Source organism: Microbacterium aerolatum, assembly GCF_007988825.1.
Taxonomy (GTDB): Bacteria; Actinomycetota; Actinomycetes; order Actinomycetales; family Microbacteriaceae; genus Microbacterium; species Microbacterium aerolatum.
This window is the reverse complement of record NZ_BJUW01000016.1, coordinates 1-56,946: the sequence shown is the minus strand read 5'-3', so window position 1 is coordinate 56,946 and position 56,946 is coordinate 1. Positions and strand designations below refer to the sequence as shown.

General features: G+C 67.9%; 52 protein-coding genes, 1 tRNA gene and 2 pseudogenes (1 of these 55 only partly in view). 33 read left to right on the top strand and 22 right to left on the bottom strand.

What is annotated here, in order from left to right; genetic code table 11:
* Together MAE01_RS14165 and MAE01_RS14160 are read left to right on the top strand one after the other, a co-directional pair.
* Positions 1-973: the 3' portion of a GH1 family beta-glucosidase gene (locus MAE01_RS14165; RefSeq protein WP_147040450.1), read on the top strand. It extends 377 nt beyond the left edge of the window; the window shows 973 of its 1,350 coding nt (coding positions 378-1,350); the start codon falls outside the window, past its left edge; its stop codon occupies positions 971-973.
* Entirely contained in the window at positions 970-2,262 is a 1,293-nt protein-coding gene (locus tag MAE01_RS14160; protein WP_229718173.1) for an MFS transporter, read from the top strand. Before MAE01_RS14165 ends, MAE01_RS14160 begins: the two co-directional genes overlap by 4 nt.
* On the opposite strand, the gene MAE01_RS14155 is transcribed toward MAE01_RS14160, so the two are convergent.
* The 5 genes from MAE01_RS14155 to MAE01_RS14135 form a co-directional block, all read right to left on the bottom strand.
* The gene (locus MAE01_RS14155) at positions 2,186-2,935 is read right to left on the bottom strand and encodes an alpha/beta fold hydrolase (RefSeq protein WP_147040448.1); all 750 of its coding nucleotides are present in this window, start codon (positions 2,933-2,935) and stop codon (positions 2,186-2,188) included. The two genes, MAE01_RS14160 and MAE01_RS14155, sit on opposite strands and share 77 nt — an antisense overlap.
* Positions 2,936-3,016: 81 nt before the next feature.
* The gene (locus MAE01_RS14150) at positions 3,017-4,720 is read right to left on the bottom strand and encodes an ABC transporter family substrate-binding protein (RefSeq protein ID WP_147040446.1); all 1,704 of its coding nucleotides are present in this window, start codon (positions 4,718-4,720) and stop codon (positions 3,017-3,019) included.
* A 131-nt stretch (positions 4,721-4,851) separates the two neighbouring features.
* Complete coding sequence (locus tag MAE01_RS14145) at positions 4,852-6,780, bottom strand: ABC transporter ATP-binding protein (RefSeq protein WP_147040444.1); 1,929 nt, start codon at positions 6,778-6,780, stop codon at positions 4,852-4,854.
* Positions 6,777-7,706: an ABC transporter permease gene (locus tag MAE01_RS14140; RefSeq protein WP_229718174.1), complete on the bottom strand. Its 930-nt coding sequence runs from the start codon at positions 7,704-7,706 to the stop codon at positions 6,777-6,779. Before MAE01_RS14140 ends, MAE01_RS14145 begins: the two co-directional genes overlap by 4 nt.
* 2 nt (positions 7,707-7,708) lie before the next feature.
* Positions 7,709-8,692 carry an ABC transporter permease gene (locus MAE01_RS14135; RefSeq protein WP_147040441.1) on the bottom strand — a complete coding sequence of 328 codons (984 nt, stop codon included), beginning with the start codon at positions 8,690-8,692 and terminating at the stop codon, positions 7,709-7,711.
* Positions 8,693-8,923: 231 nt separating this feature from the next.
* On the opposite strand from MAE01_RS14135, the gene lepA reads away from it, so the two are divergent.
* From lepA to MAE01_RS14070, 13 genes are all read left to right on the top strand, one after another.
* Positions 8,924-10,774 (top strand): translation elongation factor 4, encoded by a 1,851-nt coding sequence (gene lepA / locus MAE01_RS14130; RefSeq protein ID WP_147040440.1) that lies wholly within the window; start codon positions 8,924-8,926, stop codon positions 10,772-10,774.
* 52 nt (positions 10,775-10,826) lie between these two features.
* Entirely contained in the window at positions 10,827-11,480 is a 654-nt protein-coding gene (locus MAE01_RS14125) for a DUF1990 domain-containing protein (protein WP_147040438.1), read from the top strand.
* Entirely contained in the window at positions 11,480-12,697 is a 1,218-nt protein-coding gene (gene hemW, locus MAE01_RS14120; protein WP_147040436.1) for a radical SAM family heme chaperone HemW, read from the top strand. Before MAE01_RS14125 ends, hemW begins: the two co-directional genes overlap by 1 nt.
* A 94-nt stretch (positions 12,698-12,791) precedes the next feature.
* Positions 12,792-13,826, top strand: a complete 1,035-nt coding sequence (gene hrcA, locus MAE01_RS14115; protein WP_147040434.1) for a heat-inducible transcriptional repressor HrcA — start codon at positions 12,792-12,794, stop codon at positions 13,824-13,826.
* A gap of 42 nt (positions 13,827-13,868) precedes the next feature.
* Complete coding sequence (dnaJ, locus tag MAE01_RS14110) at positions 13,869-14,981, top strand: molecular chaperone DnaJ (protein ID WP_147040432.1); 1,113 nt, start codon at positions 13,869-13,871, stop codon at positions 14,979-14,981.
* Position 14,982: 1 nt separating this feature from the next.
* The gene (locus MAE01_RS14105; protein ID WP_147040430.1) at positions 14,983-15,720 is read left to right on the top strand and encodes a 16S rRNA (uracil(1498)-N(3))-methyltransferase; all 738 of its coding nucleotides are present in this window, start codon (positions 14,983-14,985) and stop codon (positions 15,718-15,720) included.
* Between the two features lie 472 nt (positions 15,721-16,192).
* Positions 16,193-16,489, top strand: coding sequence for a GIY-YIG nuclease family protein (locus MAE01_RS14100; protein WP_147040428.1), 297 nt, complete (start codon positions 16,193-16,195; stop codon positions 16,487-16,489).
* Between the two features lie 475 nt (positions 16,490-16,964).
* On the top strand, positions 16,965-17,312 hold the full coding sequence (locus MAE01_RS14095; protein ID WP_147040426.1) for an HIT domain-containing protein: 348 nt from the start codon (positions 16,965-16,967) through the stop codon (positions 17,310-17,312).
* 52 nt (positions 17,313-17,364) lie between these two features.
* Complete coding sequence (locus MAE01_RS14090; protein WP_229718211.1) at positions 17,365-18,393, top strand: PhoH family protein; 1,029 nt, start codon at positions 17,365-17,367, stop codon at positions 18,391-18,393.
* Positions 18,390-18,848, top strand: a complete 459-nt coding sequence (gene ybeY, locus MAE01_RS14085; RefSeq protein ID WP_147040423.1) for an rRNA maturation RNase YbeY — start codon at positions 18,390-18,392, stop codon at positions 18,846-18,848. Before MAE01_RS14090 ends, ybeY begins: the two co-directional genes overlap by 4 nt.
* The gene (locus MAE01_RS14080) at positions 18,845-20,122 is read left to right on the top strand and encodes a hemolysin family protein (protein WP_147040421.1); all 1,278 of its coding nucleotides are present in this window, start codon (positions 18,845-18,847) and stop codon (positions 20,120-20,122) included. Before ybeY ends, MAE01_RS14080 begins: the two co-directional genes overlap by 4 nt.
* Entirely contained in the window at positions 20,115-21,011 is an 897-nt protein-coding gene (era, locus tag MAE01_RS14075) for a GTPase Era (protein WP_147040419.1), read from the top strand. Before MAE01_RS14080 ends, era begins: the two co-directional genes overlap by 8 nt.
* Before the next feature lie 17 nt (positions 21,012-21,028).
* On the top strand, positions 21,029-21,964 hold the full coding sequence (locus MAE01_RS14070; protein ID WP_147040417.1) for an NADP-dependent oxidoreductase: 936 nt from the start codon (positions 21,029-21,031) through the stop codon (positions 21,962-21,964).
* A 4-nt stretch (positions 21,965-21,968) separates the two neighbouring features.
* On the opposite strand, the gene MAE01_RS14065 is transcribed toward MAE01_RS14070, so the two are convergent.
* Entirely contained in the window at positions 21,969-22,625 is a 657-nt protein-coding gene (locus MAE01_RS14065; protein WP_147040415.1) for a hypothetical protein, read from the bottom strand.
* Positions 22,626-22,832: 207 nt separating this feature from the next.
* On the opposite strand from MAE01_RS14065, the gene leuA reads away from it, so the two are divergent.
* Genes leuA through MAE01_RS14050 form a run of 3 tightly spaced genes read left to right on the top strand, consistent with a single transcriptional unit; the run spans position 22,833 to position 26,167 of the window.
* Entirely contained in the window at positions 22,833-24,587 is a 1,755-nt protein-coding gene (gene leuA, locus MAE01_RS14060) for a 2-isopropylmalate synthase (protein WP_147040413.1), read from the top strand.
* Positions 24,588-24,623: 36 nt separating this feature from the next.
* The gene (recO, locus tag MAE01_RS14055; protein ID WP_147040411.1) at positions 24,624-25,367 is read left to right on the top strand and encodes a DNA repair protein RecO; all 744 of its coding nucleotides are present in this window, start codon (positions 24,624-24,626) and stop codon (positions 25,365-25,367) included.
* Entirely contained in the window at positions 25,364-26,167 is an 804-nt protein-coding gene (locus MAE01_RS14050; RefSeq protein ID WP_147040409.1) for an isoprenyl transferase, read from the top strand. Before recO ends, MAE01_RS14050 begins: the two co-directional genes overlap by 4 nt.
* Before the next feature lie 94 nt (positions 26,168-26,261).
* Here the strand turns inward: MAE01_RS14050 and MAE01_RS14045 are convergent, their stop codons facing one another.
* Entirely contained in the window at positions 26,262-26,822 is a 561-nt protein-coding gene (locus MAE01_RS14045) for a P-loop NTPase family protein (protein WP_147040407.1), read from the bottom strand.
* 52 nt (positions 26,823-26,874) lie between these two features.
* Between MAE01_RS14045 and MAE01_RS14040 the strand changes: the two genes are divergently transcribed.
* Positions 26,875-27,549: a DsbA family oxidoreductase gene (locus tag MAE01_RS14040; protein WP_147040464.1), complete on the top strand. Its 675-nt coding sequence runs from the start codon at positions 26,875-26,877 to the stop codon at positions 27,547-27,549.
* On the opposite strand, the gene MAE01_RS14035 is transcribed toward MAE01_RS14040, so the two are convergent.
* A complete protein-coding gene (locus MAE01_RS14035; RefSeq protein WP_147040406.1) occupies positions 27,539-28,072 on the bottom strand; it encodes a glutathione peroxidase in 534 nt (177 codons plus the stop codon). The genes MAE01_RS14040 and MAE01_RS14035 overlap by 11 nt on opposite strands.
* A 62-nt stretch (positions 28,073-28,134) precedes the next feature.
* Here MAE01_RS14035 and dusB point away from each other — a divergent pair, with 62 nt between their 5' ends.
* From dusB to MAE01_RS14010, 5 genes are all read left to right on the top strand, one after another.
* On the top strand, positions 28,135-29,289 hold the full coding sequence (dusB, locus tag MAE01_RS14030; protein WP_147040404.1) for a tRNA dihydrouridine synthase DusB: 1,155 nt from the start codon (positions 28,135-28,137) through the stop codon (positions 29,287-29,289).
* Entirely contained in the window at positions 29,228-30,655 is a 1,428-nt protein-coding gene (locus MAE01_RS14025; RefSeq protein ID WP_147040402.1) for a deoxyguanosinetriphosphate triphosphohydrolase, read from the top strand. The genes dusB and MAE01_RS14025 overlap by 62 nt, the downstream gene beginning before the upstream one ends.
* Entirely contained in the window at positions 30,655-32,514 is a 1,860-nt protein-coding gene (gene dnaG, locus MAE01_RS14020) for a DNA primase (RefSeq protein WP_147040400.1), read from the top strand. The genes MAE01_RS14025 and dnaG overlap by 1 nt, the downstream gene beginning before the upstream one ends.
* A 37-nt stretch (positions 32,515-32,551) precedes the next feature.
* Positions 32,552-33,328 carry an ATP-binding cassette domain-containing protein gene (locus tag MAE01_RS14015; protein ID WP_147040399.1) on the top strand — a complete coding sequence of 259 codons (777 nt, stop codon included), beginning with the start codon at positions 32,552-32,554 and terminating at the stop codon, positions 33,326-33,328.
* A gap of 94 nt (positions 33,329-33,422) precedes the next feature.
* Positions 33,423-33,495 (top strand) — tRNA-Asn (locus MAE01_RS14010).
* Positions 33,496-33,550: 55 nt separating this feature from the next.
* Here the strand turns inward: MAE01_RS14010 and MAE01_RS14005 are convergent.
* Positions 33,551-34,090, bottom strand: coding sequence for a septum formation family protein (locus tag MAE01_RS14005; protein WP_147040397.1), 540 nt, complete (start codon positions 34,088-34,090; stop codon positions 33,551-33,553).
* A gap of 57 nt (positions 34,091-34,147) precedes the next feature.
* Entirely contained in the window at positions 34,148-34,714 is a 567-nt protein-coding gene (def, locus tag MAE01_RS14000; protein ID WP_147040395.1) for a peptide deformylase, read from the bottom strand.
* A 43-nt stretch (positions 34,715-34,757) separates the two neighbouring features.
* Between def and MAE01_RS13995 the strand changes: the two genes are divergently transcribed.
* On the top strand, positions 34,758-35,813 hold the full coding sequence (locus tag MAE01_RS13995) for a DMT family transporter (RefSeq protein WP_229718176.1): 1,056 nt from the start codon (positions 34,758-34,760) through the stop codon (positions 35,811-35,813).
* Here MAE01_RS13995 and pgl read toward each other — a convergent pair.
* Genes pgl through tkt form a run of 6 tightly spaced genes read right to left on the bottom strand, consistent with a single transcriptional unit; the run spans position 35,807 to position 43,936 of the window.
* Positions 35,807-36,586: a 6-phosphogluconolactonase gene (gene pgl / locus MAE01_RS13990; protein ID WP_147040393.1), complete on the bottom strand. Its 780-nt coding sequence runs from the start codon at positions 36,584-36,586 to the stop codon at positions 35,807-35,809. The two genes, MAE01_RS13995 and pgl, sit on opposite strands and share 7 nt — an antisense overlap.
* Before the next feature lie 5 nt (positions 36,587-36,591).
* Positions 36,592-37,527 carry a glucose-6-phosphate dehydrogenase assembly protein OpcA gene (locus MAE01_RS13985; RefSeq protein WP_147040392.1) on the bottom strand — a complete coding sequence of 312 codons (936 nt, stop codon included), beginning with the start codon at positions 37,525-37,527 and terminating at the stop codon, positions 36,592-36,594.
* On the bottom strand, positions 37,524-39,071 hold the full coding sequence (gene zwf, locus MAE01_RS13980) for a glucose-6-phosphate dehydrogenase (RefSeq protein WP_147040390.1): 1,548 nt from the start codon (positions 39,069-39,071) through the stop codon (positions 37,524-37,526). Before zwf ends, MAE01_RS13985 begins: the two co-directional genes overlap by 4 nt.
* 49 nt (positions 39,072-39,120) lie before the next feature.
* Positions 39,121-40,728: a glucose-6-phosphate isomerase gene (locus MAE01_RS13975; protein ID WP_147040389.1), complete on the bottom strand. Its 1,608-nt coding sequence runs from the start codon at positions 40,726-40,728 to the stop codon at positions 39,121-39,123.
* Positions 40,725-41,837 carry a transaldolase gene (gene tal / locus MAE01_RS13970; RefSeq protein ID WP_147040387.1) on the bottom strand — a complete coding sequence of 371 codons (1,113 nt, stop codon included), beginning with the start codon at positions 41,835-41,837 and terminating at the stop codon, positions 40,725-40,727. Before tal ends, MAE01_RS13975 begins: the two co-directional genes overlap by 4 nt.
* On the bottom strand, positions 41,834-43,936 hold the full coding sequence (gene tkt / locus MAE01_RS13965; RefSeq protein ID WP_371861778.1) for a transketolase: 2,103 nt from the start codon (positions 43,934-43,936) through the stop codon (positions 41,834-41,836). Before tkt ends, tal begins: the two co-directional genes overlap by 4 nt.
* 223 nt (positions 43,937-44,159) lie before the next feature.
* On the opposite strand from tkt, the gene MAE01_RS13960 reads away from it, so the two are divergent.
* Positions 44,160-45,065, top strand: coding sequence for a heme o synthase (locus MAE01_RS13960; protein ID WP_147040458.1), 906 nt, complete (start codon positions 44,160-44,162; stop codon positions 45,063-45,065).
* On the opposite strand, the gene MAE01_RS13955 is transcribed toward MAE01_RS13960, so the two are convergent.
* Both MAE01_RS13955 and MAE01_RS13950 read right to left on the bottom strand, forming a co-directional pair.
* Positions 45,011-45,439 (bottom strand): tetraspanin family protein, encoded by a 429-nt coding sequence (locus tag MAE01_RS13955; RefSeq protein ID WP_147040385.1) that lies wholly within the window; start codon positions 45,437-45,439, stop codon positions 45,011-45,013. The two genes, MAE01_RS13960 and MAE01_RS13955, sit on opposite strands and share 55 nt — an antisense overlap.
* A 45-nt stretch (positions 45,440-45,484) precedes the next feature.
* Positions 45,485-46,621, bottom strand: coding sequence for a COX15/CtaA family protein (locus tag MAE01_RS13950; RefSeq protein WP_147040383.1), 1,137 nt, complete (start codon positions 46,619-46,621; stop codon positions 45,485-45,487).
* A 230-nt stretch (positions 46,622-46,851) separates the two neighbouring features.
* On the opposite strand from MAE01_RS13950, the gene sufB reads away from it, so the two are divergent.
* The 7 genes from sufB to MAE01_RS13915 are packed head-to-tail and all read left to right on the top strand — an operon-like array spanning position 46,852 to position 53,448.
* Entirely contained in the window at positions 46,852-48,270 is a 1,419-nt protein-coding gene (gene sufB, locus MAE01_RS13945; RefSeq protein ID WP_147040381.1) for a Fe-S cluster assembly protein SufB, read from the top strand.
* The gene (sufD, locus tag MAE01_RS13940) at positions 48,271-49,476 is read left to right on the top strand and encodes a Fe-S cluster assembly protein SufD (protein WP_147040380.1); all 1,206 of its coding nucleotides are present in this window, start codon (positions 48,271-48,273) and stop codon (positions 49,474-49,476) included.
* Positions 49,473-49,799 (top strand): non-heme iron oxygenase ferredoxin subunit, encoded by a 327-nt coding sequence (locus MAE01_RS13935; protein WP_147040378.1) that lies wholly within the window; start codon positions 49,473-49,475, stop codon positions 49,797-49,799. Before sufD ends, MAE01_RS13935 begins: the two co-directional genes overlap by 4 nt.
* Before the next feature lie 2 nt (positions 49,800-49,801).
* On the top strand, positions 49,802-50,572 hold the full coding sequence (gene sufC, locus MAE01_RS13930; RefSeq protein WP_147040376.1) for a Fe-S cluster assembly ATPase SufC: 771 nt from the start codon (positions 49,802-49,804) through the stop codon (positions 50,570-50,572).
* 9 nt (positions 50,573-50,581) lie between these two features.
* A complete protein-coding gene (locus MAE01_RS13925) occupies positions 50,582-50,911 on the top strand; it encodes a metal-sulfur cluster assembly factor (RefSeq protein WP_147040374.1) in 330 nt (109 codons plus the stop codon).
* Between the two features lie 6 nt (positions 50,912-50,917).
* Complete coding sequence (locus MAE01_RS13920; protein ID WP_147040372.1) at positions 50,918-52,090, top strand: MalY/PatB family protein; 1,173 nt, start codon at positions 50,918-50,920, stop codon at positions 52,088-52,090.
* Positions 52,087-53,448 (top strand): MFS transporter, encoded by a 1,362-nt coding sequence (locus tag MAE01_RS13915; protein WP_147040370.1) that lies wholly within the window; start codon positions 52,087-52,089, stop codon positions 53,446-53,448. The genes MAE01_RS13920 and MAE01_RS13915 overlap by 4 nt, the downstream gene beginning before the upstream one ends.
* Positions 53,449-53,627: 179 nt before the next feature.
* On the opposite strand, the pseudogene MAE01_RS13910 reads toward MAE01_RS13915, so the two are convergent.
* From MAE01_RS13910 to MAE01_RS16040, 4 genes and pseudogenes are all read right to left on the bottom strand, one after another.
* Positions 53,628-54,707, bottom strand: a pseudogene (locus MAE01_RS13910) (acyltransferase family protein); the annotation flags it as partial.
* Between the two features lie 95 nt (positions 54,708-54,802).
* Complete coding sequence (locus MAE01_RS13905) at positions 54,803-55,471, bottom strand: response regulator (RefSeq protein WP_147040368.1); 669 nt, start codon at positions 55,469-55,471, stop codon at positions 54,803-54,805.
* Positions 55,468-56,697: a sensor histidine kinase gene (locus tag MAE01_RS13900; protein WP_186806253.1), complete on the bottom strand. Its 1,230-nt coding sequence runs from the start codon at positions 56,695-56,697 to the stop codon at positions 55,468-55,470. The genes MAE01_RS13905 and MAE01_RS13900 overlap by 4 nt, the downstream gene beginning before the upstream one ends.
* Before the next feature lie 5 nt (positions 56,698-56,702).
* Positions 56,703-56,946, bottom strand: a pseudogene (locus tag MAE01_RS16040) (pilus assembly protein TadG-related protein); the annotation flags it as partial.

Sequence of the window (56,946 nt, the reverse complement as noted above, 5' to 3'; positions counted from 1 at the left end):
CTGGGACCTTCCGAGCGGACTCGAAGCCGAGGGTGGATGGCTCTCACGCGACACCGCCGAGCGATTCGCCGCGTACGCCGAGCACGTCGCAGCTGCACTCGGCGATCGCGTCAAGCACTGGTACACGATCAACGAGCCGGTCTCGACGTCCCTCCAGGGGTACGCGGTCGGCGTGCTGGCACCGGGTAGGCAGCTCCTTTTCGACTCGCTGCCGACCGTGCACCACCAGCTGCTCGCGCACGGCCTGGCAGCCGCGGCGCTGCGCGCGCGCGGGGCGGATGCCGTCGGCATCGTGAACAACCACACCTGGGTGTATCCGGCATCCGACTCGGAGTCCGACCAGACCGCCGCGCACCTGTACGACCTCGTGCATAACCGGCTGTTCGCCGAACCCGTTCTCACCGGCGCGTATCCCGACCTCGCACCTCTCGGCGCCGAGATGCCGGTGCAAGCCGGCGACCTTGAGGTGATCGCGTCGGCATCCGACTTCTACGGGGTCAATTACTACAACCCGACCACGATCGCCGCGGCGCCTGACGGCGCGCCGGTGCCGTTCGTGCCTGTGCCGACCGCCGGCGCGGAGCACACCGGCTTCGGCGAGCTGTGGCCGATCGATCCGGCAGCGCTCACGGCGTTCCTCGTCGACGCGAAGCAGCGATACGGCGATGACCTGCCGCCGATCATCGTCGGCGAGAACGGTGCCTCGTTCCCCGAACCGGACCGTGTCGATGGGCCTCTCGAGGACCGGCAGCGCATCGACTATCTCGCAGGGCACGTCAGCGCGGTGGCGGATGCTGTCGCCCAGGGTGTCGACGTCGAGGAGTACACGGTCTGGAGTCTGCTGGACAACTTCGAGTGGGCGGACGGGTTCACCCAGCGCTTCGGGATCGTGCACGTCGATCAGGAGACCTCGAAGCGCACGCCGAAGACATCGTACGGGTGGTACCGCGATCTGATCGCGAGCACCCGATGAATGCCCTGGCGCCGCGCGGCGGCAGGGTCGGCGGCGTATGGATGACGCTGTTCGGCATCGCCTGGCTCGCCGTCTGGACGGTGCAGCTCACTCCGGTCCAGTTGCTGCTGCCGCTGCAGTTGGACACTCCGGGTGGGCCGGAGGACTGGATCACCGGAGTCGTCTGGTCAGGGCTCATCCTCTCGATCGGCGGACTGGCCGGCGTCATCGCCGGGCCACTGGCCGGGATGCTGTCCGACCGCACCAGGTCGCGATGGGGGAGGCGGCGCCCCTGGGCGATCGGCGGCACGCTGCTGACCGCCGGCTCCCTGCTGCTGACCGGCACGGCCTCGGAGCCGGTGACCGTCGGCGCAGCCTGGGTAGGCGTCTCCGTCGGCATCGCCGTGCTCTCAGCCGCACTCACGGCGATGATCGCCGACCAGGTGTTCGCCCAGCGTGGCGCTGCATCCGCTCTGGTGAGCTCGGCGCAGGCAGTGGGCATCGTCGTCGGCGTGGGCGCGGTCGTGCTGCTCGGCCTCGGCATCGGCGCCAGCTACGTGATGCTCGCTGTGTTCATCCTCATCGTGGGTATCGGCACGGCGCTGCTCCTGCCCGACCCGCTGCCGACCGATCTCGTGCACGAGCGCAGCCGCGCGCAGGCGCGGGCGCCCTGGCGTGAGAGGCTCGGCGCACTGCAGGATCGCAACTTCGGGTGGGTGCTCGCCAGTCGGCTCACCGTGAATCTGGGCAATGCGCTGGGGACGGCGCTGCTGCTGTTCTTCCTGCTGTACGGGGTCGGGTCTCCCGCGGCCAGCGCGGAAGACGACCTGCTCGTGCTCATCGTCATCTATACGATCTTCGTGGTCGGGGCATCTCTCTTCGCCGGTTCGCTCTCCGACCGCACCGGCGTGCGCAAGCCGATCGTCATCGTCGCAGCGCTCGTGCAGGCGGCGTCCGCTGTGATGATCCTGATCTCGCCGACTTTCATCGGTACCGCGGTCGCCGCGGCCGTGATGGGCGCCGGGTATGGCGCGTACATGGCGGTCAGTCTCGCTCTCGCGACCGATCTGCTGCCGCGTCCCGAGCACCACGCCCGTGACCTCGGCATCGTCAACGTGTCGGCGAACCTCGGTCAGCTGCTCGGCCCGCTGCTGGGCGCAGGGCTCGTGGCGCTGGTCGGCGGATTCTGGCTATTGTTCCTCGTGGCCGGGATCCTCTCGGTTCTCGGCGGGATCATGACGGTCCTCGTGCATCACGAACCGGTGCGTCCCGACGCATCGTCGCGATCGCCACGTCGAGCAGCGCGTTGAACACGCGTGGTCGCATCGCCGTGACGAGGTGCGACGTGCGGGGTACGACGATGAGCTCGGAGTGCGGGGTGATCCGCTGGAAGAGACGCTCCTGCGTGCGGAGCTGGTCGAACTGGCCGTTGATCCACCACACCGGCATGCGAAGCCGGTGCAGGTCTGCGGCGAGATCCAGGGAGCTCAGGCTCGCCAGGGCGATGTCCTGCATGTGGAGTGCGTAGCCGCCGGCGGAGAAGTCCGAGCGGGTCTCTTCGGGGATCGTGGCGGCGAGCACCCGGTTGGTGAGCCACATGCCCTGATCGGGAAGAGAGTTGAAGGTGCGCGCCAGCGCACGATACGTCGCGAGGCCGGCTCCGCGCGGGAACGCCGTGCAGGAGGCGCCGATGAACGCGGACACCGGGGGAGCGGAGGCGGATCCTGCGTAGGCGACCGACAGCAGGCCTCCCATCGAATGGCCGACGAGCAGCACGGGGCCTCTGGTCGCGGCATCCTGCACCGCGTCGTCGATCGCGCTGAGCGCGTCATCCAGGGCGAACCTCTCGGCCATGCGCGATCCGTGACCGGGAAGGTCGACCGCGACGGCCGGAACGTCACGGTCGGCGAGGTGAGCGAGCTGCGAACGCCACATGGTACGAGACGTGCGGATGCCGTGCACGAGGACCACCTGGACGTTCACGGAATCAGCATAGAAGCAGTGGGCACGAAGAAGCGGGGCCGGTGGATGAACCACCGACCCCGCTTCCGCTGTCAGAAGTGCTTACTTCTCCCAGCCCACGTTCTCCACCGGCTGGACGCCGAAGCCGTCCAGGCCCACGTAGGGCTCGGGGGTGAGGTTCGCGAGACCGGTCTTGACTGCCGAGATCGACGGACCGTTGTAGAGCGGGATGAGGCCCCACTCCTGGAAGATCTCAGCCTCGAGCTTCATGGCCGCGGCGGTCTGCTCGTCAGCGGTCGCAAGCGACTCGACCTCGTCGTGGATGCGCTGGTCGGTCTCCTCGTTCTGAACACCCGAGAGGTTCAGGCCCATGTCCATGCAGTACAGCTGGCAGAACCAGGCGGCACCGAACGGGTCGGACGAGGTGAAGCGCAGCGACGAGACGTCCCAGTTCTTCGACGTGTAGTCGTTCGAGAAGTCGGTCGACGGGCGGATGTCGATCTGAAGGTCGATACCGACCTCCTTCATCTGCTGCTGCAGTGCCTTGGCAAGCGCCTGCTGCGTGGCGTCGTCGCTCCAGACGGGGTAGACAGCGGTGAGCGTCTCGCCGTCCTTCTCGCGGATGCCGTCTTCGCCCTCGGTCCAGCCGGCCTCTTCGAGAAGAGCCTTCGAGTCCTCGGGGTTGTACTCCCAGCCGGCCTCAGCCAGAGCGTTGGAGTAGCCGGGCTGGAACGGGAAGAGCGTCAGCGAACCGGCCGGCTCCTCTTCGTAGTCCAGGCCGTTCCAGGCGATCTCCTTCTGCTGGTCGATGTTGATCGCCTTGAAGAACGCCTCGCGGACCTTGACGTCCTCGAACTGCGGCTTGTCAGCGTCGACCTGGATCAGCGTGCTCGCGGTCTGCGTGGCACGGTAGATCGTGATGTCGTCCATGTCCTTGACCTGCTCAAGGCGATCCTTGGTGTTGACGCCGACCATGTCGACCTCATCGGCCTTGAACGCATTGATCGAGGCGGAAGCCTCCATGCCCTGGAAGGAGACCTTCTCGAGCAGCGGCTCGTCGCCCCACCACTCGGGGTTCGGTACGAAGGAGACGTACTCGGAGTTCGCGTCGAACTCGTCGATCGTGTACGGGCCGGCACCCCACTCTGCGTGAGGGTCGTCGATCATCGCCGAGTTGAAGGTGTCAGGGTCAGCCAGCGCGGGGTGGATGATGCCCGTCAGGAACGGCATCTCCGGCCACGCGAACTCGCCGTCGAACGTGACGATCGCGGTCTTGGCGGTGTCGCCCTGCTCGACCGAGGCGATCTGCTTGTAGCCGTCGGTCGCGTTCGGGTTGAAGCCCTCGTCGGTGGAGCGGTTCGCCTTCCACGTGGCGTCGATGGCAGTCCAGTCCATGTCGGTGCCATCGTTCCAGTGCGCTTCATCCGTGAAGGTGAAGGTGATCTGGGTGTTGCCGTCGACGGTTTCGATGTTCCACTCGTCGAGGTACGCGTCGTGCTTGTACGGCGTGCCGTCGTCCTTCTGCAGGAGGATCTGGGGCATGTACCACGCGGCGACGCGGGCAGTGTCTGCGGAACCGTCTCCGTTGAACGCGTTCAGCTGCTCCGGGATCTCGTTGATCGGGAAGCGTGCCTCGCCACCGACGGCGAGGTTCTCGCGCGGCTGCGGGTTGTAGTCCGAGGCCTTGGTCTCGGTGGGAGTGTTGCCGCCGTCACCGTTGTCGCCGGTGTCGGCTGCACAGCCCGCGAGGGCGAGTGCGAGGGCTCCGCTGAACGCGAGCGCCCCCATCAGCTTGTGCTGCTTCATGGTGCTCCTTTCGCCTTTCGGCGTGTCATAAGGCGAGGATAGTTCGCACGGTTGCCGAATTGGCTCGAGCAGAGTGAATCGCGCCTAACTGTTATCGGACAGTGACCGAGAGCCGCAGGCGGCTCGCAGAATCAGCGGACGACGGGCTCGGCCTGCATCGTGTCGGGGTTGAAGATCAGGCGTTCGCGGCTGCGCTCGATGTCGGGATCGGGCACCGGGATGGCCGAGAGCAGCGCCTTCGTGTAGGGATGCTTCGGATTCTCGAAGATCTCCTCGACGTCGCCGTGCTCGACGAAATCGCCGAGATACATCACCGCGACGCGATCGGCGATGTGCCGGATGACGGACAGGTCGTGTGCCACGAAGAGGTAGGAAAGTCCGAGCTTCACCTTCAGCTCGTCGAGCAGGTTGATGACGCCGGCCTGGATCGACACGTCGAGGGCGGAGACGGGCTCGTCGAGCACGATGATCTTCGGGTTCGTCGACAGCGCGCGGGCGATGCCGATGCGCTGACGCTGACCGCCCGAGAACGCACCGGGGAACCGGTCGATGTGGGCGGGGTTGAGGCCGACCAGATCCATGAGCTCCTGGACGCGGCGGTGCACCTCGTCCTTGGGCGTGCCGATGGCCCGCAGCGGCTCGGCGATGACGTCGGCGACGGTCAAGCGCGGGTCCAGCGCGCCCATCGGGTCCTGGAAGACGATCTGGATGTCGCGGCGGACCTGACGCTCGATCTTGCGGCTGGTGATGTCGTTGACGCTGGTGCCGTTGATGATGATGTCGCCGTCGTGCTGCTTGACGAGGTCCATGATCTGCAGGAGCGTCGTCGTCTTGCCCGAACCGGACTCGCCGACGATCGCCATCGTCTCGCCCTCGCGCACGTCGAAGGTGACGTTCTTGACGGCGTGCACCTCACCGACCTTGCGCTTGAGGAACGCGCCCTTCATCAGCGGGAACGACTTGTTCATGTTGCGCACGTCGAGGGTGACCGGGCGCTGCTCACGCGGCGTGAGCGTGAGTTCGCTTTCCGGGGCCTCAGGGACCGGGTAGACAGGAAGGCCGCCGAGCAGGCCGCCATCCTCGATCTCGTGGGCGCGGATGCAGGCCACGTCGTGCGGTGCTCCCGTGCCGGTCTGAACCGGGAGGAGGGCCGGTTCGCCGGCCCGGCAGGCAGCGACGGCGATGGGGCACCGGTCGGCGAACGGGCACGCGTCCGGCAGGTTGATGAGCAGCGGCGGGTTGCCCTTGATCGGGACCAGCGGCTCCTTCTCGGCCTTGTCGACGCGCGGGATGGCGCCGAGCAGACCGATCGAGTACGGCATCCGGGTGTGGTGGAAGAGCTCGCCGACGGGGGCGTGCTCGATCGGCTTGCCCGCGTACATGACCATCACGTCGTCCGCCATGCGTGCCACCACGCCCATGTCGTGCGTGATCATGATGGTCGCAGCACCGGTCTCCTGCTGCGCCTTCTCGATGAGGTCGAGGATCTGGGCCTGGATCGTGACGTCCAGAGCCGTCGTCGGCTCGTCGGCGATGATGAGCTTCGGGTTGTTCGCCATCGCGATCGCGATGACGACGCGCTGCCGCATGCCACCGGAGAACTCGTGCGGGAAGCCCTTCATGCGCTTCTCGGGCTGAGGGATGCCGACCAAGCGCAGCAGTTCGATCGCGCGGTCCCAGGCTTCCTTCTTGGTGAGCCCGCGGTGCACCGTCAGTGCCTCGATCAGCTGGTCGCCGATAGTGAACACCGGCGTGAGCGAGGTCAGCGGGTCCTGGAAGATCATCGCGAGGCCGTTGCCGCGGATCACGGACATCTGCTTGTCGGTCTTGCCGAGCAGCTCCTGCCCGTCGTAGACGATCGAGCCGGTGACCTTGGCGTTCTCATCGAGCAGGCCCATGATCGCGAGCGACGTGACCGACTTCCCAGAGCCGGACTCGCCGACGATGCCGAGGGTCTTGCCCTCTTCGAGGTCGAACGAGACGCCGCGCACGGCATCCACTCGACCCGCCTCGGAGGCGAAGCTGACCTTGAGGTCTCGAACCGAGATGATGGCGCTCATGCGCGGCCTCCTGCTGCAGAGGTGGGATCGAGGGCATCGCGCAGACCATCGGCGACGAGCGCCATCGAGACGGTGAGCAGCGTCAGGGCTGCGGCGGGGAAGTAGAACAGCCACGGCGCGCTGGTGATCGTGTTCGCGCCGTACCCGATGAGGGAGCCCAGGGACACGTCAGGAATCTTCACGCCGAACCCGATGAACGACAGGCCCGTCTCCGCCATCACGGCGTTGACGATGCCGAGGGTGAAGTTGATCACCAGCAGCGAACCGATGTTGGGGATGAGGTGACGCAGGACGATCCGGAACCCTCCGACGCCCATGTAGCGCGCGGCGTGCACGTACTCGCGCTCGCGCAGCGAGAGCGCGGTGGTCCACACGACGCGGGCGGGGAAGTACCAGCCCGTCACGAAGATCATGATCAGTGCGATCACTCGCCAGTCACCACCGGATCGGTTCGACAGCAGCGACAGGATGAGGAAGCTCGGGATCACCATCATGAAGTGGATGATCAGGAGTGTGACCTTCTCGGTGCGGCCGCCGAAGTAGGCGGCGGCGGTGCCGATGATGGCGGAGAGGACGGTCGTGCCGAGCGACACGGACACGGCGATCATGAGCGAGCGCTGCAGGCCGATCGCGACCTGCGCGAACGTGTCATTGCCTGCCGCGGTCGTCCCGAACCAGTGCTCGGGCGACGGGGGAGTGCCCAGATTGAGGAAGTCCAGCTCGATGTGGTCGTACTTCGCGATGAGTGGCCCGATGATGGCGAACAGCACCAGCAGCACGAAGATGATGATGCCGCCGACGGCGGGCTTGTTGCGCATGAAGCGCCGGCTGTACAGAGTCCACTTCGACAGCGGCTTGCCGACGGATGCCGCCTGCGAGCTGTCGTCCTCGGCAACTCTGACGGTGGGGTCGATCATTTCACTCATGTTCAGCTCACCCTCACTCGCGGATCGAGGACCACGACGATGATGTCGGACAGGATCGCGCCGATCGCGACCATCACGGCGCTGAACGCGGCGACGGCCACGACACCGTTGATGTCGCTCTTGGTGATGGTCTCGATGAAGTACTTGCCCATGCCGTTCCAGGCGAAGATCGACTCGGTCAGGATCGCGCCGGTGAAGATGCCGGGGATGCTGAAGGCGACCTGCGTGGCGACGGGGATGAGCGACGTCCGCAGCGCGTGCTTACGGATCGCCTGCTGCTTGGTGAGGCCCTTCGCCCGCGCCGTTCGGACGTAGTCGGCGTTGATGTTGTCCAGCAGCAGCGACCGCTGCAGGAAGTGCGTGCCCGCGTAGCCGGTGATCACCAGGGCGATCGTCGGCAGGGTGATGTGCTGCAGCTTGTCTATGAGGACGGGGAAGAAACCTTCGACGCCCTTGCTCGACGCTCCCGTCACGTAGAAGACGCGGACGCCGACGAGGTCGTTGAACGCGATGGCCAGCAGCACGAGGCCGAGGGCCGCGACGATGACGTTGATGTTCATCGTGATGATCGACGTGCCCTGGCCGATGCGGTCGGCGAGCTTGTACTGGCGCGAGGCCGTGTACACGCCGAGCGCGATGCCGAGCACCGTCATGATGATGGTGGCGCCGAGCACCAGCTCCGCGCTGACCCACATGCGGTAGCTGATCTGCTCGTTGATCGAACCTCCGGTGGGGCTCACACCCCAGTCCCAGTGGAACAGGATCGAGCTGAACCAGTTCCACCAGCGCTCCCAGATCGGGACGGTGTCGCTGAGGTTGCGCGGTTCCAGCAGGTTGACGATCTGCTCTTCGCTGAGCGGAGGGCGGCGGCCGACGAAGTTGTTCCGGGGGTTGAGGAAGCCCCAAGCCAGGAAGAACGTGATGTTGGTCGCGACCACGATCATCAGCAGCCAGCCGAGGAACCGGCGCAGGAGATACTTGATCAAGGTGATGTCTTTCTCTTTACAGGCGCGCTCGGGATCGGCCGACGCAACGCCGAGTCCGAGTATTCAAACACCTCGGACTCGTTTGTGCGACCGATCCGGCCAGCGGCTGGTACGGAGTCGGGTTGCAACTGGTACCCAGGCTCTTTGAGTGGCACAGGGCAACCTCGCGAGACTATCACCGGTTTTCCCGAATCGAGCATTGGCGCCGCCTCACCGTAGACTGCTGGAGACATGTCACCACGCGCTCTCACCCCGCTTTCGCCTGCCGCGACGCCGCCTTCGCAGATCCGAAACTTCTGCATCATCGCTCACATCGATCACGGCAAGTCGACCCTGGCCGACCGCATGCTCCAGATCACCGGAGTCGTGTCGGACCGGGACATGCGCGCGCAGTACCTCGACCGCATGGATATCGAGCGCGAGCGCGGCATCACCATCAAGAGCCAGGCCGTGCGCATGCCGTGGTCGGCCGACGGCGACACGTTCGCCCTCAACATGATCGACACCCCGGGACACGTCGACTTCACATACGAGGTGTCGCGCTCTCTCGCCGCGTGCGAGGGCGCGATCCTGCTGGTGGACGCCGCGCAGGGCATCGAAGCCCAGACCTTGGCGAACCTCTACCTGGCGCTCGAGAACGACCTGCACATCATCCCGGTGCTGAACAAGATCGACCTGCCGGCCGCCGACCCCGACCGCTTCGCCAAGGAGCTCGCCGATCTCATCGGAGGCAAGCCGGAGGACGTGCTGCGGGTGTCGGGCAAGACCGGCGTCGGTGTGGAGGAGCTGCTGGACCGCATCGTGCAGGACATCCCCGCGCCGGTCGGCGATGCGGATGCTCCGGCTCGCGCCATGATCTTCGACTCCGTCTACGACGCCTACCGTGGCGTCGTCACTTACGTGCGCATGGTCGACGGCAGTCTCTCGCCGCGCGAGCGCATCCAGATGATGTCGACGCACGCCAATCACGAGCTCCTCGAGATCGGCGTCTCCAGCCCGGAACCGATCCCGTCCAAGGGGCTCGGCGTCGGCGAGGTGGGCTACCTCATCACCGGCGTGAAGGATGTGCGCCAGTCGAAGGTCGGCGACACCGTCACCTCCAGCCGGGGAGGGGCGACCGAGGCTCTGGCCGGGTACACCGATCCCAAGCCGATGGTGTTCTCCGGCATCTACCCGATCGACGGCAGCGATTACGCCGAGCTGCGCGAGGCCCTCGACAAGCTGAAGCTGTCCGACGCCTCGCTGCAGTACGAGCCCGAGACCTCTGTGGCGCTCGGCTTCGGCTTCCGCTGCGGGTTCCTGGGCCTCCTGCACCTCGAGATCATCACTGAGCGCCTCAGCCGCGAGTTCGGTCTCGACCTGATCACCACCGCGCCGAGCGTGATCTACGAGGTCACCACCGACACGGGGGAGACCGTGACGGTGACCAACCCGAGCGAGTACCCGGACGGGCGCGTCGCCTCCGTCGCCGAGCCGATGGTGAAGACCGCGATCCTGCTGCCGAAGGACTACGTCGGCACGGTCATGGAGCTGTGCCAGTCCCGCCGCGGATCGTTGCTGGGCATGGAGTACTTCTCCGAGGAGCGCGTGGAGCTGCGGTACCGGATGCCGCTCGGAGAGATCGTGTTCGACTTCTTCGACCACCTCAAGTCCAAGACGCAGGGCTACGCCAGCCTCGACTACGAGCCGGACGGTCAGCAGGAGGCGGATCTGGTGAAGGTCGACGTCCTGCTGCAGGGCGACAAGGTCGACGCGTTCAGCGCGATCGTGCATCGCGACAAGGCGTACGCCTACGGCACGCTCATGACCGAGAGGCTGCGCAAGCTCATCCCTCGGCAGAACTTCGAGGTCCCGATCCAGGCGGCCATCGGCGCCAGGATCATCGCCCGCGAGACGATCCGCGCCCTCCGCAAGGACGTGCTCGCCAAGTGCTACGGCGGTGACATCAGCCGTAAGCGCAAGCTGCTCGAGAAGCAGAAGGAGGGCAAGAAGCGCATGAAGATGGTCGGCCGCGTCGAGGTCCCCCAGGAGGCGTTCATCGCCGCGCTCTCCGGCGACGTCGAAGGCAAGGACAAGAAGTAGCGGATGCCCCTACGGGGGTGTTCACTCAGGTAACGGAAGTAGTCTGGATCTCATGCGGCGCGGGACTTTCCGAGACGACACGGTCGATTATGCAGCCGTCGGGGGAACGCACGCCTCCGACCTCATGCAGTATCCGCCGGAGCGCAGCATCCCGGCAGAGGAGTCCTGGCGCCTGGGCAGCGGCGAGGAGCGGTTCCGCACAGCGGGCGACGCGCTCCTGTCGTGGACCGCGCAGCGCGCGGCCGGTCTGTCCGTGCAGGACGTGCGTCCGGCATCCGGCCCGGCATACGCGGGTGTCAGCTTCGACGCCGAGGGCAACCCGATCGCGCCGAGCACGCGCGAGGTCGAACAGCGCTTCGACGCGGAGGGGACGCCGTTCGCGGGCCCGGGCATGACGCTTCGCCTGCGGGGCCGAGTCGGCGGGATGCGCGCGGACGCCGAGCTGCGCGTGATCTCGGTGACCGAGCAGGCGCGCCGGATCGGCCTGGTGCTCGGCACTGTCGGCGGTTCGGTCGTCAGCGGCGAGGAGCTGTTCGAGATCGACTGGCGTGAGGACAGCGACGAAGTCTGGTTCACGGTGCGCGCGTTCGACGCCCCCAACTCGGTTCTGTACCGGTTCGTGCCGTGGCTGCTGAAGCGGCGCCGCAAGGAACTCTTCGCCCGGTACCTGCGTGCGATCTCACCGCTCTACGCGACGCCGCTCTGATGGCGGGGCCCCTGCCGGTCGGCGACCCGGCTCCTGCTGACGGCAGGCTGCCGGCGGACCTGCCCATCGATGCGTCGAGGCCGTTCTCGGCGTACCTGCATGTGCCGTTCTGTCGTGTCCGCTGCGGCTACTGCGACTTCAACACGTACACCTCCGGCGAACTGCGCGGCGCGCGGCAGGATGAGTACGCCGACACTCTCGGCGGCGAGATCGCCCTCGCGCGGCACGTGCTGGGCGAGGCGGGCGCGCTGCGCCCGATGGACACGGTCTTCTTCGGCGGCGGCACACCGACGCTCCTGCCGCCCGGCGACCTGGCCCGGATGCTGGACGCCGCCGTCTCGGCGTTCGGCATCGTCGACGGCGCCGAGGTGACCGTCGAGGCGAATCCCGACACCGTGACGCCCGACGTGGCGCGCACTCTCGCGGATGCCGGCGTGACGCGGCTGTCGGTCGGCATGCAGTCCGCCGTACCGCACGTGCTGGCGGCGCTGGATCGCACCCACCACCCGGACAACGTGCGCACGGCGGTGGATGCCGCGAAGTATGCCGGACTCGCCGTCAGCGTCGACCTCATCTACGGTGCCCCCGGTGAGTCGCTCGCAGACTGGGAGGCCTCGCTGGATGCCGCGATCGCGCTGGATTCCGACCACGTCTCGGCATACGCGCTGATCATCGAGGACGGCACGAAGCTCGCCAGGCAGATCCGCCGCGGCGAGGTGCCCGCGCCCGACGACGACCTGCAGGCCGACATGTACGAGCTGGCCGACGCCCGGCTGGCGGGCGCCGGATTCGACTGGTACGAGGTCAGCAACTGGGCGCGGAGCGTCGAGCAGCGCTCACGCCACAACCTCGCGTACTGGCGCGGCAGCGACTGGTGGGGCTTCGGCCCCGGCGCGCACAGTCACGTCGCGGGGCTGCGCTGGTGGAACGTCAAGCACCCTGCCGCGTACGCGCAGCGGCTCGCGGCATCCGAATCGCCCGCGGCGGGAACCGAGCGCCCTGACCGGGAATCGCGCCTCTTGGAGCGCGTGCTGTTGGAAACGCGACTGTCGGACGGCATGGCGATCGCCGACCTGCCCGAGGCCAACCGGACGCGTGTCGCAGGCCTCATCGCGGACGGCCTGGTCGATGCGGCAGTCGCGCTGCAGGGCCGGATCCGGCTGACGCTCAAGGGACGTCTTCTGGCGGATGCCGTGGTGCGCGAGCTGACCGATTGATCTTCGGTCGCTGAGCCTGTCGAAGCGTCCGCGACGCCTGAGCGGCTAGAATTGGCACTCTGGGTGTAAGAGTGCCAGCAGAGAGGAGCGCATGATGGTCACCGAACGTGGGCTGCAGGTGCTCCGCGCGATCGTGCAGGACTACGTCGAGACGCATGAGCCCGTCGGCAGCAAGTCGATCGTCGACCGGCACTCCTTCGGCGTCTCGGCTGCGACGATCCGCAACGACATGGCGCTGCTCGAGGACGAAGAGCTCATCGCCGCGCCGCACACCTCGTCCGGCCGCGTGCCCACCGACAAGGGCTACCGCGTCTTCGTCAACCACCTCGCGCAGTTGCGCCCGCTCTCGGGCGCGCAGCGCAGCGCGATCGAGTCTTTCCTCACTGACCCCGCCGATCTCGACGACCTCATGGTCCGCACCGTGCGGGTTCTGACGCAGCTGACCGGACAGGTCGCGCTGGCGCAGTACCCGTCGTTCGCTCGTGCTCATCTCACCCACATCGAGCTGGTGTCGCTCGCACCGAACCGTCTGCTCGTGGTTCTCGTCACGGACGCCGGCGGAGTGTCGCAGCGCATCGCCGTGCTGCCGGTCGACGTCGACGACGCCGACGTGGCTGTGCTGCGTGCGCGGCTGTCTGCGCTGCTCACCGGTCAGACGGTGCGCGAGGCGACCGACCGGGTGCAGATGCTCATCGAGGGAGTGGACGACACGGACGTCGACAAGGCGATCCGTCCGCTGGCGGGCATCATCGGCGAGGAGCTCGCCGAGTTCCGGCAGGAGCGGCTCGTGATGGCGGGTGCGGCGACGCTCGCGCGCCGTGAGCAGGACTTCCGCGGCAGCATCCATCCTCTGCTCGAGGCGATCGAGGAGCAGGTGACGCTGCTGCGGCTGATGAGCGAGATGGTGACCGACGAGCACGGCCTGGCGGCGAGCATCGGCGCCGAGAACGAGGCGTTCGGACTGCCCGAAGCATCCATCGTCGCGAGCAACTATCTCGCACCCGGCGGCACGGCACGCGTCGGCGTGATGGGACCGACCCGAATGGACTATCCGAGCAACCTCGCGGCGGCGCGGGCTGTGGCCCGCTACCTGTCGCGGCTGCTCGACGAAGACGACGCGAGCCGCTGACCGTTCCCGGCAGCAGCAGCACGCACACGCAGGAAGGTGATTGTGGCGGACCACTACGAGGTTCTCGGGGTGTCGCGAGACGCATCGACGGACGAGATCAAGAAGGCGTATCGGAAGCTCGCGCGCCAGCTCCACCCGGATGTGAACCCGGGGGAGGACGCGGCAGAGCGGTTCAAGCTCGTCACGCACGCCTATGACGTGCTGAGCGACGACGACTCCCGCCGTCGCTACGACATGGGTGGCGGAGACGGCGCCGCAGGTGACTTCGGAGGCTTCGGAGGCTTCGGCGACATCTTCGAGACGTTCTTCGGTGCCGCGCAGGGCGGCGGCCGGGGCGGACGTCCCCGGTCGCGCAAGGAGCGCGGCCAGGACGCGCTGGTGCGCGTCACGCTCGATCTCGGCGACGTCGTCTTCGGCGCGCATCGCGACATCGAGGTCGACACGGCCGTCCTGTGCGAGACCTGCCAGGGATCGTGCACGCAGCCCGGTACGCAGCCGGTGACCTGCGACATCTGCGGCGGCACCGGACACGTGCAGCGTCAGGTGCGGAGCCTGCTCGGCAACGTCGTCACGTCGCAGCCGTGCGGCAGCTGCCAGGGATACGGCACCGTCATCCCGCATCCGTGCGGTACCTGCAACGGTCAGGGACGAGTGCGCTCGCGTCGCACGGTGTCGCTCGACATCCCGGCGGGAGTCGAGACGGGGCTGCGGCTGCAGCTGCCCGGCTCCGGCGAGGTCGGCCAGGCCGGCGGTCCGAACGGCGACCTGTACGTCGAGGTGACGGTCTCGCCGCATGCGGCGTTCAGCCGTGACGGCGACGACCTGCTGGCGACGCTCGAGGTGTCGATGGCGGACGCGATCCTCGGTACCGAGACGTCGATCGATGGGCTCGACGGAACGGTGGATCTGGAGATCCGACCCGGCGTGCAGTCCGGCGACGTGCTCACGATCAAGGGACGGGGCATTACGCCTTTGCGCGGCAACCAGCGCGGCGACCTGAGGGTCGGCGTGCAGGTTGTCACCCCCACCAAGCTCGACTCTTCGCAGCGCGCGCTGATCGAGGACTTCGCCAAGAAGCAGAAGGCCCCCGGCCCGCAGCTCGCGCAGTTCCAGCAGGGACTGTTCTCGAAGCTGCGCGACCGGTTCCGGCACTGACATGGCTCTGCACTTCCTCGTCGAAGGCTGTTCCGGCGTCGCGGTGGGCGACATCGTCTCGCTCACGGGAGCCGAGGCGAAGCATGCCGCGGTGGTGCGCCGGGTGCGCGTGGGGGAGGCGGTCACCGTTGGCGACGGTCGCGGTGTCTGGTTCGAGGGCGAGGTGTCTGACGCTTCGCCGTCGCGCGTCGAGGTGACGATCACCGCGCGCTCGGCGGTGGATGCTCCTGCTGTGCGCCTCACGCTCGTTCAAGCACTTGCCAAGGGGGACCGAGACGAGCTCGCCGTGCAGGCGGCGTGCGAACTCGGCGTCGACGAGGTGGTTCCCTGGCAGGCGTCCCGGAGCGTTTCGCGCTGGGAAGGGCCTAAGGCGATCAAGGGGCGGGAGCGCTGGGCGACGATCGTGCGGGAGGCCGCGAAGCAGGCGCACCGTCCGTGGGTTCCCGAAGTCTCGGAGCCGGTCACGACCGCGCAGCTGGTCGCCCGCGCCGAGGGCGCGCGGATGCTGGTGCTCGATCCGACCGCGAGCAGGCGGCTGTCGGAGGTCGCGGTTGAGCCAGGGAATGCTGTTGACCTCCTGCTCATCGTCGGGCCGGAGGGCGGGATCAGCCCCGAGGAGCTCGAGAAGTTCGACGCCGCCGGTGCCGAGCGCGTGCGGCTCGGAGACACGGTGCTGCGCACCTCGACGGCAGGCCCCGCCGCGATCGCGGTGCTCTCCGTAGCCCTCGGCCGCTGGTAGCCGTCCGGCGGGAGAACCTTCTCCGCGTGGAGAGTCCCTTCACAGCTGAACTTCTCTCCGCGTGGGGTACTCCTTCACGGACGACCTCTTCTACGGGTCGTTGAGCGGAGGGGCGCAGCCCCGGAGACGAAACGGGGTGAGCGAGCGCAGCGAGTCGAAGCCGCTCGGACCAACCGCCCTGCGTTCGGAGTTCTCTTCATAGGCGGTTCTCCTTCCGCGGGTCGTTGAGCGGAGGGGCGCAGCCCCGCAGACGAAATGGGCTGAGCGAGCGAAGCGAGTCGAAGCCTTTTGGACCAATGCCCTGTGTTCGGAGTTCTCTTCATAGGCGGTTCTTCTTCTGCGGGTCGTTGAGCGGAGGGGCGCAGCCCCGGAGACGAAACGGGGTGAGCGAGCGCAGCGAGTCGAAGCCTCCCTCTCGCAATTGTCCACAGCATCCGAGCGCGCAGAACGGTGTACCGAGTACCGTGCGGCCATGGCATACGCGTACATGCTTCGCTGCGCAGACGGGACACTCTACGTCGGCAGCACGATCAATCTCGACGAACGTCTGGCAACGCACCAGGCAGGCATGGGTTCTGAGTACACAAAGCGCCGTCTACCGGTGGAGCTCTATTGGTGCGGCGAGTTCGACGGCATCGACGAGGCGTTCGCGTGGGAGAAGCGCCTGCAGGGCTGGAGCCACGCGAAACGCGTCGCGTTCGCAGAGGGCGGGCTGGATGCCGTCGTCGGATGGCATCGGCGGAGAGAAGAGGCTAAGACCCGTCCGTGAGGAGGGCGGCTTCGACTCGCTTCGCTCGCTCACCCCGCTTCGTCTTCGGCGCTGCGCGCCTTCGCTCAACGCCCCGCACTTCGTATCGACAGCTTCATCGGGCGCTGCGGGGTTTGAGACGCGGGGCATCCGTCTGCGGGTCGTTGAGCGAGCGTAGCGAGACGAAACCGGGTGAGCGAGGAGCGCAGCGACGAGTCGAAGCCTCTGCGGAGGAGGGCGGCTTCGACTCGCTTCGCTCGCTCACCCCGTTTCGTCTGCGTCGCTGCGCGACTCCGCTCAACGACCCGCAGGAGTTCCTGCAATCGAGAACCCGCGGTGGGGGCTCCCACGATCGAGAACCCGCGGCAGGGAGTCCCACGGTCGAGGCCCCGCAGTACGTTCCCCCGCCGAGGACCCGCAGCACGTTCTCGCGATCGAGGACCCGCGCGGGAAGTCTGCCCGGCCGGGCGGGCATCGCCGCACATAGAATGGGCACATGGCCGAACCGTCGATCTTCACCCGCATCCTCAACGGAGACATTCCCGGCGAGATCGTGATCGACACGGGCACGGTCTTCGCGATCCGCGACATCAATCCGCAGGCGCCGCTGCACATGCTCGTCATCCCGAAGACCGAGCAGTACCGCGATGTCACCGAGCTCGCCGCGGGCGATCCCGCACTGATGGCCGACATGGTCGCGGTGGCCAAGCAGATCGCCGACGAGCACGCCAACGGCGAGTATCGTCTGATCTTCAACAACGGACCCAGCGTCGCGCAGTCCGTCTTCCACGTGCACGCCCACGTGCTCGGCAACCTCGAGGAGAACAAGCTCGTTGGCTTCTGACGATTCGAACACCCCGTCCGTGACGGAGCGCATCTACGCGGACGGTGTCGCCATGGTGCAGCTGCTCGGTCCGCAGGACCGCCTGCTCCGCATGCTCGAGAAGCAGCATCCCGACGTCGAGGTGCTCGTCCGCGGCAACGAGATCACCCTCAGCGGCGAGGCGAAGCTCGTCGCCGATGCGAAGGCCCTCGTGAACGAACTCATCACCATCACCCGTGAGGGCGCCGACCTCGCGCCCGCTGACGTGGCGACGTCGGCCCGGATGCTCCGCCAGGAAGGCGGTCCGCGCCCGAGCGAAGTGCTCGGCGAGGCGATCCTCTCGACCCGGGGCAAGGTCATCCGGCCGAAGACGCCGGGGCAGAAGGAGTACGTCGACGCGATCGAGGAGAACACGATCGTGTTCGGCATCGGCCCCGCCGGCACCGGCAAGACCTACCTGGCGATGGCGAAGGCCGTGCAGGCCCTGCAGCGCAAAGAGGTCAATCGCATCATCCTCACGCGTCCGGCCGTCGAGGCGGGGGAGCGGCTCGGCTTCCTGCCCGGCACGTTGAACGACAAGATCGACCCGTACCTCCGCCCTCTCTACGACGCTCTCAACGAGATGATGGACCCGGAGATCGTGCCACGGCTGATGGCGACCGGCACGATCGAGGTCGCCCCGCTCGCATACATGCGCGGACGCACCCTCAACGACTCCTTCGTCGTGCTCGACGAGGCGCAGAACACCACGCCTGAGCAGATGAAGATGTTCCTCACCCGCCTCGGGTTCGGCACGAAGATGGTCGTCACCGGCGACATCACCCAGGTCGACCTGCCCCAGGGCGCATCCGGCCTGCGACTGGTGACCCGCGTACTGAACGAGATCGACGACATCCACTTCGCGCGTCTGACCAGCGACGACGTCGTGCGCCACTCGCTGGTCGGCCGCATCGTCGACGCCTACAGCGAATACGACGAGCAGCGCACGGCGGCCCGTCACGAACGCGAACAGGCCGCTGAGTTCGCCAATCGCGCCGAGCGCCGCGGAAACCAGCGCCCCGGCCCCCGCGACCGGATGCCCAGACGAGGACACTCTTCATGATCGAGATCAACAACGAGTCCACCATCTCCGTCGACGAGACGGTGCTTCAGCGGCTCACCGACTTCAACCTCGCCCAGCTGCACGTCAGCGCGGACGCCGAGGTCGCGATCGTCCTCGTCGACGAAGGCGCCATGGAGGCCCTCCATGTCCAGTGGATGGACGAGCCCGGACCCACGGACGTGCTCAGCTTCCCGATGGACGAGCTGCGTCCAGGCACCGAGGACCGGCCGACCCCGCCGGGACTCCTCGGCGACATAGTGCTGTGCCCGCAGGTCGCAGAGACCCAGGCCCAGGCCGCCGGTCACACCCTCATGGACGAGCTCATCCTGCTCACCACGCACGGACTGCTGCACCTGCTCGGATTCGACCACGCCGAACCCGAAGAGGAGCGTGAGATGTTCGGGCTGCAGAAGGAGTTGATCACCGCCTTCGCGCGCGCTGAACGCAGCCGATGACCGAGACAATTCTGCTGATCCTCGCGGTCCTCCTGGTCGCATTCGGCGGTCTCACGGCGGCGATCGACGCCGCCTACGGGGTCACCTCGCGCGCCGACCTCGCCGACATGGCTCTCGAGGGGCGCAGAGCCGCCGCTCTCGGGCGCATCGCCGACGACCTGGATGCCCATGTCAACGCGATCGCGTTCATCCGCGTCCTCGTCGAGGTCACGGCCGCCGTGCTCGTCACCGCCGCGTTCACCATCATGTTCGAGAACATCTGGTGGGCGATGCTGGCGGCGGCGGTGCTGATGACCGGCATCACCTTCGTGCTCGTCAGCGCGAGCCCGCGAGCGTTCGGCCGCCAGCGCTCCGAGAGCATGATCCGCGGCACCGCGTCGATCGTCCGCGGGCTGCGCATCATCCTCGGACCGCTCGCGCAGGCGCTGGTGGTCATCGGCAACAGGGTGACACCCGGAACCGGCCGCAGCTCGTTCACGAGCGAGGACCAGTTGCTCAGCATGGTCGACGAGGCCGCGTCCAACGACCTCATCGAAGAGGACGATCGGGATCTGATCCACTCGGTCTTCGATTTCACCGACCAGTTCGTCCGTGCCGTCATGGTGCCGCGCACCGAGATGGTGACGGTGGATGCTGAGGCCACGACCGATCAGGCGATGTCACTGTTCCTGAACCGCGGAGTCTCCCGCGTGCCGGTCGTCGACGGCGAGGCGGATGACGTGGTCGGAGTGCTGTATCTGAAAGACCTGGTGCAGTTCGCGTACCGCGATGAGCTGTCGTGGCGCACGGCATCCATCCGTCCGATCGCGCGGCCGGCGACCTTCGTGCCGGAGTCGATGCGGGCGGAGACTCTCCTGCAGCAGATGAAGCGGGATGCCGTCCACGTCTGCCTCGTCATCGACGAGCACGGCGGAATCTCGGGTCTCGTGACTCTCGAGGATCTCATCGAAGAACTCGTCGGCGAGATCTCGGACGAGTACGACCACGCCGCGGCCGAAGTCGTGGAACTCGGCGACGGACGGTACCGCGTCAGTGCGCGCCTGTCCCTGGATGACGTCGGCGATCTGTTCGGCATCGAACTGGAGGACGAGGACGTCGATTCGATCGGCGGACTGCTCGGCAAGGCCGTCGACCAGATCCCGCAGCCCGGCGTCACGGCGACGATCGACGGGCTCGTACTGACCGGCGGCGCGTCGCGCGGCCGAGGACGCGGCATCGCGACGGTGTTCGTGGAACGAGCCGCCGGAGCGGCAGAGGAGACAGATGATGACTGAGATCTCACGCAGCGGGTTCGTGACCTTCGTCGGGCGCCCGAACGTTGGCAAGTCGACGCTGACGAACGCGCTCGTCGGCGAGAAGATCGCCATCACGAGCGAGAAGCCGCAGACGACCAGGCGCGCGATCCGCGGCATCCTGAACCGGCCCGCTGGCCAGCTCGTGATCGTCGACACCCCCGGCATCCACAAGCCGCGCACGCTCCTCGGCGAGCGACTCAACGATCTCGTCGAGCAGGTGCTCGGCGACGTCGACGTGATCGGTTTCTGCGTACCGGCCACGGAGAAGATCGGACCGGGCGACCGGCGCATCGCGGCGTCGCTGGACGGCTATCCGCGTGCCAAGAAGATCGCCATCGTGACGAAGACCGACGTCGCCGAGCGCGACCAGATCACCGAGCGCCTCATCGAGGTCGACGCGCTGCGTGAGGACTGGGCGGCCGTGATCCCGCTGTCGGCGTTGACCCGTGAGCAGCTCGACGTGCTGACGGATGAGATGCTCGCGCTGATGCCGGAGGGGCCCGCCCTCTACCCGGCGGACGTCGTGACCGACGAGTCCGTCGAGGATCGCATCGCCGAGATGATCCGCGAAGCAGCACTCGACGGAGTGCGCGACGAGCTGCCCCACTCCATCGCCGTGGTCGTCGACGACGTCGCACCCCGCGAGGACAGCGACCTCACCGACGTGCACGCGTCGATCGTCGTCGAGCGCGACAGCCAGAAGGCGATCATCATCGGCCGCAAGGGATCGCGACTGGCCGATGTCGGCAAGCGCGCCAGGGTCGGGATCGAGGAACTGCTGGGCACCCGGGTGTTCCTCGGGCTCCACGTCAAGGTCGCCAAGGAGTGGCAGCGCGACCCTAAGCAGCTGGGGCGCCTAGGGTTCTGAGAGGCACGAGGTCTGACATGGCGAAGCACTGGATCGCGACCGCGTGGGGGACACCCGACGAGTGGGAGTTCCTCGAGTACGAACCTTCCGCCGCCGGCCCAGGCGAGGTGACGATACGTGTGCTGGCGGCGGGCGTGAATCCGGCAGACGCGAAGCATGTGGCCGCACCGCGTGCCGGCACAGAGCTGCCGGTCGCGATCGGGTACGAGATCTCCGGCGTCGTCACCGCCGTCGGGCCGGATACCGCGATCGGCTCGGGGCCGGTGGAAGTCGGCGACGAGATCCTGGCCTTCCGCGTCCGCGGCGGCTACGCCTCCGAGTTGACGATTCCCGCAGAGAAGGCGTTCCACAAGCCCAAGACGCTGTCGCACCCCGAAGCCGCGAACCTGCTGCTGGCCGGCACCACTGCGACGCAGATGCTGGCGGTCACCGGCGCCGAGACCGGCGAGACCATCCTGTTGCACGGTGCGTCAGGGGCCGTCGGGGTCAGCGTCCTGCAGCAGGCCGCGTTGCGCGGCATCCGGGTGATCGGCACGGCGAGCCGGGCCCGCTTCGACGAGGTGCGGCGCTTCGGCGGCGAGCCCGTCGAGTACGGCGACGGACTCGCCGAGCGGGTCCGCGAGATCGCCGAAGGATCGATCGCCGCAGCCTTGGATGCCGTCGGCACCGACGAGGCGGTCGACGTCTCGCTCGAGCTGGTCGCAGACCGCACACGCATCGTCACGATCGCCGCAGCCGCGCGCGCCCAGACCGACGGGTTCGAGTGGATCGTCGGTTCGCAGCCGGAGAGCGCCGTGTTCCGGGATGAGGTGCGGGCGGGTCTCATTGATCTCGCTGCGCGGGGACTTCTCGTCGTGCCGATGGCGCGCACGTACCCGTTGGTCGAGGCGCCGGAGGCGCTGCGATTCCTCGCGGAAGGGCACCCCGGCGGGAAGATCGCTCTGATTCCCTGAGGGTTCAGCCCTCGACGGCGCGCAGCGCCGAGCGGATGATCACGACGCCCTCGCCGTAGTCGTCATCCGCCGCCTGCTGAAGCGTGCCATCGTCCCAGACGACGTCGACCCACAGCCGGGCGTTCTCAGGATAGGAACCGAGGTAGCCGCCGCTGTTCTCGCCGAACCGCGCCGGAAGCTCTTCCTGGATCTCGAGCAGCTCGGCCTCGGTGGCTCCGCCGGCCTCTCCGCCGGTCGGGTCCTCGGACGCGATCGGATCGTACAACGCGAGCAGCATCGGCTCGCCGGTGACCGTGAACGCGGAGCCGTCATAGGTGCCGGTCAGGGCATAGGCGCCCCATCGGATGCTGTCGCTCGCCTCGGCTCCGTCGACTCCGTCCCACGACCACCCTTCGATGGGAATGCCCGTGCACTGCGGCGGGTAGGACTCGGCGATCGCGCCCATACAGAACTCAACGGTCCCGTCGACGTCCATCACGGTGCCCGTTCCCACGACTTCGCCCTCCGGCGGGGCGGATTCCCACGCGCGTACGCCGTCGCCGGTCGGAGCATCGGAGCTGGCCGGCGGGGGAGCATCCGACACCGTCGCGCATGCGCTCAGAGTGAGCAATCCGACAAGGGAAGCCGCAGCGATGAGGGCAGGAGTACGCAGTGTGCTCATACTGAACAGTGTCCGCCCAGAGGCGGATGTCTCAGAACTGTGCGCGCGGCGGCATCCGATCCTGTTACGATCAGTTCATGCCTTTCGGCGGTCTGCTTCTTCTTAGCTGCCGCGACGAGTCCTGAACGCAGGGGCCTTCCTCGTCGCGGCGCTTGTGTTGGCCCGATCATTCTGACCCGATCAGTAGACGAAGAGAAGAAGCCCATCATGCAGAACTCCCAGCGCCCGTCCGCAATGCCGATCCACAAGTACCGGCCGTTCCACGAGCAGATCAAGGTCGACCTCCGCGACCGCACCTGGCCGTCCCAGCGAATCACCGAAGCGCCCCGCTGGTGCGCGGTCGACCTGCGCGACGGCAACCAGGCACTCATCGATCCGATGTCCCCCGAGCGCAAGCGGGTCATGTTCGAGCTGCTCGTCAGCATGGGGTACAAGGAGATCGAGGTCGGCTTCCCCTCGGCGAGCCAGACCGACTTCGATTTCGTGCGACAGCTGATCGAAGACGACCTCATCCCCGACGACGTCACGATCCAGGTCCTGACGCAGGCGCGCGAGCACCTGATCGAGCGCACCTACGAGTCGATCGCCGGTGCCAAGCAGGCCATCGTGCACCTGTACAACTCCACCAGCATCCTGCAGCGCGACGTCGTGTTCCGCACCGACAAGCAGGGCATCATCGACATCGCACTCGAGGGTGCGCGGCTGTGCAAGAAGTACGAGAAGACGGTGCCCGGCACGACCGTGTACTACGAGTACTCGCCCGAGAGCTACACCGGCACCGAGCTGGAGTTCGCGCTCGACATCTGCAACCAGGTGATCGAGATCTTCGAACCGGCGCCGGACCGCAAGGTCATCATCAACCTGCCCGCCACGGTCGAGATGGCATCCCCGAACGTGTACGCCGACTCGATCGAGTGGATGAGCCGTCACCTGAACCACCGCGAGAACATCATCCTGTCGCTGCACCCGCACAACGACCGCGGCACCGCCGTGGCCGCAGCCGAACTCGGCTACATGGCCGGGGCCGACCGGATCGAGGGATGCCTGTTCGGCAACGGTGAGCGCACCGGCAACGTCGACCTGGTCGCCCTGGGCATCAACATGTTCACTCAGGGCATCGACCCGCAGATCGACTTCAGCGACATCGATCAGGTCAAGCGCACGGTCGAGTACTGCAACCAGCTGCCCGTCCCGGAGCGCAGCCCGTGGGCCGGGGATCTGGTCTTCACCGCGTTCAGCGGATCGCACCAGGATGCGATCAAGAAGGGCTTCGAGGCGATGGAGGCCCGCGCGTCCGCCGAGGGCAAGACCGTCGACGAGATCGAGTGGGCCGTGCCGTACCTGCCGATCGACCCGAAGGATCTCGGCCGCTCGTACGAGGCCGTCATCCGCGTCAACTCCCAGTCCGGCAAGGGCGGCGTCGCGTACCTGCTCAAGACCGACCACTCGATCGACCTGCCGCGCAAGCTCCAGATCGAGTTCTCGGGAGTCGTGCAGTCCAAGACCGACAGCGAAGGCGGCGAGGTCACCAGCGACCAGATCTGGTCGATCTTCCACGACGAATACCTGCCCGCCGACGACTCCGACGCCAAGTGGGGCCGCTTCGAACTGCTCGCCACGCAGACCCGCAGCGACATGTCCGGCGAGGTCGTGCTCGATGTCACCGTGCGCGATGGCGAGACCCAGCACGCGGTCACCGGTCAGGGCAACGGCCCTGTTGCCGCGTTCGTGGAGGTGCTGCGCGGACAGGGCTTCGACATCACCGTCTACGACTACGTCGAGCACGCTCTCAGCGCCGGCGGTGACGCTCAGGCCGCGGCCTACGTCGAACTGCAGGTGGACGACCAGCGCCTGTGGGGCGTCGGCATCGACGGCGACATCTCGACCGCGAGCCTCAAGGCGATCGTGTCTGGCGTGAACCGCGCCATTCGCACGCGGGAGCCGCAGCTCGCGGCGGTGTGAGAGCCGGTTCGCCCTCGGGCGGAGGATAATCGAAGGGTGCCCACCTATCGAGACGAAGCGGTGATCCTGCGCACCCACAAGCTCGGTGAGGCGGATCGCATCGTCACCATGCTCTCGCGCCGCAACGGAAAGATCCGTGCGGTCGCGAAGGGCGTGCGGCGCACCTCGTCGAAGTTCGGGTCGCGGCTCGAGCCGTTCATGGTCGCCGACGTGCAGCTGTACCAGGGGCGCTCCCTCGACATCGTGCAGCAGGCGGAATCGCTCGGAGCGTACGGCAGCGAGATCGCCGCACACTACGAGCGGTTCACGTCTGCCAGCGCCATGGTGGAGACCGCGGACCGTCTGAACGACTCGGAGGCGACGCCCGAGCAATACCTGCTGCTCGTCGGGGGTCTGCGCGCGCTGTCACGCGGCGAGCATGCTCCGCGCAGCATCCTCGATTCCTACCTGCTCCGTGTCATGGCGCTGTCGGGCTGGGCGCCGTCGCTGAGCGACTGCGCCCGGTGCGGCGCTCCGGGACCGCACCGGAGTTTCGTCGTGCAGCTCGGCGGGCTGGTGTGCGGGAACTGCGCTCCTGCGGGCAGCCCGCGGGTCGCCGAGCCGACGCTCGACCTGCTGCGCTCGCTGATCCGCGGTGAATGGGATGCCGTGGACGCCGCACCAGGGGCGGATTCGGCCGCAGCATCCGGGCTCGTGTCGGCGTACACCCAGTTCCATCTCGAGCGCGGCATCCGCTCGCTCGCGCAGATCTCCGGATCCGACCGGGAAGGCATCCGTTGACCCCGAAGCCCTACACGCACAAGGATGCCGTCGCGTATCGCCCGCTGGACTGGACGGGCGTCTATCCGCCGAAGTTCCCGAAGGTGCCCGAGCACGTCGCGATCGTCATGGACGGCAACGGGCGCTGGGCGAACCGCCGCGGCCTCACGCGCATCCAGGGGCACAAAGCGGGGGAGGAGGTGCTGCTCGACGTCGTCGCCGGCGCCATCCAGGCCGGCGTCAAGCACCTCAGCGTGTACGCCTTCTCGACCGAGAACTGGGCGCGATCGCCCGAGGAGGTCCGCTTCCTCATGGGCTACAACCGCGACGTGCTGCACCGCCGCCGTGACCAGCTCAACGAGTGGGGCGTCCGCGTGCGGTGGGCCGGACGCAAGCCGCGCCTGTGGGGGTCGGTGATCAAAGAGCTGCAGTACGCGGAGGAGCTCACCAAGAGCAACGACACTCTGACTCTCACGATGTGCGTCAATTACGGCGGACGCGTCGAGCTGGTGGATGCTGTGCGCTCGCTCGCCGGCGAGGTCGCGGCCGGACGCCTGAAGCCGAACGCGATCAGCGAGAAGATGATCCGCCGGAACCTCTACGTGCCGGACATGCCGGACGTCGACCTGTTCCTGCGCAGCTCGGGGGAGCAGCGCACCTCGAACTTCCTGCTCTGGCAGTCGGCGTATGCGGAGATGGTGTTCCTCGACACGCTCTGGCCGGACTTCTCGCGTGAGGAGCTGTGGCGCGCGATCGAGATCTACCTCTCGCGGGACCGCCGGTTCGGAGGCGCGGTGGACGCGCCGGACGCCGCCCGCTGAGAGCACTGGGGCCTCTAGACGGGTCGTTGAGCGGAGGCGCGGAGCGCCGGAGACGAAACGGATTGAGCGACGAGCGCAGCGAGGAGTCGAAATCTCAGTTCGCCCGCAGCCACCGTTCCGTCTCGCGCGGATGCCGTAGCCGCACGATGGTCAGATGCGGGAACTCCGCCTGCTTCTGCGGCATCCGCTCTGCCCAGAAATGGCGGGTCTTGATCTGCCAGGCGAGGATGCTTTCCGCAGGATCACGCGTCGCGAGCATCTGCCAGATGGGCTTCTCAACGTTGCCGTTGTACATCTTGGTGCGCAGGATGCTACGGCCCACCGTGCGCCGGATCAGCCGGGTGCGAACAACCGGCCAGGGATAGTCGAGCCAGATGGCGAGCTGCGCACGAGGGGTCATGATCTCGTCCGTCCCCTTGCTGGTGTACTGCCACTCGGTGACCCACCGGTCGGTCGCGGCGAACGCGCGCACATCGTCGAGGAACTCGGGTCGCGGCATCCAGCCCGGGCCATGGTGCAGCGCATCGATCTCGTGATGCACGAGATCCCACCGCTCGGCGATGCGTCGCGCGAGCGTGGTCTTGCCCGATCCGGTGACTCCGGCGATCAGCACCCGCTGGGGCCGGTACGGCAGCGGATCATCGGCGGTGAGCATCCGAAGATGCTATCAACGGAATATGTCGCGCCCCGACGTCGTTGCACATGACGTGAGCGAACCTATTTCCATTGACATCTGGTCCGACATCGCCTGCCCCTGGTGCTACATCGGCAAGCGCAATCTTGAAGCGGGCCTCGCGGCCACGGCATCCGACGACGACGCCCCGCAGGTCAACATCACGTTCCACTCCTTCGAGCTCTCGCCCGACACCCCGGTCGACTTCGACGGCGACGAGATCGACTTCCTGGCAGGCCACAAGGGCATGCCGCGCGAACAGGTCGCGCAGATGCTCGACAACGTCACGGGCGTCGCGAAGAACGCCGGTCTCGAGTACCGGTTCGATCTGCTCAAGCACACCAACACGGTCAAGGCCCATGAGCTGCTGCACCACGCCAAGGCGCAGGGACTGCAGCACGAGATGGAGGAGCGGCTGATGTCCGCTTACTTCACCGAGGGCAAGCACGTCGGCCGGGTCGACGACCTGGTCGATCTCGCCGTCGAGGTCGGGCTGGATGCCGACGCCACCCGCGACGCTCTGAACAACGACACGTATGTGCCCGCCGTCCGCCAGGACCAGGCGCAGGCGCGCGCATACGGCATCCAGGGCGTGCCGTTCTTCGTCATCGACGGACAGTACGGCATCTCAGGTGCCCAGCCGCCGGCGACGTTCGAGAACGTGCTGCGTGATCTTTGGGCGAAGCGCGGCGCGGACGTCAGCGCCTGAGCAACGGTTCGCTCCAGCGGGTCAGGGCGCCCTCGATCGCGCTGACGATCTCGGGGGCGTCCGGCTTCTGCTTCGGACGGAACCGCGTCACCGAGCCATCCGGGCCGACGAGGAACTTCTCGAAGTTCCACTCCACGCGGCCGGCCTTGCCACCGGCATCCGGCGTCTGCTTGAGCGACTTGTACAGTTCGTCGGCGTTCCGACCGTTCACCCTGACCTTCTCGTTCACGGGGAAGGTGACGCCGTAGGTGGTCGAGCAGAACTCCTGGATCTGCTCGAGCGAACCGGGCTCCTGGCCCATGAACTGGTTGCAGGGGAATCCGACGACGCTGAACCCTCGTTCGCCATAGGTGCGCTGCAGCTCCTCGAGCTGCTCGTACTGGGGCGTCAGGCCGCACTTCGAGGCCACGTTGACCACCAGCACGACGTCGACGCCGAGGTCATCGAGGGTCTTCTGAGTCCCGTCCGCATCTGTGAACGGGATCCGGCGCACGTTGTCATCAGAGACAGAGGAATCGGTCATATCCACACCCTATGTCCGCGATGAGGCACCGGGCGCGCCGGGGATGGGAGAATGGTAAGGAAATGACTATCGCTCCCGCTCCCGCCCGCGCTCTGCGCATCGGCCCGATCGACCTCGACGTGCCCGTGGTCCTCGCGCCCATGGCCGGCATCACGAACACGGCCTTCCGTCGCCTGTGCCGTGAATACGGCGCAGGACTCTACGTCAGCGAGATGATCACGTCGCGCGCGCTCGTCGAACGCAACGACACGACGATGCGGCTGATCCGCCACCACGAGTCCGAGACTCCCCGGTCGATCCAGCTGTACGGCGTCGACCCGAAGACCATCGCCGAGGCCGTGCGCATCATCGTCGCCGAGGATCACGCCGACCACATCGACCTCAACTTCGGGTGCCCCGTCCCCAAGGTCACCCGCAAGGGCGGGGGAGCAGCGCTCCCCTGGAAGACCCAGCTGTTCGCCGACATCGTCGATCAGGCCGTCAAGGCCGCGGGCCCCCTTCCGCTCACGGTGAAGATGCGAAAGGGCATCGACCCCGACCACCTCACGTTCCTCGACGCGGGTCGCGCCGCCGAGGATGCCGGGGCGGCAGCCGTCGCCCTCCATGCCCGCACAGCGAGCGAGTTCTACTCCGGCCACGCCGACTGGAACGCGATCGGCGAGCTCAAGCAGGTCGTCACCAGCATCCCCGTGCTCGGAAACGGCGACATCTGGTCGGCCGATGACGCCGTACGGATGATGGCCGAGACCGACTGCGACGGCGTCGTCGTCGGCCGCGGATGCCTCGGCCGCCCCTGGCTGTTCGGCGACCTCGCCGCGGCGTTCGGCGCCGAGGCGCCTCACGTCGACGCCACGCTCGGATTCGTCGCCAACGCGTTCCGCCGCCACGCCGAGCTGCTCGTCGACTTCTTCGACGACGAGGACCACGGATGCCGCGACATCCGCAAGCACGTCGCCTGGTACTTCAAGGGCTACCCGGTCGGCAGCGACATCCGCACCGGACTCGCCACGGCGCAGAGCCTCGCCCACATCGACGAGCTGCTCGGTCAGCTCGATCACGACGCCCCGTATCCTGGCGCGGATGCCGAGGGGCAGCGCGGCCGCGCAGGGCGTCCGAAGCGTCCCGCACTGCCGGACAAGTGGCTGGAGTCGCGCGATGTGGCTGCGGAGACCGGTGAGATGCTGCGCGGAGCGGAGATCGAGAACAGTGGCGGCTGAGGTGCGCGCCGACGGCTACGAGCCGCGCGATGCCGAGCGCTACTTCACCCAGGCCCACCGTTCCGAACGAGACGACTTCGCACGCGACCGCGCCCGGGTGCTGCATTCCGCGGCGCTGCGCCGACTGGCCGCCAAGACGCAGGTGCTGAGCCCCGCCAGCACCGCCGACTTCGCCCGCAACCGTCTCACCCATTCGCTCGAGGTCGCGCAGGTCGGCCGTGAACTCGCGGTGGCGCTGGGCGTTTCGGCCGACGTCGTCGACACGGCATGCCTGAGCCACGACCTGGGCCACCCGCCGTTCGGACACAACGGTGAGCGCGCGCTGAACGAATGGGCAGAGCCCATCGGCGGCTTCGAGGGGAACGCCCAATCGCTGCGCATCCTCACCCGCCTCGAGGCGAAGGTCCTCGACGGCGACGGACACTCGGTCGGGCTCAACCTCACCCGCGCGAGCCTTGATGCGACCTGCAAGTACCCGTGGACGGTCGACAGCCCTGTGCCCGACCCGGGCGGACGGCTGAAGTTCGGCGTCTATCCCGAGGACGAGGCCGTGTTCCGCTGGATGCGCGAGGGGGCCCCGGGCCGCCTGCGCTGCATCGAGGCCGAGATCATGGACCTCTCCGACGACATCGGCTACTCAGTGCACGATTTCGAGGACGCCATCGTCAACGGCTACCTCGAAGTCGCACAGCTCTCCGATCCCGCCGAGCATCACGCACTCGTCAGCCGCATCCAGCAGTGGGTCGGCTACGACTTCACCCGCGAGGAGCTCGCCGACGGGCTGTACCGCCTCACCCGCCAGCCGATGTGGCTGAAGTCCTTCGACCGTTCGCGGCAGGACCTTGCGCGCCTCAAAAACCTCACCAGCGACCTCATCGGTCGCTTCGCCCGCGCAGCGGTCACGGCGACCCGCGACGCCTACGCCGGCCCTTCGTTGGTGCGCTACAACGCGCACGTCGTCGTCCCCCGCGTCGTCGAGGCCGAGATCGCGGTGCTCAAGGGCATCATGGGCCAGGCGATCGTCACGATCGATGCGCGCAAGGGCGTGTACAAGGAGCAGCGCCGGGTCCTCAAGCGTCTCGCCGAGGCGCTCTGGTCCACGGACGCGCTGTGGAACGCCGGAGCCGACGTACTCGAGCCCGCATTCGCCGCGGACTTCCAGGCCGCCGAATCGGATGCCGAGCGCGCCAGGGTCGTCGTGGACCAGATCGCCAGCCTCACGGATCAGACGGCGCTGGACTGGCACAGCCGGCTGGTCGGCGACATCGACCCGGCGGAAGTGGGGATCTGGACGCCGCGCACTGCGCGAGCCGGCGCGAGGCCGCACGCGCACGCAGCGGTGCGGATGGCCGAAGGGGCGCACTGATGCCCCGCATCCGGCAGGCCGACGTCGACGAGGTCAAGTCCCGCACGAACATCGCCGACATCGTCGGAGAGCGCGTCGCGCTGAAGTCCGCCGGGGTGGGATCGCTCAAGGGACTGTGCCCGTTCCACGACGAGAAGAGCCCGAGCTTCCACGTCCGGCCGCAGGTGGGGTTCTACCACTGCTTCGGCTGCGGCGAATCCGGAGACGTCTACTCGTTCCTGCGAGCGATCGACCATGTCAGCTTCACCGAAGCGGTCGAGCGCCTCGCCGGCCGCCTCGGCTACACCCTGCACTATGAGGACGGCGGTGCCGCGCCTGAGACCAGCGGCCGCAGCCGGCTGTACGCCGCGAACACCGCGGCGGCGGAGTTCTTCCGCGGCCAGCTGCTGTCTACGGAGGCCGAGACCGGCCGCCGATTCCTCGGTGAGCGCGGCTTCGACGCGGGAGCGGCGGCGCACTTCGGCGTCGGCTACGCGCCGCGCGGTTGGGAAGGGATGCTGAAGGCGCTCAGCGCGCAGGGGTTCACCCGCGACGAGTTGCTCGCAGCGGGCCTGGTCTCGCAGGGGCAGCGCGGCGTCTACGACCGGTTCCGCGGACGCCTGGTGTGGCCGATCCGCGATGTGACGGGGCAGACCATCGGGTTCGGGGCGCGCAAGCTCTACGACGACGATCAGGGGCCGAAGTACCTGAACACCCCCGAGACGATCATCTACAAGAAGAACCAGGTGCTCTACGGCCTCGACCTCGCCAAGCGCGACATCTCGCGCGGCGATCCCCGCCGTGTCGTGGTCGTGGAGGGCTACACGGACGTCATGGCGTGCCACCTCGCGGGCGTCACCACGGCGATCGCCACCTGCGGAACCGCGTTCGGCGCCGAGCACATCAAGGGTCTGCGGCGCGTGATGGGCGACGACTCCAGCTCCGGCGAGATCGTCTTCACCTTCGACGGCGACGAGGCCGGCCAGAAGGCCGCGCTGCGCGCCTTCAGCGAGGACGATCGCTTCAACGCGCAGACCTTCGTCGCCGTCGCCCCGAACGGCATGGACCCGTGCGATCTGCGCCTGCAGCGCGGCGATGCGGCAGTGCGCGGACTCATGGACGCCAAGGTGCCGATGTTCGAGTTCGCGATCGACCGCAAGCTCGCCGGGTACGATCTCGCGACCGTCGAGGGGCAGGTCGGTGCGCTGCGCGCCGCCGCACCGATCGTGGCCGAGATCCGGGATCGACTGCTGCGTCCCGGGTACGAAAGGGTGCTCGCCCGACGTCTGGGCATGGACCCGACCGAGGTGCACGCTGAGGTCGAACGGGCCGCGCGCGGCGCCGGCGCCGCAAGGTCCAAGCAGGAGCAGCCTGCCCAGACGCAGCCGGAGGCGCCCTCCGCCGGCATCCCTGCTGTGACGCTGGCGAGTCTGCCGCGGACAGCGGATGTCGCGGCAGAACGCGGCATGATCATGGGCGCGTTGCAGTACGGCCACCAGGTGGATCAGGCGATGCTGTCCCGTGCAGTGGAGGCACCGTTCCGGCATCCCGCGCTCGAGGCGATCCGCCAGGCGATCGCCGCGGTCCCGGACCGCACGCGGGTGGGATGGGCGATGGATGCCGTCGGTGCAGTGCGCGAGCCGTACCGGTCGCTGGCGGGCGAGCTGCTGATGAGTCCGTTCCCCGCGCGGGATGAGGCGGGCGCCGTCGCCTCGACCGCCGACCTCTCCCGGCGCATGATCATGCGCGGCCTCGAGCGGGAGAAGCAGGAACTGCTGGGAGCGATCCAGCGGGTTCCCGCCGACTCGGACGGCGGACGCGCACTCCGCATGCGCCTTCGTGACATCGACGTCGAGCGTCAGCGCTTCGCCGAGTCGTAACGTGCTCAGCCTCTCGCGCCGGGGGAGGATGGAACACATGTCACGAAGACCGCCCTCCACGGACGTCATCGACTGCTCCGATCTCGTCATCGACCGAATCGGGCACAGCGCTCCGACCCGCGCCGTCGACGGGGTGACGTTCGCGCTCCCGCCCGGTGAGCTGATCTGCGTCGCCGGTCCCACCGGATCCGGCAAGTCGACGCTGGTCGCGGCACTTGCGGGCTCCACAGACCCCTCTGTTCGGATCGTCGGCGGACGCGCCGAGGTGTGCGGCGTGAACGTACGACGCCCGGGGCGTCGTCATCGCGAACTGACCTATCGCGCCGGCTATCTGCCGCAGGGTGCAGGGGCGGATCTGCCGCCGACCCTCACTGTCGGGGACGTGATCGCCGAACCGATCCTGATCCGCGACAAGAGGGTCAACAGCAAGGCGCTGGCCATCCGCGTCGCCACGCTGCTCGACGAGATGCACCTGCCGCTGGGTACGGCCGAGAAGTTCCCGTACGAGCTCAGCGCCGGCATGAGGCAGCGTGTCGCCGTCGCCCGCGCGTTCGTACTGGAGCCGAAGGTGCTGATCGCCGACGAGCCGCTCGCGAATCTCGACCTGGAGGTCCGGCACGTGGTGTTCGACGCGATCACGCGCCGCCGCGAGGACCATGCGATGGGCGCTCTGCTCGTCACGAACGATGCCGCGTTCATCCGCGAGCTGAACGCCGAGACCCTGATGCTCAAGAGCGGCCACGTCGTCGCGCGGGGCGTGGGGCGGGACCTGCTGTGGGTGCCGAACGCGGAGGCCGACTCGCCGGGATGGTGAGTGTTCCGGGACACGCCCGAGGGCTCCCGCCGATGTCACGTGCACCCGCAGGAGTTTGCTAAGATTGTGGAGTTGCCTCGGCGACGAAGCATGATCCCCTGTAGCTCAATTGGCAGAGCAGCCGGCTGTTAACCGGCAGGTTGTTGGTTCGAGTCCAACCGGGGGAGCAGAACGAAGAAGGCCCCGTCTCAAGACGGGGCCTTCTTCGTCATGCGCTTCGGGTCAGATGCCGGCGCCTTCGAGCGAACCGGTGACCTCGAGCGGCGTCCGGCCGGTCGAGTCCGCGGGGTCCGGCTGGTAGATGACGCACTGCACCACGCGGTCGTTCGCCTGGGTCCAGGTGTCCTCCGTGGGCGTGATCCACCAGAAGTCGAGCGTCGACTCGTAGTAATCGACGCCGACGAACTCGGTGAATGCCGGTACGCACTCCGCTTCGACCTGGCTCATGATCTCGTCGTCGCCGGGCAGTTCCTCGCCCTGGAGCTCGAACTCGTAGAACACCTCGTCGGCGTGCGGCTCGGAGCAGGGGACGACATCCGCGTCCGTGATCTCGCCGCTGGCGTCGGATGCCGGCATGCAGTCGCCCACCTTCAGCGAGAAGATGTCGATGTTCGTGCCCTCTGTGACGTTGCCGTCGTCATCGCGCTGCGCGTCGTTCCCGCCCAGGATGCCGCTCAGTGCGCTGCATCCGCTGAGCGCGATGCTCAGAGCCACCGCTGTCCCCGCCAGCGCCAGCCCGCGCTTCGTGCGCATCTTCATCATCGTGTGTTCTCCTCCGGAATGGTGATCAGCAGGATCAATGAGCCTGCTATGTAAATCCTATCCTTCGAGGTCGTCCACGCCCGGCGTCCAGCTGGCGCCCGGACGCCCCCATCCGCGCTTCTTGGCGATCTTCTGGACCGTCTTCCAGTCGCTGTCCGAGAGGCGGTCGATGTACAGGATGCCGTCGAGGTGATCGAACTCGTGCTGCATGATGCGCGCGCGCCAGCCGTCCACCTCGATGCGGACCTCCGCGCCGTCCAGATCGGTGCCGGTGACGAGCACACGGTCAGCCCGACGCAGGGCGAACCGCTCGCCGGGGAACGACAGGCACCCCTCCGACTCCTCGTCCGGATCGGGGGAGCCGGGCTCCGGCGGCGACATCCACAGCACGGGGTTGATGATCACGCCGCGCCATGGGTTCTCGTCGTCGTCGACATACGCGTAGGTATAGATGCGCAGCGGTTCGCCGACCTGCGGGGCGGCGAGACCGACTCCCGGGGCGGCATCCATGGTCTCGAACATGTCCGCGACGAGTTCGCGGATCGCCTCCGTGATCTCTTCGACCTCGGAAGCGGGGGAGTGCAGGACAGGATCGCCCATGATGCGAATCGGAAGAACAGCCACGCCACAACCCTACTGGCCGCGCATCGGCGGGTAAGGTTCTACTGTGAACTCCGGGGTATGGACGTCTGTGGACGAGGTCGGCGACCAGCTGGTCGGGGCATTCCAGAACCCGGCGCTGCTGCTGGGAATCCCGCTGGCCCTCGCCGGTGCCGTGTTCATGTCACTGGGCGCGCAGTACCAGCATCGCGGCGTCACCAAGGTCGAACGCCTCAGCGGCGCGGATGGCACCCAGGGGCTCAGCTTCGACCAGGTCAAGGCCCTGCTGACGCGCCCGTCGTGGCTCATCGGCACCCTCATGCTGGGGCTTGCGATCGTCTGTCAGCTGGCGGCCCTCGCGATCGCCCCGCTGATCGTGGTCCAGCCGCTCGGAGCGATCGCTCTCGTGATCACCACTCTGCTCAATGCGCGTGTCTCGGGTCACACCCCCACCAGGAAGTCGCTCACCTCGATCGTCGCGTGCGTCGGCGGCATCTTCCTGTTCGTGTTCCTCGCGGCCATATTCGCCACTGAGCAAGAGGTCACGACCGAGAAGCTGTTCATCATCCTGACGTGCCTGCTGGTCGTGATCATCGTCCTCGGGGCGTGCTGGCTCATCCTGCGACACCGCATGCGCGCTCTGTTCTACGTCATCGGCGCCGGCATCCTGTACGGGTTCGTCGTCACGCTCGCCAAGGCGATCATCGAGCGACTGAAGGCGGAGAACTTCGACTGGCTCACGCTCGTCTGCGCCATCGCCCTGGTCGCGGCCGCTGCAGTCGGCGCCTACTTCGTGCAGACGGCGTACAGCTCCGGCCCCCCGGATCTCGTGATCGCCGGCCTCACGGTGGTCGACCCGATCGTCGCGGTCGTCATCGGCATCGTCGTGCTGGGCGAGGCTGCGGCGGCCCCAGCCTGGGTGCTCGTCGCGTTCGTCGTGATCGGCGCCGTTGCGGTGTGGGGCGTCGTCGGGCTGGCCAGACATCACCCGCAGGTGCTCAGCGAGAGCCAGGAGCTCAGGATCACGCGCGGCAGCGATCCCGCCCCGCGCCCGAACCCCGCGGACGACTCTGGACGTGCGAACGGCTCGGGAACCGGCGACGCTCCGGCGAGCGATCAGTAGCTCTGATCGATGAGGTCTTCCGGGACCTCCGAGGCCGCTGCCTCATCGACGAAGAACACCGTGCGCTTGCGGCCCTTCGCGCCCGCTGCCGGCACGTTCGTGTAGCTCGCGCCTGCGAGGGCGAGCCCGAGCGCCGAGGCCTTGTCCGCCCCGGTGAGGACCAACCACACGCGCTTGGACGAGTTGATGACCGGCCGGGTGAGAGTCACACGCTCCGGCGGCGGCTTGGGGGAGTCGCGCACTGCTAGGGCCGCGGCATCCGTCACGGTGACCTCGGCGCGATCGGGGAACAACGAGGCGATATGCCCGTCCGCTCCCACGCCGAGGAAGCAGACGGCGAACGACGGCCACGCCTCGCCATCCGCCCCGAACCGGGCGAGCTCGTCGGAGTACGCGGTCGCGGCCTCATCCAGGGAGAGCCCGCTGTCGGCTGCGGCGATCTCGTGCACGTTCTCGGCGGGCACGTCGATGTGATCCAACAGGGCGTTGCGCGCCTGCACGGCGTTGCGATCGGTGTCGTCGCTCGGCACGAAGCGCTCGTCGCCCCACCAGAAGTGCACCAGGGACCAGTCGGTCTGCGATGCCTTGGGATGCTGGGCCACTGCCTGCAGCACGACGCCGCCCATCGAGCCGCCGGTCAGAGCGACGTGCGCGATGCGGCCGTTGCGGGTCCGCGCCTTCACCCGGGCGAGAAACCGGTCGGCCACGCGCTCGGCGACGGCCGCCGCACTCTGATCGATGACGACGACCTTGTCGGCGGAAGCTGATTCCATGCGCCTTACGCTACCGCCTCGGGCGGCCCGAGCTGCTCCCAGCCATCGGTGATGACACGACCGTAGAGCACGTCGGGGTCAAGACGCCGCAGCTCCTCGGCCAGGCACTCGCGCAGGGTGCGCCGCGGAAGCACGAGGTCGTGGTCGGGCTGATCGGGCTGCGTGAGCACCGCGACGCCGGGCTCCGGGCGCTCGAGCAGGATGTCACCGCTGGCACGAGTCAGACGAACCGACTTGATGCCGTCCGACCAGTGCGCCGGGTCCTCATACGACCAGCGCACGGGAACCTGCAGGGCGAGCTGCAGCCATGCGGCCAGCAGCGCGGTGGACGGTGAGCCGGCGGCACCACGAACCTCGACGGCGTCGACCGGCTCGAACGGCGGCTGGTCGAGGACGGCGGCGAGCTGCTCGCGCCAGTGCGTCAACCGGGTCCAGGCCAGATCGGTGTCGCCGGGAGCGTGCGTCCTGCCGCGCAGGGACAGCCGGTCGCGCACATCGGGGGTCGTCGCGGCATCCGTGATCCGGCGCTGAGCGATGCGGCCGAGCGGAGAGGAGGCCGGATCCGACGGGGCCTCATCCGGCCACCAGGCGACGACGGGAGCGTCCGGAAGCAGCAGTCCCGTGATGAGGCTCTCTTCGTTGCTCGCGGCAGCACCGTAGGCCTGCAGCACGATGACCTCGCTCGCGCCGGCATCTCCGCCGATGCGGATCTGCGCGTCGAGGTGGGCCTCGCCCTCACCCGTCGTCAGCACGATGACGCGCATCGGGTGCTCGCGAGAGGCGTCGTTGGCGGCGTCGATGGCGGCTTCGGCGACGCCGTTGCGCGCCGAGATGACCAGGGTCAGCACGCGGCCGAGGGCGACGGCGCCACCCTCTTCGCGTTCCTTCACCAACTGCTTGGCGACCTGGCTGACTGTCGTGTCGGGAAGATCGATGATCACGGGCGTCTCCAGACTCGTCCGTCGCGGGCAAGGAGTGCATCGGCGGATGCCGGACCCCAGGAGCCGGGGGCGTACTGCTCCAGCGGAGCACCCTGTGCGGCCCAGTACTTCTCGACCGGGTCGAGGATCTTCCAGCTCAGCTCCACCTCCTCGTGGCGGGGGAACAGCGGCGGATCGCCGAGAAGGACGTCCAGGATCAGTCGCTCGTACGCCTCGGGGCTCGCCTCGGTGAAGGCGTGACCGTAACCGAAGTCCATCGTCACGTCGCGCACGTTCGTGCCCGTGCCAGGGACCTTCGATCCGAACCGGATCGTGACGCCCTCGTCCGGCTGCACACGGATGACCAGCGCGTTCTGGCCGAGCTCGGAGGCGTTGCCGCGACCGAACAGGTGCTCGGGTGCCCGGTTGAACACCACGGCGATCTCGGTTACACGCCGGCCGAGGCGCTTTCCGCTGCGCAGGTAGAACGGGACACCCGCCCAGCGTCGGTTGGCGATCTCGAGCTTGATCGCGGCGTACGTCTCGGTGATCGAGTCCGGGTTCATCCCGTCCTCCTCGAGGAAGCCGCAGACCTCCTGGCCGCCCTGCCACCCGCCGTCGTACTGTCCGCGTGCCGTGGCGAGAGAGAGATCGTCGGGCAGCGTGACCGCCGCGAGCACCTTCTCCTTCTCGGCGCGGAGGTTCTCGGCGGAGAGGCTGATGGGCTCCTCCATCGCGGTGAGCGCCAGCAGCTGGAGCAGGTGATTCTGGATGACGTCGCGGGCTGCGCCGATGCCGTCGTAGTAGCCGGCGCGGCCGCCGACGCCGATGTCCTCGGCCATCGTGATCTGCACGTGGTCGACGTAGTTGCGGTTCCAGATCGGCTCGTACAGGGCGTTCGCGAAGCGCAGGGCCAGGATGTTCTGGACCGTCTCCTTGCCCAGGTAGTGGTCGATCCGGAAGATCGAGTCCGCCGGGAACGCCACCTCGAGAGCCTTGTTCAGCGCGCGCGCCGAGTCGAGGTCGTGGCCGAACGGCTTCTCGATCACGACACGGCGCCACTGGTCGTCGCCGCGGTCCTCGCCGACGAGCCCGGATTCCTTGAGCTGCTTCGCGACGAGCGGGAACGCCTTCGGCGGGATCGACAGGTAATAGGCGTGGTTGCCCATAGTGCCGCGTTCGACGTCGAGCTTCTCGACGGTCTCGCGAAGCTTCGCGAAGGATTCCGGGTTGTCGAACTCTCCGGAGACGAAGCGGATGCCCTGCAGCAGCTGCTTCCAGGTGTCCTCGCGGAACTCCGTGCGGGCGTGCTCCTTGACCGCCTCGTACACGACCTGCGCGAAGTCCTGGTCCTCCCAGTCGCGACGCGCGAAGCCGACCAGCGCGAAACCAGGGGGCAGGAGCCCCCGGTTCGCGAGGTCGTACACCGCGGGCATGAGCTTCTTGCGCGAGAGATCGCCGGTCACACCGAAGATCACCAGCGCGCTGGGACCTGCGATCCGGTTGAGGCGACGGTCATCGGGGTCGCGCAGCGGGTTGTGGCCGCGTGATACGGGAACGGTCATCGGTGAGATGTACTCCAGTTGGGATGGCTTGCGTTCAGACGGCTTCGGACTACTTCTGAGCGGCTTCGAACAGCGCGAGCACGTCGGCGGAGTCGTCGGTGATCGTGAGGGAGACGACCGGGCGGCCGTGCTCGGCCAGGACCCCGGCGTCACCGGCGGCCTGAGCCTGGATGAGCTGCCCGAAGGTGAACGGACGGTCGGGGATCTCGAGGTCCACGTCGGTGCGCTCCAGGATCTGCAGGTACACGCCCTGAGCGGGACCGCCCTTGTGATACTGACCAGTGGAGTGCAGGAACCGCGGTCCCCAGCCGAACGTGGTGGGCCGGCCGGAATCGGCGGCGACGAGCTCGCGGAGCCCCTGCAGCTGAGACAGCTCGAGACGGTTCACGTACGCCTGGATCGATACGTAGCCATCCTCGGGCAGGCGGGCCCACAGCGCATCCATCACGGCTTCGATGTCGCCGGATTCGGCCAGCGCCGGGTCGGAGACCCGCACCTCGATGCCGTGCTGCACGAATGCCGGTGCGGTGGGCTCCGGGCGGGCGTCCAGCAGGCCGCGCGCGGCGATCTTCGCGGATTCGACGTCGGGCTGGTCGAACGGGTTGATTCCGAGCAGGTGACCGGCGATGGCGGTGGCGTACTCCCACACGATGAAGTTCGCGCCCAGCGAGCCGCTGACCAGGATCTCGCCCTGATGCCGCTCGCGCAGGTGGAACTCGTTCGCGTCGTCGACCAGACGCGTGATCTGCAGATCCGCGGGCAGGGACTCGAGCTCGGGGGAGACGGGCAGCAGGACGACGGGCAGGATGCCGGTGCCCTCCTTGCCGGTCGACTCCGCGATCAGCTGCTCGATCCAGTCCGGCAGGCCGACGATGTGCGTGCCGTCGGTGACGAGGCCGAGCTTGTCGCGGCGCGGGTTCGTGGCGGCGATCGCCGCGCCGAGCCGCAGCGCCGGGTTGTCGGCCTGATCGACGGCGACCTGCAGAAGCGTCGCCTCCGCCTCGTCCAGCAGTTCGGCGATGTCGACGCCGGCGAGGCCCGAGGGAACCAGGCCGAACGCCGTGAGCGCCGAGTAGCGGCCGCCGACGTTCGGGTCGGCGTTGAACACCCGGTAGCCGGCCTCTCGGGCCGAGGAATCCAGCGGCGAGCCCGGGTCGGTGACGACGACGATGCGGGAGATCGGATCGATGCCGATGTCGCGGAACGCGGCCTCGAAGGTGCGACGCTGCGAGTCGGTCTCGACCGTGGAGCCCGACTTCGACGACACGACGAGCACGGATGCCGCCAGGTCGTCGTCGAGGGCCGCGAGCACCTGGCCGGGCGCGGTGGAGTCGAGGATCGTCAGGGGCACGCCTGCGGTCTGCGCGATGACCTCGGGCGCGAGCGAGGAGCCGCCCATGCCGGCGAGCACGACGCGGTGCACGCCCTGGGCGCGCAGCTCGTCGCGCAGGGCGACGATCTCGGAGACGAGCGGGCGGGAGACCGAAACGGCCTCCACCCAGCCCAGGCGCTTGGATGCCTCCTCCTCGGCGGCTTCGCCCCACAGGGTGGAGTCGAAGGCCGTGATGCGCGAGGCGACCAGGTCGCCGACGAGGCGCGGGACGACCTCGTCGATGGCGGCCTTGGCGGCGCCGGTGGCGTGGATGGAGAACGTCATCGCTGGGCCTCGAGTCCCTCGGCGACCTGGGTGAGCAGGTCGTGCCAGGAGTCGATGAACTTCTCGACGCCCTCGTCCTCGAGCACCTGGGTCACGTCGTCGAAGTCGACCCCGACCTTCTCGAGACCGGCGAAGACCTCGCGCGCCTCCTCGTAGCCACCGGTGATCGTGTCACCGGTGATGACGCCGTGGTCGAACGTGGCCTCGAGCGTCTTCTCGGGCATCGTGTTGACGACGCCCTGTGCGACGAGCTCGGTGACGTAGAGCGTGTCGGGGAGCGCCGGGTCCTTGACGCCGGTCGATGCCCACAGCGGTCGCTGCAGGTTCGCTCCGGCATCCAGAAGAGCCTTGGCGCGGTCAGAGGCGAACGTCTTCTCGAACAGCTCGTAGGCGAGACGGGCGTTCGCCAGCCCTGCCTTGCTCTTGAGCGCCAGGGCCTCGTCCGTGCCGATGGCGGTGAGCCGCTTGTCGGTCTCGGTGTCGACGCGCGAGACGAAGAACGACGCGACCGACTGGATCGTCGACAGATCGATGCCTGCGGCCTTGGCGGTCTCGAGACCGGTCAGGTACGCGTCGATGACCTCGGCGTAGCGCTCCAGGCTGAAGATCAGCGTGACGTTGACGCTGATCCCCGCACCGATCGCCTGTGCGATGGCGGGCAGGCCCGCCTTCGTCGCGGGGATCTTCACCAGGAGGTTGGGGCGGTCGATCTTCGTCCACAGCTGCTTGGCCTGCGCCACTGTGCCGTCGGTGTCGTGGGCGAGGTCGGGGGAGACCTCGATCGACACACGACCGTCGACGTGACCGGAGGCCTCCCACACCGGGCGGAAGATGTCCAGGGCGGATGCGACATCCTGCGTCGTCGCCGCGAACACGGCGTCCTCGGCCGATGCGCCGGATGCCGCGAGCTCCGCGACCTGCGCGTCGTAGGAGGTGTTGTTCTTGTCGGTGATCGCGTTCGCGAAGATCGTCGGGTTGGTCGTGACGCCCGTGATGTTGCGGGAATCGATCAGCTCGGCGAGGTTTCCGGAGTCGATGCGCGTGCGGGAGAGGTCGTCCAGCCAGATGCTGACGCCGGCGTCGTGAAGGGCGGAGGTGGGGGTGCTCATGCGTTCTCCTTGATGGTCTCGCGTGCCGCCTCGACGACGGCCTCGGCGGTGATGCCGAACTTCTCGAACAGGGTCTTGTAGTCGGCGGAGGCGCCGAAGTGGTCGATCGCCACCGAGCGGCCCTTGTCACCGACGATGCCGCGCCAGGTGAGGGCGGAGCCGGCCTCGACCGACACGCGGGCGGTGACGTCCTTCGGCAGGACGGACTCGCGGTACGCGGCATCCTGCTCGTCGAACCACTCCAGCGACGGGGCGGACACGACGCGGGCGTTCACGCCCTCTGCCGCGAGCGTCTCGCGAGCCGCGACGGCCAGCTGCACCTCGGAACCGGTGGCGACGAGGATGACGTCGGGGGTGCCGCCCGGCGCCTCGGCGAGCACGTAGGCGCCCTTGGTCGCGTTGTCGGCCGAGGCGAGCGTGTCGCCGGATGCCGCACCCTCACCGCGATCGAACACGGGGATGTTCTGGCGGGTCAGGGCGATGCCTGCGGGGCCTGCGTGACGACGCAGCAGCTCGAGCCACACGACAGAGGTCTCGTTCGCGTCGGCGGGACGCACGACCGTGAAGTTCGGGATGGCGCGGAGCGTCGCGAGCTGTTCGATCGGCTGGTGTGTGGGGCCGTCCTCGCCGAGCGCGACGGAGTCGTGCGTCCAGACGTAGATGCTCGGGATGTTCATCAGCGCTGCCAGACGCACGGCAGGGCGCATGTAGTCGCTGAAGATCAGGAACGTGCCGCCGAACGCGCGGGTCGGCCCGTGCAGGACGATGCCGTTGACGATCGCGCCCATGGCGTGCTCGCGGATGCCGAAGTGCAGCACCCGGCCGTAGGGGGTGCCCGACCACTCGTGGGTCGACCACTCGGACGGGATGAAGGACGCGGCTTCCTTGATGGTGGTGAGGTTCGACTCGGCGAGGTCGGCCGACCCACCCCACAGTTCGGGGAGCTCGGCTGCGAGGGCGTTGATGACCTGGCCGGATGCGGCACGTGTGGAGACGTCCTTGCCCGATTCGAAGACGGGCAGCGCCGAAGCGATGTCCTCGGGCAGCTCCTTCGCCTCGACCCGGTCGAGCAGCGCCTTGCGCTCGGGGTTCGCCTCGGCCCATGCGTCGAACGACTTCTGCCACTCGGCGCGCTCCTCGGCGGCGCGATCGGCCAGCCCACGGGTGCGGGCGATGATGTCGTCCGCGACGACGAAGGTCTGCTCCGGGTCGAAGCCGAGCACCTTCTTGGTCGCGGCGAGCTCGTCGGCGCCGAGCGCCGAGCCGTGGATCTTGCCGGTGTTCTGCTTGCCGGGGGCGGGCCAGCCGATGATCGTCTTGAGGATGATCAGCGACGGCTTGTCGCTCTCGCCCTTGGCGGCCTCGATCGCGGAGTGGAGCTCTGCGACGTCCTCGACGTATTCGCCGGTCTTCTTCCAGTCCACGGTCTGCACGTGCCAGCCGTACGCCTCATAGCGCTTCGCGACGTCTTCGGTGAAGGCGACGTTGGTGTCGTCCTCGATCGAGATCTGGTTCGAGTCGTAGATCGCGATCAGGTTGCCGAGCTGCTGGTGGCCGGCGAGCGAGCCCGCCTCACTGGTGACGCCCTCCTGCAAGTCACCGTCTCCGGCGATCACGTACACGAAGTGGTCGAACGGGCTCGTGCCCGCTGCGGCCTCAGGATCGAACAGGCCGCGCTCGTAGCGCGCCGCGTACGCGAAGCCGACGGCGGATGCCAGGCCCTGGCCCAGCGGGCCCGTGGTGATCTCGACGCCCTTGGTGTGGCCGTACTCGGGGTGACCCGGTGTCTTCGAGCCCCAGGTGCGCAGCGACTTGAGGTCGTCGAGTTCGAGACCGAACCCGCCGAGGTACAGCTGCACGTACTGGGTGAGCGAGGAGTGTCCGGCGGAGAGGATGAAACGGTCGCGGCCCAGCCAGTCGACATCCTTCGGGTCGTGGCGCAGCACGCGCTGGTAGAGGAGGTACGCGGCGGGCGCGAGGCTCATCGCGGTTCCGGGGTGACCGTTGCCGACCTTCTCAACGGCATCGGCCGCCAGAATCCGTGCGGTGTCCACCGCGCGTCGATCGATCTCATCCCACTGCAGTTCGGTCACGGTCATGCCCTTTCCAACAACTTACGAGGGCGCCCGATTCCCTGGCGCATCCGCATCGTCACGGACAGGTGCACAGCGCCGGGCGCGCGAGTGGGTTTCAGCTTAGCGTCGTGCCGGTACCCGTGAAACGACATTTCGCTCGGTTGCCGCGGGAGGGACACGCCGGCCGCTGGACTAGACTGGAAGGGTTGTCGGAGTGTGCGCGGAGGAGGCGATCGATATCTCGACCATGTCGCAGGCGACGGCGGTGAAGCGGCCGATCGGTCAGACGATCAAGGCTTATATCGCATTGACGAAGCCCCGTGTACTGGAACTGCTTCTGGTCTCCACGGTTCCCGTCATGTTCCTGGCAGAGGGCGGCATGCCGAACCTCTGGCTGGTTCTGGCCACTGTCATCGGCGGATCGATGAGCGCGGGATCCGCGGCATCGTTCAACATGTACCTGGACAGGGACATGGATGCGCATATGCATCGCACCGAGAACCGTCCGATCGTGACCGGCCAGGTCTCGCCGCGCTCCGCGCTGATCTTCTCGTGGACACTGGCCGTGGCATCCACGATCTGGCTGCTGGCGACGACCAACTGGCTGACGGCCGTCCTGTCGGTCTCGGCCATCTTCTTCTACGTCGTGATCTACACGATGATCCTCAAGCGCCGCACCGAGCAGAACATCATCTGGGGCGGCATCGCCGGATGCTTCCCCGTCGTGATCGGCTGGTCGGCAGTCACCGGCGATGTGGCGTGGCCCGCGATCGTGCTGTTCGCCCTGGTGTTCCTGTGGACGCCGGCGCACTACTGGCCGCTGTCTATGAAGTACCGCGACGACTACGAGGGCGCCGATGTGCCGATGCTCGGAGTCACCCGCAACGCATCGCAGGTCGGCCTGCAGGTGATCCTGTACGCATGGGCGACCGTGGCCTGCTCGCTGCTGCTCATCCCGGTCGCAGGCATGGGCCTGGTCTACACGGCATCCGCGCTGGTCTTCGGAGGCTGGTTCGTATACGAGTCGCACCGCCTGTATGACCAGGCGGTGCGAGGCTCGAATCCGCGGCCGATGCGTGTGTTCCACGCATCGATCACCTACTTGACGCTGATCTTCGTCGCTGTCGCGGTCGATCCGCTGCTGCCGTTCTGATCGTCTGAATCTTCTTCCGCCGTCGGCTCTTCGACGACGGGATCCGCGGACGGGGCGGTGAGGGTGTCGTCGTCGGCGGTCCAGTCGATCGGCTCGACGACGACCGGCGTCGCCGCCGGAATCAGTGCCTTCGCGGCAGCCAGCACGAGCGCGAGCAGGATGCCGATGACGCCGGCGGCCAGGATCGCGGCACCGGCGGTGATCCACGCCTGACCCACATACACCTCGACGTTGGTGGCGGTGCCGTCGAGGAGGGTGATCTCCATCGTGTTCGTCTTGTCCCACACGAGCCAGCCGCCGACGGCGACCGCTGCGATCGAGAGGACGAGGAGCAGCCAGTACGGGATGCTTCGGGTCAGTGCTGTCTTGTTCATGCGTGCCAGCATCCACACCGTTCTGATGCGGGCACGATGAGCGCGCTATGCGCGGGCTGAGTGCTCGGGCTCCTCGGCGGGCTCTGCGGCAGCGACCGGGCTCTTCATCTTCAGCACAACGACGGTGTAGGCCGCTGCGCTGAGCGCTGCGAGAACCATGTGGATCCCGACCAGGATCTCGGGGAGCCCTTCGCGGGCCTGCCAGATGCCGACGCCGATCTGCACCAGGATGGCGACCACGAGCACGAGCAGCCAGCGCCTCGGCTGCAGCCGCAGCACCCAGGCGGAGATCACGAGCGCGGCGACGAGTACGGCGAGGATGTAGCCGGGCCAGGAGTGCACGTGCGCGAGCACCGTCGCGTCGAAGCCGTCCCGCAGGACGTTCGCGTCACCCGAGTGCGGGCCGGAGCCGGTCGTCAGGACTCCGAAGAAGATCGTCACGGCCAGGGCGAGGCCCGTCACATGCGACAGGATCGCGAACCAGCGCGGGACGACGCTGACACGTGCTCCGGCCGGTTCCTTCATGCGGACGAGGAACGCGGCGGTCACGCACACGAGGACGAGGGATGAGGCGTAGTGGAATCCCACGATGAAGGGGTTCAGGCCGGTGAGCACGGTGATGCCCCCCACGAACGCCTGCGCGACGACGCCGATCAGGACGATCCATGCGAGAGCTCCGAGATCGCGGCGCTCCGGGGTGATGCGCAGCGAGTGCACGGCGCCGACGATCGTGGCGAGGATGAGGCCCACGGAGAAGAAGGCGAACGGCTCGTCGACGAGCAACGCGGCGATGCCGAAGCAGATCACGCCGGTGACGATTCCGCCCAGCGCGAACCACAGCGCGGCCACGAGCGAGCGCCGTCCTCCGACTGCGTGGAGGGTGAGGAGGAGTACGGCGATGGCCAGCAGGCCCACGACTCCGGTCATGGTGCGGTTGCCGAACTCGATGATGCCGTGGATGCCCTGGTCGCCGTAGATCGGCACGAGCGACTCGGGCGTGCACAGCGGCCACTCCGAGCACCCGAGGCCCGAGCCGGTCAGGCGCACCGCGCCCCCGGTGCCGATGATGATGACCTCCGCGAGGAACGACAGCCAGGCCAACACGCGCAGCGGCTTGCCGATGCGTACGGCCGGCCGGCCGTTTCGCATCGACGGGACGGCGGGGGCGATGGTGTCGGGCATGTGTCCTCCGGCCCGCGCCTGAGCACGCGGGCACGGCCCGGTTGTCAGGGGGAACCTGTAGAATCGGATTGTTGCGATGCGTGCGCTTTGCGCGAGATGCACCGCTAACAGTTTAGGCGCGAAGAATGCGTTCGTGATGAGGCCCACCAGCGGCACCGTTCCCATTGCAACCGATGGGGTTCGGCATGCCGGGGCGGATGACACCGTTGAGGCCCAACAAGGAGAGTGTGATGTCGGATGTGCTGATCGACCGCCCAGAGCTCGACAGTCTGGGGGTGTACGAGTTCGGCTGGCACGATGAGGACGCGGCCGGCGCCGTTGCCAAGCGCGGCCTCTCCGAAGAGGTGGTGCGGGGCATCTCCGCACTCAAGGACGAACCCGAGTGGATGCTGAAGACCCGGCTGAAGGGCCTGTCGCTGTTCGGCCGCAAGCCGATGCCCACCTGGGGCGCCGATCTCAGCGAGATCGACTTCGACAACATCAAGTACTTCGTGCGCTCCACCGAGAAGCAGGCGCAGTCCTGGGAAGAGCTTCCTGCTGAGATCCGCGAGACCTATGAGCGTCTCGGCATCCCCGAGGCCGAGCGCCAGCGCCTGGTCGCTGGCGTCGCCGCGCAGTACGAGTCCGAGGTCGTCTACCACCAGATCCGCGAGGACCTGGAGGAGCAGGGCGTCATCTTCATGGACACCGACACCGCGCTGCGCGAGCACCCCGAGTTCTTCGAGGAGTACTTCGGCACGGTCATCCCCTCGGGCGACAACAAGTTCGCAGCCCTGAACACGGCCGTCTGGTCGGGCGGCTCGTTCGTGTACGTCCCGAAGGGCGTGCACGTGGAGATCCCGCTGCAGGCGTACTTCCGCATCAACACCGAGAACATGGGTCAGTTCGAGCGGACGCTGATCATCGCCGACGAGGACAGCTACGTCCACTACATCGAAGGCTGCACCGCCCCGATCTACAAGTCGGACTCGCTGCACTCGGCGGTCGTCGAGATCATCGTGAAGAAGAACGCCCGCGTGCGCTACACGACGATCCAGAACTGGTCGAACAACGTCTACAACCTGGTCACCAAGCGCGCTGTCGCGCACGAGGGCGCCACCATGGAATGGGTCGACGGCAACATCGGCTCCAAGGTCACCATGAAGTACCCGTCCATCTACCTGATGGGTGAGCACGCCAAGGGCGAGACCCTCTCGGTCGCCTTCGCCGGCCCCGGCCAGCACCAGGACGCCGGCGCGAAGATGGTGCACATGGCGCCGTACACGCAGTCGTCGATCGTCTCGAAGTCGATCGCCCGCGGCGGCGGACGCGCCGGCTACCGCGGCGAGGTCCGCGTCGACCCCGCAGCGCACCACTCCGCGAACTCCGTGGTCTGCGATGCCCTGCTCGTCGACACGCAGTCGCGTTCCGACACGTACCCATCGATCGACATCCGCGTCGATGACGTGCAGCTCGGCCACGAGGCCACCGTGTCAAAGGTCAGCGAAGAGCAGCTGTTCTACCTGATGAGCCGCGGCATGGAAGAGACCGAGGCGATGTCGATGATCGTGCGCGGCTTCATCGAGCCGATCGCACGCGAGCTGCCGATGGAATACGCCATGGAGTTGAACAAGCTCATTGAGATGGGCATGGAAGGATCGGTCGGCTAAATGGCGGCCCAGACGACGGCGCCCGCAGAGGCGCAGCACACGAACGCGCACATCGACCCGGCCGCTCAGGTGGCTGATGCCGGATTCGTTCCGGTCCAGACCCGCTCCGAGCGCCCCCGCTCGTTCGACCCGGACGACTTCGGCGCGCCCACTGGCCGCGAGGTCAACTGGAAGCACACCCCGGTCGCGCAGCTGACGGGCATGCTCCAGACGGCGACGCAGAACGACGGCGTGACCTACGAGGTCGAGAGCGGCGCGCAGTTCGCAACCGCGTCCCTCGCGGCCGGCGACACTCCGCGCGGCGAGTTCTTCGTCCCGGAGGACATCGTCTCGGCTGTCGCCTGGCAGGGGTCGGCCGAGGGCATGCACGTGCGCATCCCGCGTGATGAAGAGGTCGCCGAGCCCGTCCTCGTGACGATCACCGGCCAGGGCGCCGACAAGCGCGCCGACGCGCATATCGTGATCGAGGCGCTCGAGAACAGCGCAGCGACCGTCGTGCTGCGCCACCGCGGCTCTGCGCAGTACGCGCAGAACGTCGAGATCATCGCACGGCCGGGCTCGCGGCTCACCGTCATCACGGTGCAGCGCTGGGAAGACGACGCGGTCCACGCGGCATCCCACCAGGCGCGCGTCGACAAGGACGCCCTGCTGAAGCACTTCGTGATCAGTTTCGGCGGCGGCATCGTGCGCGTGAACCCGAACGTCGAGCTCGCCGGCACCGGATCCGAAGGACGCATGTACGGACTGTCCTACGCGGACGCCGGCCAGCACCTCGAGAGCCAGGTCTACCTGCACCACAAGGGTGCGCACACCACCGGCGACGTGCTCTACAAGGGTGCGCTGCAGGGCGAGAGCGCGCACAGCGTCTGGATCGGCGACGTCCTCATCGGCGCCGACGCCACCGGCACCGACTCCTACGAGGCGAACCGCAACCTGGTGCTCACCGAAGGTGCGCGCGCCGACTCGATCCCGAACCTCGAGATCAAGACCGGCGACATCCAGGGGGCTGGCCACGCCAGCGCCACTGGTCGTTTCGACGACGAGCAGCTGTTCTACCTGCAGGCGCGGGGCATCGATGAGGAGGAGGCACGTCGACTGGTCGTGCTCGGCTTCCTCAGCGACGTCGTGCAACGTCTCGGCATCCCCGCTCTCGAGGAGGAGCTGCTCGCCGCCATCGAGACCGAGCTCGCGGCGGTGACCGCGTGACCGCACAGCGCGCGTGCGGCCTCAGCGACCTCGAGCAGGACACCGCCCTGCGTGTCGAGATCGACGGCGTCCCGATGGCCGTCGTGCTCGACGGCAACGGTGAGGTGCACGCCATCGGCGACACCTGCACCCACGGCGAGATCTCGCTGTCCGAGGGGTTCGTCGAAGGCGACACGCTGGAGTGCTGGGCCCACGGCTCGGCGTTCTCGCTGCTCACCGGCAAGCCCCAGAACCTCCCCGCTTTCGAGCCCGTCCCCGTCTACATCGTCGAGATCGACGGCGACGACGTGCTCATCGACCCGACTGTCACAAAGGAAGTCTGAAAATGTCTGTTCTTGAGATCCGCGACCTGCACGTCTCGGTCGAGACCGAGGCCGGGGCAAGCCCCATCCTCAATGGAATCAACCTCACGATGAAGACCGGCGAGACGCACGCCATCATGGGCCCCAACGGCTCCGGCAAGTCCACACTCGCCTACACGATCGCCGGTCATCCGAAGTACACCGTCACTGGCGGGTCGATCACGTTCGACGGCGAGGATGTCCTGGCGATGTCCGTCGACGAGCGCGCCCGCGCAGGACTCTTCCTCGCGATGCAGTACCCGGTCGAGATCCCCGGCGTCACCGTGACGAACTTCCTGCGCACCGCGAAGACCGCCCTGGACGGCGAGGCTCCCTCGATCCGCTCCTGGACCAAGGACGTCAAGTCCGCGATGGCGAACCTGCGCATGGACCCGAAGTTCGCGCAGCGCAACGTCAACGAGGGCTTCTCCGGTGGCGAGAAGAAGCGTCACGAGATCCTGCAGCTCGAAGTGCTCAAGCCCAAGTTCGCCGTGCTCGACGAGACCGACTCCGGCCTCGACGTCGACGCGCTGAAGATCGTGTCGGAGGGCGTCAACCGCGCCAAGGAGGCCACCGGCCTCGGGGTGCTGCTGATCACGCACTACACGCGCATCCTCCGCTACATCCGCCCCGACTACGTGCACGTCGTCGTCGCGGGCAAGATCGTCGAAGAGGGCGGGCCCGAGCTGGCCGACCGTCTCGAGGAAGAGGGCTACGACCGCTTCCTTGACCCCAGCGCCCCCATCGAGGCGTAGGCTGATCGCATGACCGCGACTCTTGCCCCGGAGAAGTACGACGAGGTCACCGAAGCTCTCAAGGACGTGATGGATCCCGAGCTCGGGATCAACGTCGTCGACCTCGGACTCATCTACGACCTCGCCTGGGACGACGAGAACGACGCGCTGGTGATCCACATGACGCTCACCAGCGCGGGCTGCCCGCTCACTGACGTGCTCGAAGAGCAGACCGCTCAGGCGCTGGACGCCGTCGTCGACCGGTTCCGCATCAACTGGGTGTGGATGCCGCCGTGGGGTCCCGAGCGGATCACGGACGACGGGCGCGACATGATGCGCGCTCTCGGCTTCGCGATCTAGTACGCCGTGACGACGCCGGTGCGGGCGCTCCCGCTCGCCCAGCTGAGAGAACGAACCAGCGAGAAGTGGCGGGAGTACCCCGCTGACGTTCTGCCGCTGTTCGTCGCCGAGACGGATTTCCCGCTCGCGCCGGCGATCACGCACGCTCTCGATCGGGCTGTTCGCAGCGGGGACACCGGCTATGTCGCCTCACGGACGCCGCTCGCAGAAGCGTTCGCAGGCTTCGCTCAGCGCCGCTACGGCTGGTCGCCGGAACCCGCCAGGATGCGTTCGACGGCCGACGTGAGCATGGGCATCGTCGAGATCCTGCGCCGTGTCGCGGCTCCCGGTGACCGCGTGATCGTCAATCCTCCCGTGTATCCGCCGTTCTTCGAGCTGGTCGAGGAGGCAGGTGCGGTCGTCGAGCGCGTCCCGCTGCGCGACACGGGAGACGAGTGGGAGCTCGACCTCGTCGGCATCCGCGCCGCGCTCGAGGACGGTGCGCGGGCCGTACTGCTGTGCAACCCGCACAACCCCACGGGAACCGTGCACTCGGCGGCATCCCTCGCGGCGCTGGCGGATCTCGCCGTCGAGTACGGCGCCGCAGTGGTCTCCGACGAGATCCATGCCCCGCTCGCGCAGCCCGGCGCCGCGTACACACCGTTCCTCGCGGTCTCGGATGCCGCCCGCCAGGTCGGCTACGCGATCGTCAGTGCGAGCAAGGCGTTCAATCTCGCCGGACTCAAGTGCGCGCTGATGGTGACCGCCGCCGAGGACACCTCCCGTGTTGTTCGTGGCCTGCCGGTCGAGGTGGAGTGGCGCACCGGGCAGTTCGGGATGCTCGCCGCCGTCGCGGCGTTCTCGGAGGAGAGCGATGCGTGGCTCGACGGTCTGCTCGTCACTCTCGACGAGAACCGGCGTCTGCTCGCCGACCTGCTCGCCGAGCACCTTCCCGGCGCGCGCTACCGGATGCCGGACGCCGGGTACCTCGCCTGGATCGATCTCACCGGCCTCGGCTGGGGTGCGAACCCCTCCAAGCGGATTCTTCGTGAGGCGAAGGTCGCTCTGCACTTCGGCCCCGCCTTCGGGGCCGAGGGCGCCGGGCATGTGCGGCTGAACTTCGGCACGAGTCCGGAGATCATCACCGAGGCCATCACACGCATCGCCGCGCTGCGCGCACACGATCCGCACGACGCATGAGCGTCTCGGCCGCCGCGTCGATCTGGGACCGTGAGCGCGTCTGGGTCACCGCCGGTGCGATCGCGCTGATCTTCCTCGGGGCGATCGAAGCGCTGGCGGTCACCACGGTCATGCCGGTCGTGAGCGCCGCGCTCGACGGACAGGCGCTGTATGCGGTCGCGTTCGCCGGCACGCTGGCCACGAGCGTCATCGGCATGGTCGCCTGCGGTGCGTGGTCGGACGCCAGGGGTCCGCGCGGCGCGCTGTACGCCGCGGTGTCGCTGTTCATCGCGGGGCTCGTGGTCTCCGGGTTCGCGTTCACGATGGAGCAGTTCCTTATCGGGCGGCTCGTGCAGGGGCTCGGCGCCGGCGGACAGACCGTCGCGCTGTACGTCGTCGTCGCCCGGCTCTACCCGCCGCATCTGCACGGCCGCATCTTCGCCGCGTTCGCCGCCGCGTGGGTCGTACCCGCCATGATCGGGCCGTTCCTCGCCGGAGCGGTCGCGGAGTTCCTCGACTGGCGCTGGGCCTTCCTCGGCGTCGCTGTTCTCACGGCCATCGCCTTCCTCATGATCGCCGTCCGGCTGCGTGCCCTCGATCTCGGCGGAGGCGACAGCGCCGGCATCGCGGGACTCAGTAGGCGGCTGCTGCTGGCGGTCGTGGTCGCGATCGCCGCGGTCGCGGTCGGACTGTCCGCCGACGCGCCTCCTGCGCTCGGCTGGCCATTGGCGCTGATCGCGCTCGTGGTCATCGGCTTCGCGCTCGTGCCGCTGCTGCCGAAAGGGACCCTCTGGGCTGCTCGCGGCCTGCCGAGCGTGGTGCTCGTCCGCGGACTCGTCGCAGGGGCGTTCTTCGCGGCCGAGGCGTACATCCCCTACCTGCTCATGGCCGACTTCGGCTTCACGCCCACCTGGGCGGGGATCGCGCTGATGCTCGCGGCGTTCGCGTGGGCAGGCGGATCCGCTCTCCAGGGGAGGTACGGCGAGAAGCTCGGCAACCGGCGCATCGCATTGATCAGCCTGGCGCTCATCCTCTTCGCACTCCTCAGCGTGGTCGTCACCGCACTGACCGGTGCGAGCCCGGGCATCGTCGTGATCGGGTGGGGCTTCGCCGGCGGCGGCATGGGCCTGTTGTACCCGCGACTCACCGTGCTGACGCTGGCGTACTCGACGCCGGGTAACGCCGGTTTCAACTCCTCGGCCCTGTCGATCTCGGATGCCACCGGTTCCGCAGTCGCGGTCGCGCTGGCCGGGCTGGGCGTCGCGACGCTGGGCGGCGGTGCGAACGCTTTCCCGCTGGTGTTCGCCTTCGCGATCGCGGTGATGCTGCTCGCGGTGCTGCCCGGACTCCGCCTCGGCCACGGCGCAGAACCGGGCTGAGCGGCGAGCCGAAGGGCCGCGACCATCATCAATGCCGTGATCGTCGCGGTGACCGGGGTGGCACCGAGCACGAGAAGACCGACGACGGCGGCGATGCCCATGACGGCGGAGATCACGAGCCGCGCGGTCGATTCGGTGTGGCGGGGCGCGGGGCGCGCTTCGATCCGCGCGAAGGCCACGGCGATACCGGCGGTCAGTGCGAACGCGGCGATCAGCCACAACGGGCGTGTCAGCCACCAGACGGGATTGCTCGGCTCCGGCAGGGCGATGCCGGTGAGGATGGCGAAGATCGCGGATGCGCCCGCCATCGTGAGCAGCACGGGCATGTGCCACAGGTAGATCGTCATCGCGCGGGGCGTCACGAACCCGCGCACGCGCGTGCCGAGCGGGCGGAGACTCCAGTCGTTCAGGCGATCTCGCATCAGCGACATCAGCATGGTGTGTGCGACGCCGACGAACAGCAGGGCGGTGGTCGGCGGGTTGATGTTCGCGATGAGGTCGGGGGAGTGGATGCCGGCCGCGAAACTGAGCAGCAGACCCGCGACCGCGGCGACACCGAGCGATGCGCGCGTGCGGCGGGTGAGTGAGCCGATGCGCCCGTCGGCGAGAAAGAATCCCAGCTGCTGCAGCGCGAGCCACACGAACGCGAGGTTCAGGATGCCGACGGCATCCGCACCCGACGCGACACGCACGGCGTCCACCGCCACAGCCCCCGCGACGAGTAGCCCGATGCTCCGCCATGGCGCCCGCTCGTGGGCGGCGGCGAGCGCGGGGAGCAGTACCTGGCAGAGCAGGAACACGCCGAGGAACCACAGCGGCTGCCCGAACCGGTAGCCGGCAATGCCGACCAGCTCGTCCGCGACGCCGTACGTGAGCAGGGCGGCGAGGGCTACGCCGACCACGCCGACCGTGCACACGGCCGGTAGGAGGAGCCGGTGGATCCGACCCGCCACGAACGCCGCCGGAGTCCCACCGCGGTGCCGTGCCCGCAGGTACGAGGTGTACCCGGCGAATCCGCCGATGACGAAGAACAGCGGCATCACCTGCAGGATCCAGCTCAGCGGAGTGATCCATTCCGAACCCTCGCTCGCGTTCACGAACAGAGGACCGGCATCGGTGACCGTGACCCCGACCATCAGCGCGTGCAGGACGACGACGCCGAGCACGCAGAAGGCGCGGACCAGGTCGATGCCGGTGTCGCGGCGGGGCCGGGACTCGGGTGACGGTGTGCTGACGGGTCGCAGTTCTGCGATGGCCATGGGGTCCTCCTCGATGGGTGTCCGAGGAGGCTATGGACGCGGTGCCGACGGAGGCATCAACCCGTGGGGTCGTCGTGCCCCATACCGCGGTGCCGTCAGGCGGGTTCGACGAGTCCGGTGTCGTACGCGAAGATCACGGCCTGCACGCGGTCGCGTGCGCCGACCTTCGCGAGCACCTTGCCGACGTGTGTCTTCACGGTCTGCTCCGCGATGAACAGCGCCCCTGCGATCTCGCTGTTCGAGCGGCCCTGGCCGATGAGCACGAGCACTTCTCGCTCGCGATCGGTGAGGTCGGCGAGCAGGTGAGCGGATGCCGTGGCCCGCGGCTTCTGCGCGGCGAACTGCGCGATCATGCGGCGAGTGACGCTCGGCGCCAGCAGTGCATCGCCGGAGGCGATGACCCGCACGGCGTGCACGAGCTCATCGGGAAGGGCGTCCTTGAGCAGGAATCCGCTCGCGCCCGCCTGCAGCGCGTCGTACACGTAGTCGTCGATGTCGAAGGTGGTGAGCATCAGGATGCGCGGCACTTTGGCCGCGGGGTACGAGGGGCCGAGAATGCGACGGGTCGCCTCGATGCCGTCGAGCTGCGGCATCCGCACGTCCATCAGGACCACGTCCGGATCGAGGCGCGCGGCGAGCGAGACCGCCTCCAGGCCGTCGGCGGCCTGCCCCGTGACAGTGATGCCCTCGTGTGCGCCCAGCAGCGCGGCGAAGCCCGCGCGCACCATCGCCTGGTCGTCGGCAATGAGGACTTCTATCGTCACTGTGGTCCTTCCATGGCCGGCGTGATGGGATGCCGCGGCATCCGCGCCGTCACGATCCAGAAGCCGGCGGCATCCGGACCGGCGGCGACCGTTCCGCCGAGCAGCGTCGCGCGCTCGTTCATGCCCCGCAGCCCGTGGCCGCCGGGAGTGCCGGTCGCTTCGCCGTCGTACTCGTTGCGGACGGTGACGGTCACGTTCGTGTCATCCGCCATCAACGATACCGAGATCGGGGATCCCGCAGCGTGACGCACGGCGTTGCTCAGGGCCTCCTGCGTGATCCGGTACGTGGCGAGCTGGGTCGCCGCCGAGACGTCGTCGCTGACGGCCTGGCTCAGCGACACCGCGGCACCGGCGCGGCGAGTGGTCTCCACCAGCGCCGGAACGTCGTCGATACCGCGCTGCGGTGCGAGCTCGGCGGCCTGATCCTCGGTGCGCAGCACACCGAGGATCCGGCGCATCTCGGTGAGCGCTCCTCGTGCGGAAGCGGCGATGTCGTCGAACTCGGAGGCCGCTTCCGGCTGAAGATCGGCGACGCGATATCGAGCAGTGGACGCCTGCACCTGGATGAGCGACATGCTGTGAGCGACGACGTCGTGCAGCTCCCTGGCGATGCGGGTGCGCTCCTCCACGAGCTCGCGCCGAGACTGCTCCTGCGCGGTGTGGGCACGCTCGCGGGTGAGCTCGTCGCCCAGACGAAGGCGCCCCGCGAGAAGCACCGCGACGAGGTAGACGCCGGCGGCGATCGAGGTCGTCACGATCAGCGAGTTGCCGCTGGGGATGGAGGGCAGCATGATGGCGACCGTCACTCCCGCGGCGGTGCCGAGCGCGAGCTGGATGAGCCCGGGGCGCCAGCCGTGGCGGAACGTGATGGCAGCCACCGCGACCACGAACGCGATGAGCATCGGCACCGACCACGGCCAGGGGGCTCCGATCGCGGCATCCCGCGTGATCATCAGCGGCATGAGCACGGCGGACGCCGTGAACACGATGATCGCGAGGTGCGGATGCCTCAGAGAGAGCAGTGGCGCTCCGACCGCGGCGAGTCCGAGCAGCATCGTCATCGCGACAGGTCCGCCGTACAGGGCGGTCTGCACCGGCACGAGCACCGCATAGAGGGCGACCGCGACGACCGCGAGGACGACCACCAGCGCGGTTCCGCGATCCCGGGGCCAGAGGCGCAGGAGTCGGGAGGGCTTCTTCTGCCGCTCCTTCCTCTTCGCCTTCATGGGAGTCATCCTGCCACCTCGGCCGCGTCCGGTTCGCGTACCTCGCTCGCGGCGAGCGAGACGGAATCAGCGCCCTCGCACGCACGGCGGCGACGGCGGATCGCTGCGACGCGGTCGATGGCGAAGCCGATGACCAGCGCGAACGCGATGCCGAAGACTGCGCTGAGCAGTGGCTGGTCCTCGAGCCAGTGGCCGGCGAGGATGCCGATGCCCGCGCTGTAGAGCGCCCAGGTCGCGCCGGCGACGGCG

What these genes read in the sequence shown, in the direction of transcription:
- MAE01_RS14160 (WP_229718173.1), top strand. Translation starts at nt 970, where the DNA reads ATGAATGCCCTGGCGCCGCGCGGCGGCAGGGTCGGCGGCGTATGGATG.
- MAE01_RS14150 (WP_147040446.1), bottom strand. Translation starts at nt 4,720, where the DNA reads ATGAAGCAGCACAAGCTGATGGGGGCGCTCGCGTTCAGCGGAGCCCTC.
- MAE01_RS14145 (WP_147040444.1), bottom strand. Translation starts at nt 6,780, where the DNA reads ATGAGCGCCATCATCTCGGTTCGAGACCTCAAGGTCAGCTTCGCCTCC.
- MAE01_RS14140 (WP_229718174.1), bottom strand. Translation starts at nt 7,706, where the DNA reads ATGAGTGAAATGATCGACCCCACCGTCAGAGTTGCCGAGGACGACAGC.
- lepA (WP_147040440.1), top strand. Translation starts at nt 8,924, where the DNA reads ATGTCACCACGCGCTCTCACCCCGCTTTCGCCTGCCGCGACGCCGCCT.
- MAE01_RS14125 (WP_147040438.1), top strand. Translation starts at nt 10,827, where the DNA reads ATGCGGCGCGGGACTTTCCGAGACGACACGGTCGATTATGCAGCCGTC.
- hemW (WP_147040436.1), top strand. Translation starts at nt 11,480, where the DNA reads ATGGCGGGGCCCCTGCCGGTCGGCGACCCGGCTCCTGCTGACGGCAGG.
- hrcA (WP_147040434.1), top strand. Translation starts at nt 12,792, where the DNA reads ATGGTCACCGAACGTGGGCTGCAGGTGCTCCGCGCGATCGTGCAGGAC.
- MAE01_RS14105 (WP_147040430.1), top strand. Translation starts at nt 14,983, where the DNA reads ATGGCTCTGCACTTCCTCGTCGAAGGCTGTTCCGGCGTCGCGGTGGGC.
- MAE01_RS14100 (WP_147040428.1), top strand. Translation starts at nt 16,193, where the DNA reads ATGGCATACGCGTACATGCTTCGCTGCGCAGACGGGACACTCTACGTC.
- MAE01_RS14095 (WP_147040426.1), top strand. Translation starts at nt 16,965, where the DNA reads ATGGCCGAACCGTCGATCTTCACCCGCATCCTCAACGGAGACATTCCC.
- MAE01_RS14090 (WP_229718211.1), top strand. Translation starts at nt 17,365, where the DNA reads ATGGTGCAGCTGCTCGGTCCGCAGGACCGCCTGCTCCGCATGCTCGAG.
- ybeY (WP_147040423.1), top strand. Translation starts at nt 18,390, where the DNA reads ATGATCGAGATCAACAACGAGTCCACCATCTCCGTCGACGAGACGGTG.
- MAE01_RS14080 (WP_147040421.1), top strand. Translation starts at nt 18,845, where the DNA reads ATGACCGAGACAATTCTGCTGATCCTCGCGGTCCTCCTGGTCGCATTC.
- era (WP_147040419.1), top strand. Translation starts at nt 20,115, where the DNA reads ATGACTGAGATCTCACGCAGCGGGTTCGTGACCTTCGTCGGGCGCCCG.
- MAE01_RS14070 (WP_147040417.1), top strand. Translation starts at nt 21,029, where the DNA reads ATGGCGAAGCACTGGATCGCGACCGCGTGGGGGACACCCGACGAGTGG.
- MAE01_RS14065 (WP_147040415.1), bottom strand. Translation starts at nt 22,625, where the DNA reads ATGAGCACACTGCGTACTCCTGCCCTCATCGCTGCGGCTTCCCTTGTC.
- leuA (WP_147040413.1), top strand. Translation starts at nt 22,833, where the DNA reads ATGCAGAACTCCCAGCGCCCGTCCGCAATGCCGATCCACAAGTACCGG.
- MAE01_RS14045 (WP_147040407.1), bottom strand. Translation starts at nt 26,822, where the DNA reads ATGCTCACCGCCGATGATCCGCTGCCGTACCGGCCCCAGCGGGTGCTG.
- MAE01_RS14035 (WP_147040406.1), bottom strand. Translation starts at nt 28,072, where the DNA reads ATGACCGATTCCTCTGTCTCTGATGACAACGTGCGCCGGATCCCGTTC.
- dusB (WP_147040404.1), top strand. Translation starts at nt 28,135, where the DNA reads ATGACTATCGCTCCCGCTCCCGCCCGCGCTCTGCGCATCGGCCCGATC.
- MAE01_RS14025 (WP_147040402.1), top strand. Translation starts at nt 29,228, where the DNA reads ATGTGGCTGCGGAGACCGGTGAGATGCTGCGCGGAGCGGAGATCGAGA.
- dnaG (WP_147040400.1), top strand. Translation starts at nt 30,655, where the DNA reads ATGCCCCGCATCCGGCAGGCCGACGTCGACGAGGTCAAGTCCCGCACG.
- MAE01_RS14015 (WP_147040399.1), top strand. Translation starts at nt 32,552, where the DNA reads ATGTCACGAAGACCGCCCTCCACGGACGTCATCGACTGCTCCGATCTC.
- MAE01_RS14005 (WP_147040397.1), bottom strand. Translation starts at nt 34,090, where the DNA reads ATGATGAAGATGCGCACGAAGCGCGGGCTGGCGCTGGCGGGGACAGCG.
- pgl (WP_147040393.1), bottom strand. Translation starts at nt 36,586, where the DNA reads ATGGAATCAGCTTCCGCCGACAAGGTCGTCGTCATCGATCAGAGTGCG.
- zwf (WP_147040390.1), bottom strand. Translation starts at nt 39,071, where the DNA reads ATGACCGTTCCCGTATCACGCGGCCACAACCCGCTGCGCGACCCCGAT.
- MAE01_RS13975 (WP_147040389.1), bottom strand. Translation starts at nt 40,728, where the DNA reads ATGACGTTCTCCATCCACGCCACCGGCGCCGCCAAGGCCGCCATCGAC.
- tal (WP_147040387.1), bottom strand. Translation starts at nt 41,837, where the DNA reads ATGAGCACCCCCACCTCCGCCCTTCACGACGCCGGCGTCAGCATCTGG.
- tkt (WP_371861778.1), bottom strand. Translation starts at nt 43,936, where the DNA reads ATGACCGTGACCGAACTGCAGTGGGATGAGATCGATCGACGCGCGGTG.
- MAE01_RS13960 (WP_147040458.1), top strand. Translation starts at nt 44,160, where the DNA reads ATGTCGCAGGCGACGGCGGTGAAGCGGCCGATCGGTCAGACGATCAAG.
- MAE01_RS13955 (WP_147040385.1), bottom strand. Translation starts at nt 45,439, where the DNA reads ATGAACAAGACAGCACTGACCCGAAGCATCCCGTACTGGCTGCTCCTC.
- MAE01_RS13950 (WP_147040383.1), bottom strand. Translation starts at nt 46,621, where the DNA reads ATGCCCGACACCATCGCCCCCGCCGTCCCGTCGATGCGAAACGGCCGG.
- sufB (WP_147040381.1), top strand. Translation starts at nt 46,852, where the DNA reads ATGTCGGATGTGCTGATCGACCGCCCAGAGCTCGACAGTCTGGGGGTG.
- sufD (WP_147040380.1), top strand. Translation starts at nt 48,271, where the DNA reads ATGGCGGCCCAGACGACGGCGCCCGCAGAGGCGCAGCACACGAACGCG.
- sufC (WP_147040376.1), top strand. Translation starts at nt 49,802, where the DNA reads ATGTCTGTTCTTGAGATCCGCGACCTGCACGTCTCGGTCGAGACCGAG.
- MAE01_RS13925 (WP_147040374.1), top strand. Translation starts at nt 50,582, where the DNA reads ATGACCGCGACTCTTGCCCCGGAGAAGTACGACGAGGTCACCGAAGCT.
- MAE01_RS13915 (WP_147040370.1), top strand. Translation starts at nt 52,087, where the DNA reads ATGAGCGTCTCGGCCGCCGCGTCGATCTGGGACCGTGAGCGCGTCTGG.
- MAE01_RS13900 (WP_186806253.1), bottom strand. Translation starts at nt 56,697, where the DNA reads ATGAAGGCGAAGAGGAAGGAGCGGCAGAAGAAGCCCTCCCGACTCCTG.